Here is a 56,391-nt window from a genome sequence, read left to right on the forward strand (position 1 = left end):
TATCCCGCCCTCACTCCGGGGGGTGCCGTTCGGAGTGTCTTCGCCGGTCGTACCGCTGTTGACGTGGTGTTCAAGGGAGTAGCATCCGGCCCAACGGGCCTGTCCTTACGACGCTGACGTCACGGAGGAACAATGCAGCCGACCGCCACGGTGCTGGTCTACAGCGACAACTCCAACACCCGCGAGCAGGTGCGGCTCGCCACGGGACGGAGGCCGGCTCCGGACGTTCCCGTGGTGGAGTTCCTGGAGTGCGCGACTCCCGCCGCGGTACTCAAGGAGCTGGACCGGGGTGGCATCGACGTCTGCGTCCTGGACGGTGAGGCCGTGCCGATGGGCGGCATGGGGGTGTGCCGGCAGATCAAGGACGAGGTCTTCGACTGCCCTCCGGTGCTGTTGCTGATCGGACGGCCTCAGGACGCGTGGCTGGCGACCTGGAGTCGCGCTGAGTCGGCGGTGACCCTGCCGGTGGAGCCGGTGGAGTTCGCCTCGGCGCTGGCTTCGCTGTTGCGGGAGAAGGCGGCTTTGAACGCCTAGGGGCTCGGAGCCGCATATCGACACAGCCCCCACGCCCGGGAGTGTGCCCGCCCCTGCGGGCGTTCAGACGCTCTGCGGGCGCAGGCGGGCCCTGTCGGCTGCCGTGGGGCCGTCCGGGGCGCCGCCCGTGAGGGCGCTGCCGGTGCGCCACCTCGCCCAGTCGAGGTTCCAGTCGCCGAAGCCGTTGCCGAAGGGGGCCATCGTGTCGCCGCCGGAGTTTATGACCTTGACGATGTCGCCCTCGCGGACGGTCTCGTAGAACCAGGCGGCGTTCTCGGTGCTCATGCCGGTGCAGCCGTGGCTGACGTTGGCGTAGCCCTGGGAGCCGACCGACCAGGGGGCGGCGTGGACGTACTCGCCACTGTGGGTGACCCGGACCGAGTGGTGCACGATCAGGTCGTAGAAGTCCGAGGCGCCGATGCTGGCGCTGGTCATGCGGACGGTGCCCTCCTTGGCCAGGACGACCTTGACGCCGTTGCGGGTGTCGTAGCCGGGCATGCCCGTGGTGACCGGTATCTGCCGGACGATCTCGTCGTTCTTGTACACGGTCATCTGGTGGGCGGCGGCGTCCGTGACGGCTATGAGCTTGTCCGCGGTGGTGAAGGTCAGCGGCTTGGCCTTGCCGCCCCACATCCGGTCGCCGATCTTGATGCCCTGCAGGTTGCTGCGGACCTGGACGGTGGCCTGGGCGGGCCAGTAGTCCTTCGGGCGGTAGTGGAGCTTCTTGTCGTCCACCCAGTGCCAGGCGCCGTCCGTGGAGGGCGTGGAGGAGACCTTGAGGGCGCGTTCCACGACGGCCCGCTGGGCCTTGTCCTTGACGGGCTGGCTCAGCTCGGCCGTGATGGGCTGGCCGACGCCGTAGGTGCCCTTCTTGGGGCCGAAGGCGACGTCCAGGCGCTTCTTGGTGGTGGGCTTGCCGGTGTCGAAGGTGACGACCTTGCGGCCGGGTGCCCCGTCCTCGTCCTCGGTGCTCACACGGACCGTGTAGCTGGCGTTGGCGGCGAGCGGGGTGGTGCTGTGCCAGCGGCTGCCGTCGGCGGCGAGTTCGCCCGCCACGTAGCGTCCTGAGGCGTCGTGGGCCGTGACGTCCGTGATGCGCCCGTCGGAGTCCTCGACGACTTCCAGGGGCTTGTCCGGGTCGGCCTTCTTGCGGCCCCCGTCGGGGGCGTTGAAGGAGATCTGGTCCGCCGCGTCGTAGGGGCGGGCGGCGAGCGGGTTGCCGTCCGAGCCGCAGGCGGTGACGCCCGCGCAGAGGGCGGTCACCAGCAGCGTGCAGCCGACGGCGGTGCGGGGGCGGGAGATCGCTGTGTGGCTCATGACCTCACGCTAGGAACCCGCGTCAACAGCGGCACGCCGAGCGACTCGTACGAGTGACACGCATTGCGGCAGAAGCAGGGGCCCGGACGCCCCTCTCGGAGTGTCCGGGCCCCTGTGGCGCTCGGCGCGTGTTACTGGGTGCGGCTCTCACCGCGGTAGTACTCGAAGACCCAGCCCCAGACGCCGATCAGGATGATCGGCAGCGAGAAGTACATCAGCCACCAGCCGATCGCGATGGACAGGAACGCGAGGGCGCCACCGATGGCGAGGGAGAGCGGCTGCCAGCTGTGCGGGCTGAAGAACCCGACCTCGCCGGCGTCGTCCGCGACGTCCGCCTCCTTGTCGTCCTGTGCGCCCACGTCGACCCGCTTGGCCGTGAAGCCGAGGTAGAAGCCGATCATGATGCACAGGCCGAAGGCCAGGAAGAGCGCCGTGGTACCGGCCGGCTCCTTCGACCACACGCCATAGACCACAGCCATGGCGAGGACGAAGACGCTCAGCCACATGAACATCTGGCCCTGGATCTTCACTTGCCGGCCTCCTTGCCACCAGCGATGGCCTTTTCGCCGTAACCGGCGTTCTCGAGCTGGTCGAGAGCCGCGAGCTCGGGGTGGTGCAGGTCGAATGCCGGGGATTCACTGCGGATCCGCGGCATGGTGATGAAGTTGTGCCGCGGCGGCGGGCAGGAGGTCGCCCACTCCAGGGAGCGGCTGTAGCCCCACGGGTCGTCGACGCCGACCGGCTTGCCGTACTTCGCCGTCTTCCACACGTTGTAGAAGAACGGCAGGATCGACATGCCGAGCAGGAACGAGCTGATCGTCGAGACGGTGTTCAGGGCGGTGAAGCCGTCGGCCGCGAGGTAGTCGGCGTACCGGCGCGGCATGCCCTCGGCGCCCAGCCAGTGCTGGACCAGGAACGTGCCGTGGAAGCCGACGAACAGCGTCCAGAAGGTGATCTTGCCGAGACGCTCGTCGAGCATCTTGCCGGTCCACTTGGGCCACCAGAAGTGGAAGCCGGAGAACATCGCGAAGACGACCGTGCCGAAGACCACGTAGTGGAAGTGGGCCACCACGAAGTACGAGTCGGAGACATGGAAGTCCATCGGCGGCGAGGCCAGGATGACACCGGTCAGACCACCGAAGGTGAAGGTGATGAGGAAGCCCATCGCCCAGAGCATCGGGGTCTCGAAGGACAGGCTGCCCTTCCACATCGTGCCGATCCAGTTGAAGATCTTCACGCCGGTCGGGACCGCGATCAGGAAGGTCATGAAGGAGAAGAACGGCAGCAGTACACCGCCGGTGACGTACATGTGGTGCGCCCACACGGTCACGGACAGACCCGCGATCGCGATGGTCGCCGCGATCAGGTTCATGTAGCCGAAGATCGGACGACGGCTGAAGACCGGGATGACCTCACTGATGATGCCGAAGAACGGCAGCGCGATGATGTACACCTCCGGATGCCCGAAGAACCAGAAGAGGTGTTGCCACAGCAACGCCCCGCCGTTCGCCGGGTCGAAGATGTGCGCGCCGAACTTGCGGTCCGCCTCCAGCGCGAACAGCGCCGCGGCCAGGACCGGGAAGGCCAGCAGGACCAGCACACCGGTCAGCAGCACGTTCCAGGTGAACACCGGCATGCGGAACATGGTCATGCCCGGGGCGCGCATGCAGATGATCGTGGTGATGAAGTTGACCGAGCCGAGGATGGTGCCGAAACCGGAGAAGGCCAGACCCATGATCCACATGTCGGCGCCGATACCCGGGGAACGGACCGCGTCCGACAGCGGGCTGTAGGCGAACCAGCCGAAGTCGGCCGCGCCCTGCGGCGTCAGGAAGCCCCCGACAGCGATGAGCGAGCCGAACAGGTACAGCCAGTAGGCGAACATGTTCAGCCGCGGGAACGCCACGTCCGGAGCACCGATCTGGAGCGGCATGATCCAGTTGGCGAAGCCGGCGAACAGCGGCGTCGCGAACATCAGCAGCATGATCGTGCCGTGCATCGTGAACGCCTGGTTGAACTGCTCGTTCGACATGATCTGCAGACCAGGCCGGGCGAGCTCGGCGCGCATGAGCAGCGCCATCACGCCGCCGATGACGAAGAACGCGAACGACGTCACCAGGTACAGCGTGCCGATCGTCTTGTGGTCCGTCGTCGTCAGCCACTTGACCACGACACTGCCGCGGTTCTGGCGCCTGACCGGCAACTCGTCCTCGTAGTGGGACCCTGCTGCCGCGGCACCCTGGGGTTCGTTGAGGATGCTCACAGGTTGTTCGTCTCCCGGTTCTTCTCGTGGCTCGTCTGCGCGATGCCGGCAGGAACGTAACCGTTCTGCTGCTTGTCCACGAGGTCCTTGAGGTGCTGCTCGTAGCGCTCGGGGGAGACGACCTTCACGTTGAACAGCATCCGAGAGTGGTCGACGCCGCAGAGCTCGGCGCACTTGCCGAGGAAGGTGCCCTGCTTGTTGGGGGTCACCTCGAAGGCATTGGTGTGGCCCGGGATGACGTCCTGCTTCATGAGGAACGGCACCACCCAGAAGGAGTGGATGACGTCACGCGAGGTCAGGACGAAGCGGACCGTCTTGCCCTCGGGGAGCCAGAGCGTCGGGCCCGGGTTGTTGGTCTGCGGGTTCCGCGTACCGGGGACGCCGCAGTCGTAGACGCCGCCGGCGTTGGCCGGGAAGTCCTCCTTGAACCGGTTCGGGATCGCCTCCAGGTCCGGGGACTTCTTGGCGTCACCGGTGGAACCGGCGACCGGCTCGATGTAGTTGAAGCACCAGCTCCACTGGAAGCCGACCACGTTGACCGTGACGTCGGGCTTCTTCTTGAGGCTGAGCAGCTCGGACTCGTCACGGGCGGTGAAGTAGAACAGCACCGAGACGATGATGAGCGGGACCACGGTGTACAGCGCCTCGATGGGCATGTTGTACCGGGTCTGCGGAGGAACCTCGACCTTGGTGCGGCTGCGCCGGTGGAAGAAAGCACTCCACAGGATCAGACCCCACACCAGCACGCCGACGGCGAGCGCAGCCGCCCAGGACCCCTGCCACAGGGAGAGGATCCGCGGAGCCTCTTCCGTGGTCGGGGTGGGCATACCAAGGCGGGGGAAGTCTTCCCAGTTGTACGAGCAACCGGTGGCTGTCGCCAAGACCAAGCCCGCGGTCAGTGCCTGCAGCAGCTTCCGCCGCATCGGGCGCCGCGGCGAGCGGTCGGAGCCGTTGGGACTCACGTAGCGCCTTCCCGAGAGTCTCGCCCGCGCGGATCGGCTGCGGCCTGGCCTTCTCGCTGGTCGGTCGCGGCCCTGCGTCGGGCAGGGGTTTGGATGTTTATGCGGACCAAACCCTAGCCGACGCCCTCCGGGGGTTCTCGGGGAGGGGTGCCTATGCGGTGGGGTGGTTCGCTGGTTTGGCGGGTGCGGGTTGTCTGTGGCCGGTCGCGCCCTGCGGCGGAGCCGCAGACGTCATTGCCCCGCGCCCCTGTCGGGGCGTCTGTCCGCCGGGCGTTCCGGTGCCCCGGCGGGCAGCGTCTGTGGCGGGGCGAACGCTGCCTGCCGGGGCACTAGCGTTGCCCTGTGGCCTACTTCGATGCTGCTTCCGCTGCTCCGCTTCATCCGGTCGCCCGGCAGGCCCTGCTGGCCTCGCTCGACGAAGGGTGGGCGGATCCCGCGCGCCTGTACAGGGAGGGGCGGCGTGCCCGGGTGCTGCTGGACGCGGCGCGGGAGGCCGCAGCCGAGGCGGTGGGATGCCGGCCGGACGAGCTGACCTTCACCTCGTCCGGAACCCGTGCCGTGCACACGGGGATCGCCGGCGCGCTGGCCGGGCGCAGGCGAGTCGGGCGCCACCTGATCGTGTCAGCGGTCGAACACTCCTCTGTACTGCATTCGGCGGAGCTCCTCGAGGCTGCCGGAGGGGCCGTCACCGAGATCGCGGTGGACCGGACCGGGCGAGTGGACCCGTCGGCGTACGCGGCCGCCCTGCGCGAGGACACCGCGCTGGCGTGTCTCCAGTCCGCCAACCACGAGGTGGGGACCGAGCAGCCGGTCGGGGCGGTGGCCGAGGTGTGCCGGGAGGCCGGGGTGCCGTTGCTGGTGGACGCGGCGCAGTCGCTGGGGTGGGGGCCGGTGGACGGGGACTGGTCGCTGCTGACGGCCAGTGCGCACAAGTGGGGCGGGCCGTCCGGGGTCGGGTTGCTGATCGTGCGCAAGGGTGCGCGGTTCGCTGCGCAAGGGCCGGTGGACGAGCGGGAGTCGGGGCGGGCACCCGGTTTCGAGAACATCCCGGCGATCGTGGCGGCGGCCGCGTCGCTCAGGGCCGTGCGGGCCGAGGCCGCCGGGGAGGCCGTGCGCCTGCGGGAGCTGACGGACCGGATCCGGGCCCGGGTGCCGCAGCTGGTACCCGATGTCGAGGTCGTCGGCGACCCGGAGCGGAGGCTGCCCGGGGTCGTCACCTTCTCCTGTCTCTACGTCGACGGGGAGGCGCTGCTGCACGAGCTGGACCGGGAGGGTTTCTCCGTCTCGTCCGGATCGTCCTGCACGAGCAGCACGCTGACGCCCAGCCACGTACTGCGGGCCATGGGCGTGCTGAGTGAGGGAAATGTGCGGGTTTCGCTGCCGCCGGGGGTGGCGGAGGAGGATGTGGAGAGATTCCTCGCCGTCCTCCCCGGGGCGGTGGCGGCGGTCCGGGAGAAGCTCGGCGCGCCGGTCACCTCGGAGGTCGCCCGCGAGGAGGACGTCCTGGTCGTGGACTCGCTCGGCAAGCGCTGCCCGATCCCCGTCATCGAGCTCGCCAAGGTCATCGGTGACGTACCCGTGGGGGGCCTGGTCCGGGTGCTGTCGGACGACGAGGCGGCCCGCCTGGACATCCCGGCGTGGTGCGAGATGAGGGACCAGGAGTACGCGGGCGAGGAGCCGACGGACCGAGGAACCGCCTATCTGGTCCGCCGGGTGAGCTGAGGGCGCGGGGGACTGCGCGAACGGCCCCTCGCGCCCGAAGCCGGGAACGGCCGGTCAGGCCAGGTGCGCCTGGACCTCCTCCGCCGCCTCGTCCCCGTACGCCTTGGTGAACCGCTCCATGAAGTGCCCGCGCCGCAGCTGGTACTCCTGCGTCCCGACGGTCTCGATCACGAGGGTCGCCAGCATGCAGCCGACCTGCGCGGCACGCTCCAGGGAGACACCCCACGCCAGACCGGAGAGGAACCCGGCGCGGAAGGCGTCGCCGACGCCCGTGGGGTCGGCCTTGCGCTCCTCGTCCGGCGTGCCGACCTCGATCGGGTCCTCGCCGGCCCGCTCGATGCGCACGCCCTGCGCGCCGAGGGTGGTCACCCGGTGGCCCACGCGGGACAGGATCTCCGCGTCGCTCCAGCCGGTCTTGGTCTCGATGAGGCCCTTCTCGTACTCGTTGGAGAAGAGGTACGTCGCCCCGTCCAGCAGGATGCGGATCTCCTCGCCGTTCATCCGGGCGATCTGCTGGGAGAAGTCGGCGGCGAACGGGATGGACCGGGAGCGGCACTCCTCGGTGTGGCGGAGCATGGCCTCCGGGTCGTCGGCACCGATGGAGACCAGGTCGAGGCCGCCGACGCGGTCGGCGACGGTCTTCAGCTCGATGAGGCGGGCCTCGCTCATGGCGCCGGTGTAGAAGGAGCCGATCTGGTTGTGGTCGGCGTCGGTCGTGCACACGAAGCGGGCGGTGTGCAGCGTGTCGGAGATGCGGACGGAGTCGGTGTCCACGCCGTGCCGCTCCAGCCAGGCCCGGTACTCGTCGAAGTCCGCGCCCGCGGCGCCGACCAGGATCGGCCGGGTGCCGAGCTGTCCCATGCCGAACGCGATGTTCGCGGCGACGCCGCCGCGGCGGACGTCGAGCTTGTCGACCAGGAACGACAGCGAGACCGTGTGCAGCTGGTCCGCCACGAGCTGGTCGGCGAAGCGGCCGGGGAAGGTCATGAGGTGGTCGGTGGCGATGGAGCCGGAGACTGCGATGCGCACGGCGTGGACTCTCCTGAGGGAGGCGGACCTTGACGGTTCACGCTATCGGGTGGGCGGGGCGGCTCTGTAGGCATCGAAACTACCCGATAGTAGATCTTTCTCGGTGGGCTCGGCCGTGCATACGGTGCCGCTATGACAAACCTCGAGGTCCACGCTCCCGCTCCGGTCGATCTGGAAGGCGAGCTGGCGTCGCTGCCCGGTGACGGGGCGCGGATGGCTCCGCACTGGGCGGTCCCCGACCGGATCGCCCCGCGGCCGGTCTCCCCGGCCCTGATCCACGGCGTGTCCGTACCCCTCGCGTCGGCGCGGCTGCTCGACGCCATGGAGGACTACGGGGACTGAACGGCGCACTCGCGGGAACCGTGTGCTCCCCCGCTGCGTCCCATCGCTGTCCCCCGTAAAGGGGAGGCGGGATACGACCCACCAGCGGGCCCGTAGGTGACGGGCCGGGTCCCATGGGACAGCTGTGCAGCCGAAGGAGCGATGCGGTGAACACCGAGCGACCCGACAACGACGACGACGCCAGGGAAGCGGGCGGCACCACCGCCGACGCCCCGGAGGTCGAGGAGCCGGGTACGGCGGACGCCGGAACCTCGGCGGAGGCCGGGGCGCCCGCGGACGCCGAGGGGTCGCCGGGTGCCGCTGAGTCCGGCGGGGCCGCCGATCCTGCCGGCGCCCCGGGTGACGAGAAGCGCCCCGCCGAGCCGGAGGCGGCAGAGGACAGCGAGAGCGAGGCGGCCCCGGCGGCCGAGGGTCCGGGTACGCCGGAAGCCGCGACGAAGGACGCGCCCCAGGACCCGCAGGCCGGTGCTTCCCGGGTGACGGCGGCCGGTGCCGGAGAACCCGCCGCGGACGGCGAGGGCGCCGCGGAAGCCGGCTCCGGCCCCGCGGACGGCAAGGACACCGAGGAAGCCCACCCCGCCACCGCGGACGGCAAGGACACCGAGGAAGCCCACCCCGCCACCGCGGACGGCAAGGACACCGAGGAAGCCCACCCCCGCCCGGAGCCGGCGCCGGCCCCCGACGTCACTGCGGAGGACCCCGGTACCGAGGAGGCCCGCCCCGGTGCCGCCCCGGCACCGGCCGGCGGCCACCCCCGCGACGAAGAGGACCTGGTCCGCCACGGCGGTGGCCGTCCCCGTACGCCCGCGATCATCGCCTCCGTCGCCGCCGCCGTACTGCTGATCGGCGGTGGTGGGGCCTGGCTCGCCTCCAACGCGTCGAACGGGTCGGGCGGTGGTACGACGTCCGGTGCGCCTGGTGGGGACGACACTCCCCCGCCGCTCGCGCTCGACGGCTACTCGGAGTCCACGGCGGACGACGGCAACGGCATCGCGCCCGGTGAGCCCAACCCCTACGGCGCCACCTACCGGGTCGACGGCACCCTGCCGGACGGCCCGGACAAGGCGCCGGTGTACCGGGCGCGCGGTGAGGTCACCAAGGAGGACGTGGCCCGGCTGGCGAAGGCCCTCGGGGTCGAGGGGACGCCGGTGGCGCAGGGCGAGGCCTGGAAGATCGGGGGCCAGGACGGGTCGGGGCCGAGCCTCCAGGTGAACCGGCAGGCGCCGGGCTCGTGGACGTTCAGCCGGTACGCCCCGGGTACCGACAACTGCAAGGGCACCGACACCTGCAGCGCCCCGCAGTCCGGTGGCACACCGGTGAGCGAGGAGGTGGCCGAGAAGGCCGCGGCGCCCGTGCTGAAGGCGGTGGGTCAGGACGACGCGAAGCGCGACGCGAGCCAGGTCATGGGGGCCCAGCGGGTGGTGAACGCCTCTCCCGAGGTCGGCGGACTGCCCACGCACGGATGGACGACCGGGATCACGGTCGGCGGGGGCGGCGAGGTCGTCGGCGGCAGCGGTCAGCTGAAAGCGCCGGTGAAGGGCGACACGTACCCCGTGGTCGGCGCCGAGAAGGCGCTGGAGCTGATGAACGGGCAGCCGAAGAGCGATCCCCGGATGGGCATCGGCGGCTGCGCAAGCCCCGTGCCGCTGAAGGACCGGCTGGAGGAGCCCTGCGCGCAGCCGGCGAGCGGTGCTCCCGGGCAGGACACCGTCACGGTCGAGAACGCGGTGTTCGGGCTGGCCGCGCACCTCGTGGACGGCCGGCAGGCGCTGGTGCCGTCCTGGCTGTTCGAGGTGACGGCGCCGGGCGCGAAGGACCCGTTCACGGTGACGTACCCGGCGGTGGAGCCGACGTACCTGGCCTCCCCCGAGCCGGGCGAGCCGGGTGACCAGCCGACGGCGGCTCCCGGTCCGCGCGAGGTGAAGGTGGACGGCTACCGGGCCGAGGGCTCGGAGCTGACGGTGACCTTCACGGGCGGGGTGTGCGCCGACTACGACGTGAAGGCGAGCGAGAAGGACGACGAGGTGACGGTCACCGTGACGTCGACCCCGTGGCAGGGCAAGGTCTGCATCTTGATCGCCAAGCAGTTCCAGGAGACCGTGCAGTTGGACGAGCCGCTCGGTGACCGGGCGGTCGTCGACGCGGACGGCAAGGCGGTCCCGCTGGCCAAGGAGGGTGCGCGGCTGCCGGCTCCCCCGACGCGGGAGCGGTAGGAGCGGCCGCACAGCGCGAAGGCGGCGGCCCCGTCGGAGGGGGCCGCCGCCTTCGTCGTGTCCGCGGCCGCCGGTGGCGGCTCGGCAGGCTCAGCTGAAGGAGTCGCCGCAGGCGCAGGAGCCCGTCGCGTTCGGGTTGTCGATCGTGAAGCCCTGCTTCTCGATGGTGTCCACGAAGTCGATCGTGGCACCGCCCAGGTACGGGGCGCTCATGCGGTCGGTGACGACCTTCACACCGCCGAAGTCCTTCTCCACGTCGCCGTCGAGCGCGCGCTCGTCGAAGAAGAGCTGGTAGCGCAGGCCGGAGCAGCCGCCGGGCTGGACGGCGACGCGCAGCGCGAGGTCTTCGCGGCCTTCCTGGTCGAGCAGCGCCTTGACCTTGGACGCGGCGGCGTCGGTCAGGATGATGCCGTCGGTGACGGTGCTGGTCTCGTCCGATACGGACATCTACATCTCTCCCGGGTTGTACGGAGACTGCTTGCCGACGGTTGCAACCGGCGGGGCCGCGGATTCATTCCGGGCCGGGCGTCGATCCCGGCTCCTTTCATGCTCGCACACCCGCCCGGAACCGGAAAACGGCTCTTTCCGGGTCGTCCCGGGAATGAACGGCGGTTCACCGGGATTCACGTCACACCGACGCTATGGCCATCGTCAAAGTGACGTGAAGCGGTTATGATAGATAGCGTCAAATCGACGAAAAGTCGCAGAAACAGAAAGGGTGCGTGTCGTGACCACCGCCCAGACCCAGGAGCTCGACGTACAGCCGACGCCCCTCGCCCTGCTGCTCCTCGGCCGTGAGGCCGACCCGAAGAGCGAGCGCGGTGTGGAGTGTCCCGGCGACCTGCCCTCGCCGTCCGACCCGGACCTGGTGGAGCGCGCCCGCAAGGCGAAGGAGAAGCTCGGGGACAAGGTCTTCGTGCTCGGCCACCACTACCAGCGCGACGAGGTCATCCAGTTCGCGGACGTGACCGGTGACTCGTTCAAGCTGGCCCGGGATGCGGCCGCCCGCCCGGAGGCCGAGTACATCGTGTTCTGCGGCGTGCACTTCATGGCGGAGTCCGCGGACATCCTGACGTCCGACGACCAGAAGGTCGTGCTGCCCGACCTCGCCGCCGGCTGCTCCATGGCCGACATGGCGACGGCCGAGCAGGTCGCCGAGTGCTGGGACGTGCTGACCGAGGCCGGGATAGCCGAGCAGGTCGTGCCCGTCTCGTACATGAACTCCTCCGCGGACATCAAGGCGTTCACGGGCAGGCACGGCGGCACGATCTGCACCTCGTCCAACGCGAAGCGGGCTCTGGACTGGGCCTTCGGGCAGGGGGACCCCTCGACGACGAAGGTCCTCTTCCTCCCGGACCAGCACCTGGGCCGCAACACGGCCGTGCGGGACATGGGCATGTCCCTGGAGGACTGCGTCGTCTACAACCCGCACCGGCCGAACGGCGGCCTGACGGCCGACGAGCTGCGCGCGGCGAAGATGATCCTGTGGCGCGGCCACTGCTCGGTGCACGGCCGCTTCAGCCTGGACTCGGTGAACGACGTGCGCGAGCGCATCCCGGGCGTGAACGTCCTGGTCCACCCCGAGTGCCGGCACGAGGTCGTGGCCGCGGCGGACTACGTCGGCTCGACGGAGTACATCATCAAGGCCCTGGAGGCCGCGCCGGCCGGCTCCAAGTGGGCCATCGGCACGGAGCTGAACCTGGTGCGCCGCCTGGCGAACCGTTTCGCGCCCGAGGGCAAGGAGATCGTCTTCCTCGACAAGACGGTCTGCTTCTGCTCGACCATGAACCGCATCGACCTCCCCCACCTGGTCTGGGCCCTGGAGTCGCTGGCCGAGGGCAACCTCGTCAACCGCATCGAGGTGGACAAGGAGACGGAGGCCTTCGCGAAGCTGGCCCTGGAGCGGATGCTGGCGCTGCCGTAGCCCTCGCCTTGCCGGGCCGGCCCGTCGCGGCCGGCCCGGGGAGCGTCACGGATGGCCGCAGAAGGGCGCCGAGATGCTCAGGCCCCCGTCGACGACCAGGTTCTGGCCCGTGATGTACTCGGCGCCGGCCGAGAGCAGGAAGTCCACGGCGTCGGCCACCTCACGGGGCGAGCCGGGCCGGCCTCTGGGGATGTGGGGCACGATGTCGGCGGCGGTGAGACCCGTGGCCCGCAGATAGTGGGACAGGGAGTCCGTCGTGATCATGCCCCCGGTCACCGCGTTCACGTTGATGCCCCGGGGAGCCAGCTCGGCCGCGAAGTAGCGGACCCACGCCTCCAGAGCCGCCTTCTGCGCGCCGATGGCGGCGTATCCGGGTATGGCACGCCCGGCGGCGAGCGACGAGATCGCCACGATCCGGCCCCCGCGGCCCATCAGGCGTACGGCGTGCTGGGCGGCGATCACGAACGACTGCGCGTTCATGGCATGGCTGCGCGCGAGGTGCCGCAGTTCCACCTGATCGACGGTCTTCGCGGGGCCCGCCGCGGCGTTGGCCACCAGATGATCGAGCCTGCCGTGGTGTCGCTCCACGAAGGCGAACAGCTCGGCCGTCTGTTCCGGGTCCTCCACGTCGGCGCGGCACAGACTGCCCCGGCCGCCGCTCTCCTCGACCGCCCGCAGGGTGCTCTGTGCCGCCTCCTCGTTCTGTTTGTAGTTGATGACGACATGGCCGCCGCGACGAGCGAGCACGCACGCCACCGCCCGTCCGATGCCTCGCGAGGCACCGGTGACGAGGCTGACCTCATACCGTGCGTCCTCCTCGGTCCCGGTCATGCGGCCTCCGTCCGCTCGACGCGGAAGTCCTCCGGGGCACACCAGCGCAGCACGGTGCCGCCGTAACTCATGCCGGAGCCGAAGGACACGAGGAGGACGTCGTCGCCCGGCCGGAGCCGACCGGAGTCCACAGCGTCCACGAGTGCCAGGATCACGCTCGACCCGCTGGTGTTGCCGAGCCGGTCCGCCACGATGACGGTCTTCGACTCCGGCTGCCCCAGCTCGCGCATCAGCGTGCGCAGCAGCGTGGGGTTGGCCTGGTGCGTGACGATCAGGTCGACGGCATCCAGCGTGGTCCCGGCGGCCTTGACCACCTGTTCGGCGAAGTCGGGGACGACTTCCAGGGCGAAGTCGCGCACTCCCCTGCCGTCCATGCGCATGTAGTTGGGCCCGCTGAAGCGGTTGGGCAGGCCTTCCGGCGGGAGCTGACGCTCCGTGAAGGCCGTGTAGTAGAGCTCCGGTTTCGTGCGCATCAGGGTGGGACCGATGCCGCGCCCGTCCCGGCACGCCTCCAGCAGGTAGCAGCCGGCGCCGTCGCCGAAGATGGCGTGTGCCGTGCGGTCCTGCGGATCCAGGCACTGGGCGACGGTGTCGGCGACGACGACGGCCACCCGGTGGTACTCCCCCGAGCGGATGTACTTCGCGCCGACATCGAGAGCGAAGACGCCACCCGCGCAGCCCCCCGCGTTGACGTCGAACCCTCTGATGTCGAAGAGGCCTGCCTTGCGCAGCACGGCTGCGGCCATGGCGGGCAGCATGTGGTCCGGCGTTCCCGTGCAGCAGATCACCAGATCGAGGGTCTCGGGAGCGACGCCGGCGCGCCGGCAGGCGTCCTGGAGCGCTCCGACCGCCAGGTCGGAGGTCAGCTGCCCCGGCCGGGCCACCCGGCGCGTGTGGATTCCCAACTTCTCGCTGATCCACTCATCAGTCGTGTCGAAGCGGCTGACGATTTCCTCGTTCGATATCTCGAGATCGGGCACGAAACGCCCTACCGAACGAATCCCCACGGACATCTCGGTTGAATTCCACACCGTCTGCACACTCCTTTACTGCTGCCCATGCGGAGCGGTTGGGAACGCCCGGCAGGGAAAGAGAACACATTCTGGAAGAGGATCGGAAAATTTCCAGATGAACCTTGCGGCAGATTGACCGCTCACTCATGATTGACAGCCACGCCCGTTGTTTCCCGCTTCCTGACAGGAAAGGACTTCATGTCTCGTCCCGTTGCTCTCGTCGCCGGCGGAACGTCGGGCCTCGGTCTCGCGACCGCCGAACGGCTGCTCACCGACGGCACCCGCCCGGTCCTGCTCGGCCGCTCCCGGGCACGGGGCGAGCAGGCGGTGGCGCGCCTGGGTTCCGCGGCCGTCTTCGTGCCCGGTGACGTCGCCGTGGAGCAGGACGTGGCGCACGCCGTCGAGGTCGCCGCCGGGTGCGGAACCCTCCGGGCTGTGGTGAACTGCGCCGGCCGGGCTCACGCGGCGCGGGTGGTGGGCCGCTCCGGCACGCACTCCCTCAAGGAGTTCGCCGATGTGGTCGAGGCGAACCTCGTCGGCACCTTCAACGTCGTCCGCCTGGCCGCCGAGCTGATGGCACGTAACGAGCCGGTCGCCGGTGAGCGGGGAGTCATCGTCAACACCGCCTCCATCGCGGCGTTCGACGGCCAGATCGGGCAGGCCGCCTATGCCGCCTCCAAGGCCGGCGTGGCGGGCATGACACTCCCGCTCGCCAGGGACCTCGGCGGGGTGCTGATACGGGTGGTCACCGTGGCGCCGGGGCTGTTCGACACGCCGGCGGCCGAGGTCCTGCCCGAGGCAAAGAGAGCCGCGCTGGCCCGGACCGTGCCGCATCCGCGCAGGTGGGGGAGGGCGGAGGAGTTCGCGGAGCTGGTGGTCCACATCCTCGGCAACCCCATGATCAACGGCGAGACCATCCGGCTGGACGGCGGTCTGCGCCTGCCCGCCTCCTGAGCCCGGCCGGACGCGGCCGGCCCGCGCGGGTCCGGGCCGGCCCCGTGCTCCGGCCGCTACCACGTCACCGGCAGTTCCTGGCACCCGTACACGATGGCCCCGTCGCGCATCCGCACCTGCTCGGCCGGCACCGCCAGGCGCAGCCCCGGGAGCCTCTCCAGCAACACCTGGAAGCCGATCCGCAGCTCCGCCCGGGCCAGCTGCTGGGCAACGCACTGGTGCACACCGAAGCCGAAGGCCACGTTGCCGGAGGGCACCCTCGTGATGTCGAAGCGGTCCGGCTCCTCGAAGCGGTCGGGGTCCCGGTTGGCCGCGGGCAGCGACACCGTGACGGTCTGCCCGGCCCTGACGGTACGCCCGCCGAGCTCCACGTCGGTGGTCGCGCCGCGCGAGATGCCGAACTGGATGACCGTCAGGTAACGCAGGAGTTCCTCGACGGCGCCGCCCATCAGCTGCGGGTCGGCACGCAGGGCGGCGAGCTGTTCCGGATGGGTGAGCAGCGTGTACGTGCCCAGGGAGAACATGTTCGCGGTCGTCTCGTGGCCCGCGGTGAAAAGCTGGAAGGCCACGCTCGTCAGTTCCACGTCACTGAGCTCCGCCGACTGCGCGAGCCCGCTCAGCATATCGTCCTCGGGTTCTTTCCGCTTCAGCTCCACGACCTTCGCGAGGAATTCGAAGATGATGCGGTAGCACTCCTTCACCTCGGCCGCCGACGAATCGATGCGCAGCATCTTCTCGGAGACCGGTTGAATTTCCTGCCAGTCGTGGTAGGGAATTCCCAGGAGATCGCAGATGACCCGGGACGGCAGCGGCATGGCGAAAGCGGAGACCAGGTCCGCGCGGGCCACGCCGTCCTCCTCCATCCGGTCGGCCAACTCGTGCGCGACCGCCGCGATCTTCGGCTCCATCTCCCGCATACGGCGAGTGCTCAGCTCGCCCGTGAGCAGACGCCGGTACTTGGTGTGCTCCGGCGGGTCCATGCCCACGAACATGCCCGGCACGTCCTCCTCGGGCGGCTGCCCGTCTCCGAGGACGTCGTGCACCGCCGAGTGCCGGATGCGCGGGTCGGAGCTGAACCGGGCGTCGGACAGCACCTGCCGGGCGAGCTCATGACTCGTCACGATCCATCCCTCGTGGCCGTCCGCGTAGGCCAGCGGCGCCACCGGGCAGCGACCGCGCATCTCGGACAGCTCCGGAGGCGGGTCCAGGGGGTGGACTCGTGCCGTGGGGATACGCTGCGGCTTGGCATCCTGCTGGGTCATGCGCGCTCCTGGTTCCTGGTGCGGGCGCGGATCAGTTCCGCGGTGCGCTCCTCGAGAGCCGTGCGCTGCTCCGGGGAGAGCAGGCCCTCGGGTGAGGTGATCTCGATACTGAGCCGGTTGTCGTACGAGGTGACGACGAACAGCAGCAGGCCGTGCATGGTGGTCGTGGTGTAGCCGCGGAAGTCCGTGACGCGCAGTCCCTCCGGCGCGGTGAACTCGGGAATCGGTCCGAGGTTGGTCACGACGAGGTCGACGGAGACCGGTTCGGCGGCCGTGAACTGTCCGGCCTGGAGAATGGCGCGCTCCGCCTCGCCGCTGTCGACGGCCTTGTCGAGCCGCTCCTTGATCACACGGCCCACATCCGTCGGGTCGGCGTTCCGCGCCACGGGCACCGACGTCTCCACGCCGCTCACGAAGTTGGTGGACTCCTCGACGGTGACCGGTGGGTCCGTCCTGTTGCGCAGGTCCACCGGGCAGCCGCAGACCAGGTCCAGGGGCCCGGTCCCGGGCCGCCCGTCCCGTACGGCCACGGTCGCCGCGCCGGCCACGAAGCCGTGCACCGAGAAGGCGTCGGCACGCAGCGCGTCACGGAGCGACGCGGTCTCCCGCGCGTCGAGCCGCAGCCGCCCGGGGACCAGCCGCAGACGGTCCGGCTGCGGTGCGGCGGCCAGTGCCGCACGCAGCGCCTCGCGGTCGACGGAGGTCTCGACGACGCCGGCCGAGCGCGTCTTCAGCAGGGTCTCGGCGGACAGCTGGGCGGGAACCTCGGGAGCACCGTAGGGCGGCGTGCGGCCCTCGCTGAGCGCGGTGTAGTTGCGGCACAGCTTCTCCAGCAAGGTGACGCCACCGCGCCCGTCGATCATGCTGTGGTGCAGGACGAGGATGACGCGCGCCCTGCGCTCACCGCGCACCAGAACGAGTCGGCACAGTTCCCGGCCGGAGTCCAGCGGGCGGGCCATCTCGGCCAGGTAGACGGCCTCTTCGTGCTCCTGCGTCCCGTCCGTTTCCCGGACGGTGGCTTCCGGTCGCCGTCCGGCCGGGATCCGGAAGAAGAAGCCCTCCTGATCCCGGCCGAGGCATCCGTTCAACAGAGGAACGGCGTCACAGAGCGCTTCGAACGCCCTGATCAGCAGGTCCGGCTGAATCTCACCATCAGCCGCTATCGAATAGGATCCGGACCAGTCCACGAATGCGTGATAGGCCTCGCTGGGATCCAGATATCGCAGCCGTGACATCAAGCTCTCATTCCCATCGGATCCGTCCGCGCCACATACCGGGCACCAGCACGCTCCGAAGGGAATCTGCATGAATTCTCACGGAACGCGTGGCCCAGTATTTCCGGCCTTGGCCGAAGGTGTCTTCAGCCCAAGAACCAGGTCCGCGAACTGGTCTCTCGGCGAGTCGGCCCGCCGAAACCTGGACCATCGACCAGGAGAGAACCCGTGACGGTTCAGGCGGTGCGACGCCGGAGGGCGTCATCCTGTGGCGCGGAGAAGGAGCCCATGGCCGCGATCAGCTGAGCCCTGGTGCTGACACCGGACTTGGCCAGCACGTTGGAGACATGGAACTTGACGGTCTTCTCGCTGACGGACAGGGCCGCGGCGATGGCCTTGTTCGACAGTCCTTGGCAGAGCAGGCTCAGGACGCTGTTCTCACGCCCCGTGAGCCGGTCGCGGAACCGGTGGTCCACACCTGGCTTGGCACCTCCGCATCGGATGGCCTGCAGCAGGCAGCCCGTGAGTTCGGGCGAGGCGAACCCGCCGTCGTCCGCGACCGCGTGGACCGCGTGGATGAGTTCGTCGTTCGCGGCGTCGCGGTGCACCATGCCGCGCACATTGCCCCTGACGAGGGCCGCGAGCCGCTCGGGCGTCATCGCGTCGATGCCGTAGACCAAGGCGGACGGAGGATCGGGTATGGCCCTGCCGAGCTCCTGGACGAGCTGAACCAGTCGCGCCTCCAGCAGGACCACGTCGGGCCGGCACTCGGCGACACGTTTCAATGCCTGGGATTCGTCCTCGGCCTCCCCGACCACGGAAATGCCCGGGTCCTGGGACAGCAGCATCTTCAGACCGAATCGAGCGTGCGGGTGGTTGTCACAGACAAAAACCTCCACAGCATTTCCGCGGAGATTGAACGAATTGTTTCCAGAAAGACTGACCGGCACTGGGCTCCCCCAACCTCGATACCGTGACTCTCGGTAGCGTCGCAGGAAGAACTTGACTGCCTCTCAACTTGATGCACACCAAGACCTGCTCTAGCGACCCCGTAACCCAGAGCAGGCTAATCGAACACCGACTGCCGCACAAGCGTTCAACTGTCCCGGCAGGACCACCGGAGCGGGTACCTGCACGTTCTACATCATTCTTTTCGACCCCCATACTCTCCATTTGCCGAGTTCTCCAGGGATATCGCCCCGCACGGACAGTTCTCCGAGGCAGTTCTGACCGAAAGTTCACTCCCGGGTGGCGCAAATTGTTCGATGAGCATCACCCGCCCGTCGGTGTCCCGCTGGTCGAAGACGTCCGGTGCGCTCAGGGCGCACATCCCCGAGCCACAGCAGCGGTCGAGGTCGACGATGATGCGCAGGGTCATGGGCTCGGCACCGGCTTCCGGCGGTGGACCGGCATGGCCGTCATGGGCATGTGGTTGGGGTTGACCGTCGCCCACGGCATCTCCCTGACCGTGACTCCGTCGGCGAGCGTCAGCCGCCAGCGGCGAATCACCGTGCCCAGCACCACGTGCATCATCGCCCAGGCGAACTGCTCGCCGATACAGTGGCGAGGGCCCGCGCCGAAGGGTGTGTACGCTCCCTTCGGCAGACTGGCTGCCGACCGGTCCAGCCAGCGGTCCGGGTCGAAGCGCAGCGGATCGGGGAAGAGCTCCGGATCCCGGTGCGTGGCGTACGGGCTGTAGAACAACTCCGTGCCGGCCTTCACGTGACCGCCGCCCAACGGGAAGTCCCGCACGGCGCGCCGCGAGATGACCAGGATGGGCTGCCGCACCCGCATCAGTTCCTGCAGCACCCTGCGGTTGTAGGGCAGATTGCCGACGTCGGCCATCGTGAAGTCCCGCTCGCCGACGACCTCGAGGACCTCCTCGCGCACCCGCTCCTCGATCGCCGGGTGGCGCGCCAGCTCGTAGAACAACCAGGCCATGGCGGTGGCGGCGGTTTCCGATCCGGCCATGGTCACCGAGACGATCTGGTTGCAGAGCTCCTCGTCGGTCATCCCCTCGCCGGTCGTCTCGTCACGGGCATCGAGGAGCATGGCGAGCATGCCGGCCCGCCCGGGTTCGGCCGCTCCCTCACGGTAGGCCAGCATGACGCGGCTGATCGCCTCACGCAGCTGGGCGAAGGCCCGGTCGAAGCGTCGGTTCATGGGAAGCGGCAGCTTCTCCAGCGTGTCCCCCGGCGACACCGTGCGCCACATGATGGCCTCGAGCACGGTGGGCAGGATCCGGGCCAGCTCCTCGTGGGCCCGCCGGTCGACGACCGAGCCGAACATGGTGCGGGCCAGGATGTTGAACGTGATGTCCCGCATGGCCTTGTCCACCGGGATCCGCGCGCCGGCCCTCCAGCCCGCCGTCTTCTCCTCCGTGACCTCGCGCATCACCTCGATGTAGCGGGTGATCTCGTCACGGTGGAACGCGGGCTTGATCATGGCCTGTTGGCGCCGGTGCTCGTCACCGTAGGCGTGGATCACCCCGTTCCCGGTGAGCGGCCGGACCTTGTCGTAGAACCGCCCCTTGTCGAGCAGGTCCTTGCGGTCCGTGAGAACCGCGTGGATGAGGGGTGGGGACGTGACGAACAGGGAGGGCATGGGGCCCAGGTCCACGCGGACCAGGTCGCCGTGTGCGCGCAGGGAGGTCAGGAACCGCAGCGGGCTGCGCATCAACGCCACCGCGTGACCGACACCGGGCACCCGCCCGGGGGCGGTCGCGTACGTGGCGCTCACGCGGGCACCTCCGTGCCCGGCGAGGACAGCCGGCAGTAGGCGCGGTCGCTGAACACGGTGCGGTCCCGGTTCAGCGTCAGCACTCCGGATCGCACCCCGTTCCACTGGTGCCCCGGGCCGTTGTAACGGGACGTCAGGTACGACCACTGCAGGTTGCCCGCCATCATGTGCCACAGCGCGTCCAGGTAGGCGCGGATGTCCTCGCGCCGGCCCAGGTCGCTCGCCTCGATGGCCGCCCGCGCCGCCATGAACTCGGCCCGCTTGCCGTCGACCAGGACGAACAGGCGGTCCACCGCCTCCTGCAGGCCGAGTCCCTCGCTGAGCCGCAGCACCGACAGCGCGTTGACGTAGTCGTCCATCATCGCCTCGGCCCGGAACGAGAACATGTCGTTCGTCAGCATGATGTGCACCAGGGCGGTGTCGATGATCTCGCGCAGTTCCGGATGGCGCCGCAGGTCCTCGGTCAGGTCGATGCCCAGCCCGTACTCGCCGAGCACGAAGTACATGCCCATGCCGACGCTGTCCTTGCGGACCTCGATGTAGGTCTCGTAGTCGAAGACCCGGTCCTCGGCTCGGGAGGTGATCTCATGGACGCAGCCGGCGAGGAATCGCCGGACCTCCGCCAGGAACCGGTCCCACACCGCGGGCGGCATGCCCGCCCGCATCTCCTTCCACAGCCCGTGCAGCACCGAGCCCCACTCGAAGTCGGCGCCGTCGGCCTGGTCGTCGAGGATACCCGCCACCCGGCGGAACAGGTCCTGCGCCGCCTCGGGGTCCTTGCCGATCTTCGTACGGTCCACCATCGCGTTGTCGAAGACCGAGAGGTACTCGGTGTACTTGCACAGATGGCGCAGCCTGTCCTCGCGGGCCGTCGGCAGCACCAGACAGGTCCACAGGGAAGCGGTCTCCTCCAGGAGCAGTTCCATCTCCCGCGGGTCGGCCATGGCGAAGGCCATGGCCTCCCTGAGCCAGGCATCCGACTCCTCACGGATGTCGTCCGTGCGCGGGTGGCTGCACGCCGGCAGCAGATAGGGAAACTCGGGGAGGTAGATCTCCGTTCCGTACGAGAACGGCTTCGGGATGGTCGTCATCAAGTCACTCACCTTTCACGATGCACGGAGGCGGCTGCCAGGGACTCCAGTTCGGTCAGTGCGGAGGCCTGGAGTCCGGCCTCGCGCAAAGCCCGGACCGCGCCGGCGTGGCGATCGCGGATTATCTGCTCGATGACGGCGGGGGCCCCGGTCGCCCGGACCACGTCCCGCAGTTCGGCAAGGCCGTCCTGGCCGAGCTGCTCGACTCCGTAGAGCAGGTCCAGACGTGCGTGCTGCTCGGGATCGGCCAGTTTCCGGGCGACCGCGATGAGCGCCGTGGGCTTGCCCTTCCGGGCGTCGTCCGAGGCGTCCTTGCCCGTCAGTTCGGAAGTACCGAACAGTCCCATCAGGTCGTCGCGCAGCTGGAAGGCCTCACCCAGCATCAGCCCGAACGTGTCGTATGCCGCCAGCACCGCGTCGTCCGCGCCGGCGAGGGCGCCGCCGATCTGGAGGGGGTAGCGGACGGTGTAGCTCGCCGTCTTGTGCCGGATGATCTTCAGAGCATCGCTGAGGAGACCGCCGCGCGTCTCGCCGACGAGATCGAGGAACTCCCCGTACACCGCCGACGTGCGCAGCCGGGCGAACAGCTGCCTGGCCCGCTCCCGCCTGGTCACCAGCGGGCTGCCGTGGAACATCTCCTCCGACCAGACCAGGCAGGCGTTCCCGGTGAGGAGCGCGCCGCTCTCCCCGAACGCCCGGCTCTCGCCCCGCCAGTCCTGCGCGGCGTGCCACTTGTCGAGGGCCAGGTGGAGGGTGGGCCGGCCGCGCCGCAGATCGCTGTTGTCGATGATGTCGTCGTGGATCAGGGCCGCTGTGTGGAAGAGCTCCAGTGCCGCCGCCACGGTGATGACGTCGGCGTCGTCCGGGGATCCCCCGGCACCGCGCCACCCCCAGTAGCAGAAGAGCGGACGGATCCGCTTCCCGCCGTTCATGGTGAAGTCCCGCAGCATCGTCAGCACTTCGCGGGCGGCCGGGTCGGTCTCCCCGGCTATCCGTTGCTTGAGGAAGGCGTCGAGGCTGCCGTTGACCCGCGAGGTGACCGCCGCGCTTTCGGTCCGCTCGTCCGTGAGGGTCACTTGTGGCGCCTGACGACCTTCATCGGGAGCTCCCCGGGGACCAGGGCTCCCATGGCTATCGGTTTCACCGGCTCACCCGTGACGGGCTGCACGGACCACCGCTGCAGCAGCGTGGCGAGGACGGTCTGGGTCTCGAACCAGGAGAACGACTCGCCGATGCAGTTGCGGACACCGGCACCGAACGGCATGAAGGCGCTGCGCGGCACCTGCTTGGCCCGCTCGGGCAACCAGCGGTCGGGGTCGAATGCCTCCGGGTTGTCGTACACCTTCGGGTCGTGGTGCACCGCGTAGATGGAGTAGAGGACCTCGGTGCCCGCCGGGATGCGGTGACCGCCGAGTTCGGTGTCCTTGACGCATTTGCGGCCGAGCGCCCACACCGGCGGGTACAGCCGCAGCGACTCCTGGATGACTCGCCGGGTGTAGTCCAGGGCGCGCAGGTCGGCGGCCTCGACAGGGCGGTCGCCGACCACCGTGTCCACCTCCTCCTGCATCCGGCGCTGCACCTCGGGGTGACGGCCCAGCAGCATGCAGGTCCAGCTCATGGCACTCGGCGTGGTCTCGGACCCCGCGGTCAGGAGCGTCATGAACTCGTCCTGGATCTGCTTGTCGGTCATCGACTTGTTGCCCTCGTCGCGGGCGGTGAAGAGAAGGTTCATCAGGTCGTCGGTGCCGGCGCCGGTGCCCTTGGCCCGGTGGTCGGCGATGATGCGCCGCCCCATCGAGTAGAGCCGGCCTATCGCGCTGTGGAACTCGCGGCTTGACCGGGTGGGAATGCGGTCCAGGAGGGCGGGGGGAATGGCCGCGCGCTTCTCGACCCCGGAGATCACGACAGGCATGGACCGGTAGACCTCGGCCACGTCCTGCTCCACCATGTCCGTGGAGAACAGCGCCTTGATGACGATGCGCACGGCGAGTTCGTAGAACATGTTGTACATGCCGACGCGCTGACCGTCCCGCCACGTGTCGAACTCATCGGTCGCCGACTCGCGCATGATGTCGACGTAGGTAGCGATCTTCTCGTGGTGGAAGGCCGGCTGCATCAGCAGGCGCTGCCTGCGGTGGAAGTCGCCTTCCGACAGCAGGATTCCGTTGCCGAGCAGCGGACGCGCCTGGTCGAACTGCATGCCCTTTTCGAAGGACTTGGCCTTGCGGACCAGGATGTCGTAAAGCATGTCGTGGTCACTCACCACGTAGGCCTGCTTGGTTCCGAGCCGGATCTGTACCAGGCCGCCCTGCTCGCTCACGCTCTGGAAGAACCGCAACGGGTTACGGAACATCTGGACGGCGTGACCCGCGAGGGGAATGCGCCCCGGCATGGAGGGAACGTGGGGTGCGGCGGTCGCGAGAGCCATGGTTCTTCTTGCCTCCGTGGAATGGGAACGGCGGGTGGTGGGGCGCCGCGCGCGTCAGGACCAGGTGACCGGCAGTTCTGCAAGGCCCCGGAAGACGAAGCCGCCCGGCAGATACCGTGGCTCGAAGCCGTCCGCGAGGCGCAGCCCCGGGAGCTTGTCCACCAGCGTCTCCAGGGCGATCCGGCTCTCCAGCCGGGCGAGCGCGGCCCCCACGCAGAAGTGGATGCCGTGGCCGAACCCGAGGTGCCGCGGAGGGCCCTGCCGGTCGAGCCGGAAGGTGTCGGGGTCGTCGACCCAGTCCGGGTCGCGTCCCGCGGCCGCGAACATCACGCGGAGCCGGGCCCCCTCGGGGACCTCCGTGTCGCCGACCCGCAGCGCCCCGGTGGCCACGCGTGGCGCGCCCTGCACCGAGGAGTCGAAGCGCAACGTCTCCTCGACGGCCGCGGCGGCGAGCTCCCGGTTCTTGACGACGGCTTCCCACAGGTCGCGGTCCCGCAGCAGTTGGTGGACCGCGTTGGAGATCAGGTTGGTGGTGGTCTCGTGGCCCGCCGCGATCATCACGCGGAGCGCCACCACGGCGTCCTCCACGGTGCAGACCGGATCGTCGGCGTCGGCGGCCCGCACCAGTTCGGTGAGCAGGTCGTCGGCCGGCGTGCGGCGACGGCGTTTCAGCAGGTCGAGGACGTACCTCTCGTAGGTGACCACGTTGCCCGCGCAGTGCACCTGCTGTTCCGGCGGGAGCGGGACGACCTGGAGGGCGAGCCAGTCGTTGTTCCAGGCCTTGACGGTGGCCCGGTCCTCCTCCGGGATGCCGATGATGTCGCAGATCACCGTCATCGGCAGCGGGTAGGCGAACTCCTGGAGGAGGTCGCCTCCGCCCTTCGCCGCGATGCCCTCGGCGAGCCGCGCGGCGATCTCCTCGATCGACGCCTTCCGGCGCCGCAGCGCCCGGGGTGAGAAGTACTCACTGATGAGGTTCCGGAACCGGGTGTGAGCCGGTGGGTCCACGTTGTAGAGAGCGACCCGGAAGAACAGTGAGCCGTCCAGGATCTCCTTGGCCTCGCGGCAGAAGGGATACGAGCCGTCGAGGTTGTAGCGGCTCGTGAACTGCTCATGGTCCCGCTGCACGGCCTCGATCTCGGCGCGGCCGGTGACGATCCATTCGTCGAGCCCGGTCTGATGGGCGACCGGCTGTTCCTTCCGAGCACGGGCGAAGGCCGCGTACGGGCAGGCGGTGTACTCCGGAGAGAGCGGGTCGAAGAGTTCTGCCGCGGCATTGTCGGACGACATCGGGAGCGCTGGCCTCCTACTTTCGGGCGGTCACCGGCCGCCGGAGGGCGGCGGGCCGCACCCGCACGATCGGGCTTCAGGATCACCGACGGGCTCAGCTGATGTCTTCGGCCAAGAGGCCAGATCGGGACACCCGGCCAAAGGCGAGGAAGCACGGTTTCCTGGCCCCCGGACCAGGAAACGGCGCCGGGCGCCGTCCAGGAGGACGGCGCCCGGCGCGGGCCGGCTGACCCTGGCCCATGAGGTTGTCGCTCTTCGGCGGACTACACCACCGCGGGTTCCGGCTGCTCCGACTCCGCGGGCCGGGAGACGCCCCCGGCCTTCGCCGCGCGCTTCTTCGCCCGGCGCTCCTTGCGGAGCTCGACCATCGCGTACAGCGTCGGGACGAGAAGCAGCGTCAGCAGGGTCGACGTGACCAGGCCGCCGATCACGACCACGGCCAGCGGCTGGGCGATGAAGCCGCCCTCGCCGGTGATGCCGAGGGCCATGGGCAGCAAGGCGAAGATCGTCGCCAGGGCGGTCATGAGGATCGGTCGCAGCCGGTGCCGGCCGCCCTCGATCACGGCCTCGACGACGCCGTGGCCCTGCTTGCGGTACTGGTTGATCAGGTCGATCAGCACGATCGCGTTCGTCACCACGATGCCGATCAGCATCAGCATGCCGATCATCGCCGGGACGCCCATCGGGGTGCCGGTGGCGATCAGGAGGCCGATCGCGCCGGTGGCGGCGAACGGGATGGAGACGAGCAGGATCAGCGGCTGGACCAGGGACCGGAAGGTGCCGACCAGCAGCATGAAGACGATCGCGATGGCCGCCAGCATCGCCAGACCCAGGTTGGCGAACGCCTCGTCCTGGTCCTCGGAGACACCACCGATCGACGCCGTGGCGCCGTCCGGGAGCTTCAGCGCGCTGATCTCGGACTGGAGCTTGGTGCTCACCGCGCCCGTGTTGTCGCCGGTCGGCTTCGCGGTGATGGTGGCCGCGCGCTGGCCGTCGATGCGGGTCATCGAGACCGGGCCGTCGACCAGCTTGACGGTGGCGATGTCGCCGAGCTTCACCGCGCCCAGGCGCAGGTCCTGAAGCTGCTTCAGGGTCTGCGCGGGCTTCGCCGAGCGGATGACGACGTCGCGCTCGGTGTCGTCCAGGACCGCCTTGGCCGCCGGGGTGCCGCGGACGGCCTGGGCGACGGCGGCGCCGAGGGTCTGGTCGCTGAAGCCGGCCGCGGCCGCCTTGCCGTTGGCCTTCACCGAGATGCGCGGCACGCTGGTCGACAGGTCGCTGGTGACGTCCGTGACGTCGTCGAGGGAGGCGACCGTCCTGCGGACCTCCTCGGACGCCGTGCGCAGGACGCCTGCGTCGGCGGCCTTCACGACCACGCTGAGGTCCTGGGCGCCGAAGCCGTCACCGGCGGTGATGGTCGTCGTGCCGATGCCCTTCAGCCCGGCCAGGCCCCTCTCGATGCTGTCCTGGACGTCCTCGTACGACGCCGAGTCGTCCAGTGTCACCTGGTAAGAGGCCTGGTTGGTGTCCGTACCGCCGCCGAAAGCCGCCATGAAGCCGGAGGAGCCGACCGTGACCTGGTAGTCCTTCACGCCCTTGGTGCCGGCGAGCAGCCGCTCGACCTTCTTGGCCTGGGCGTCGGTCGCCGCGAGGCTCGTGCCGGGCTTCAGCTCCTGCTTGACGGTGAGGACCTCGACCTCGCCCTGGTCGAAGAAGTTCGTCTTCAGCAGCGGCGCCATGCCGAACGTGCCGACGAGGACGACGATCGCGAGGGCCACACTGGTCAGACGGCGGCGGGTCGCGAAGCGCAGGACCGGGACGTAGAGGCGCTGCAGGCGGCTCCTGGCCTCCTTCTCCTCGGCGAGCCGGCGGGCCTCGTCCGCGTCCTCCGGGGTGCCCTTCGGCGGGCGCAGGAACCAGTACGACAGCACCGGTACGACCGTCAGGGAGACGAGCAGGGACGCCAGCAGCGCGGCCGTGACGGTGAGGCTGAACGAGCCGAACAGCTCGCCCACCATGCCGCCGACCAGGCCGATCGGCAGGAACACCGCGACTGTGGTGAGCGTCGAGGACGTGACCGCGCCCGCGACCTCGCGCACCGCGGTGAGGATCGCCGAGTGGCGCTCCTCCCCGTAGCCGAGGTGTCGCTTGATGTTCTCCAGGACCACGATCGAGTCGTCGACGACCCGGCCGATGGCGATCGTCAGCGCGCCCAGCGTCAGGACGTTCAGCGACAGGTCGCGCGTCCACAGCACGATCAGGGCGAGGACCACGGACAGCGGGATGGACACCGCCGTCACGAGGGTCGAGCGGATCGAGGCCAGGAAGACCAGGATCACCAGGACAGCGAAGAGCAGACCGAGCGCGCCCTCGGTGGTCAGGCCCTCGATGGACTTGGACACGGCCGGGCCCTGGTCGCTGACGACCGTGAGGGTCGCGCCGGAGCCGAGGTCCTGCCGCAGGTCGGGGAGCTTGTCCTGGACGGCGTCGGAGATGGCGACCGCGCTGCCGTCGCGGTCCATGGTGACGGCGACGGCGAGGCTGGGCTTGCCGTCGGTGCGGGTGATGGAGTCGGCCGGGGCCTCCTGCTGCTTCACCGTGGCGACGTCGCCGAGACGCACCGGCTTGCCCTTGCCGGACTCGCCCGTGACCATCAGGTCCTGGATCTGCTTCAGCGAGGTGAAGCCGCCGCCGACCTGGACGGTGCGGTTGGCGCCGCCCTCGTCGAAGGAGCCGGCCGGGACGGTCGCGCCGCCCGCCTGGAGCGCCTGGGAGAGGGACTGCGGGGTCAGGCCGGCCTTCGCCAGCTTCGCGTCGTCGGGGGTGACGGTGACCTGGAGGTCGCGCACCCCGTCGACGGTGACCTGGCCGACGCCGTCGATGCTCTTCAGGTCCGGCACGACGGTCCTGTCGAGCTGGTCGGCCAGGGCCTGCTGGTCCCGGCCGGAGGTGACGGCGAGGACGACGGTCGGGATGTCGTCCGTGGAACCGGCCACGACCTGGGGGTCGACGTCGTCCGGGAGCTGGACGCGGGCCCGGTTGACGGCCTGCTGGACGTCGGCGACCAGCTGCTTGGTGTCGTTGCCGTAGTCGAAGGACGCCATGATCACGGCGTTGCCCTCGCTGGCGGTGGAGGTGACGCCGCTGATGCCGTCGACCGCTTCGAGGGTGTCCTCGATGGGTTCGACGACCTGCTTCTCGACCACGTCCGGTGACGCGCCCTGGTACGGCGCCAGCACGGATACCACGGGCAGTTCGATGGTGGGCAGCAGCTGCTGCTTGAGCTGGGGTATCGCGATCGCCCCGAAGACGAGCGCGATGATCGACATCAGTCCGATCAGGGCCCGTTGCGCGAGGCTGAATCTGGACAGCCAGGACATGGGTGAGGGTCTCTCTTCTGTTTAGCGGCAGAAGCGGCAGCGGGCGCGCAGATGAGCGCTCGCCCCTACACCCTGGGCCATGGGGGGACGGGGTTCCGTAGGCCCCAGGTCCCGTTTCCTTATGCGGCGCATACTCCGGGCGCAGTACGCCCGGGGCGAGCTCACTCCACCCTCGGACGGACCAGGCCGGACTCGTACGCGGTGACCACGAGCTGGGCGCGGTCCCGGGCACCCAGCTTGGCCATGGCCCGGTTGACGTGCGTCTTCACCGTCAGCGGACTGACTTCGAGGCGCTCGGCGATCTCGTCGTTGGAGTGCCCGCCGGCGACCAGGACGAGCACCTCGCGCTCCCGGACGGTGAGCGAGTCGAGCCGTTGGCCGCGGGCCGGGTCGCGGTCGCCGCCGGCCGGGCCCTCCTGGGCGAGGAACCGGGCGATCAGGCCCGTGGTGGCCGCCGGGGACAGCAGGGCCTGCCCGCCGGCCGCGATGCGGATGGCGGTCAGCAGTTCCTCGGGCTCGGAGCCCTTGCCGAGGAAGCCGGAGGCACCGGCGCGCAGCGACTGCACGACGTAGTCGTCGACCTCGAAGGTCGTCAGGATGACCACCCGGACGTCGGCGAGGCCGGGGTCGGCGCTGATCATGCGGGTCGCGGCGAGACCGTCGGTGCCGGGCATGCGGATGTCCATGAGGACGACGTCGGCGTGCTGCTCCTTCGTCAGCCGGACCGCTTCCGCGCCGTCGGAGGCCTCGCCGACCACCTCCATGTCGGGCTCGGAGTCGACGAGCACGCGAAAGGCGCTGCGGAGCAGCGCCTGGTCGTCGGCGAGCAGGACACGGATGGTCATGCGGGGTCCTCCCCGGTCGGTGTGCGGGTCTTGAGCGGCAGGATCGCATGGACGCGGAAGCCGCCGCCGTAGCGCGGACCGGTGGTGAGGGTGCCGCGCAGGGCGGTGACGCGCTCGCGCATGCCGAGCAGTCCGTGGCCGCCGCCGCGGTCCTGGGTCTCGTGCTCACCGCTGCCGTCGTCGAGCACGGTGATCTCGATGTTCGGTCCGACGTGTACGAGGCTGACCTCGGCCTTGGCCTGGGGCCCGGCGTGTTTCTGCACGTTGGTGAGGGCTTCCTGGATGATCCGGTAGGCGGCCAGGTCGACGGCCGCCGGGAGGGTCGTGCCCTGGTCGGCGCGGGCGACCTCGACGTGCAGGCCGGCACTGCGGAAGGTGCCGGTGAGTTCGTCGAGGCGGTCCAGGCCCATGGCGGGTTCGGTCGGGGCCTCGGGGTCGCCGGACTGCCGGAGCAGGCCGACGGTGGCGCGGAGCTCGTTGAGCGCGGAGCGGCTGGCCTCGCGGACGTGCGCGAGGGCCTCCTTGGCCTGGTCGGGGCGCTTGTCCATGACGTGGGCGGCGACACCGGCCTGCACGTTGACCAGGGCGATGTGGTGGGCGACGACGTCGTGCAGGTCCCGGGCGATGCGCAGGCGTTCCTCGGCGACCCGGCGGCGGGCCTCCTCCTCGCGGGTCCGCTCGGCCCGTTCGGCGCGCTCCCGGATCGCCTGGACGAAGGCGCGGCGGCTGCGGACGGCGTCGCCTGCCGTGGCGCCGATGCCGGTCCAGGCGAAGATCGCGAGGTTCTCTTGGGCGTACCAGGGCAGGGAGCCGGCCGACATGGCGGCGCCGGTCAGCACGGTCATGGTGAGCAGGCCGACGCGCCAGGTGGTGAGGCGGTCGGTGGTGGAGGCGACGGTGTACAGGGCGACGACGGCGGACATGGCGACCGGGGCGCGGGGGTCGCCGGTGACGGATTCCACGACGGAGACCGTGCCGGTCAGGGCGAGGACCGTCATCGGGGCGCGGCGGCGGAAGACCAGGGCGGCGGCGCCGAGGGCCATGAGGACGAGGCTGAGGGAGTCGGGGGTGCGCAGGGCCCAGCTGACGCTGTCCCGGTGCCGGGGCTCCACGAACGAGCCGGCGACCATGCAGATCAGGACGGCCGCGGCCAGAACGGCGTCCATGGCCAGGGGGTGCGCCTTGGCCTGGCATCTGGCCCGCGCGAGGGTGCTCACGGCTGCTTACGGTAGCTGGGCCGGGGGCTTCGCCCCCAGGCCCTCGTCGGCCCGGCCATGGGTGCGCGCGGCCTCAGCCCGGGATCAGGCCGTCGTCGCTCAGGAGTTCCCGGACTTCCTCCAGTGTCGCGTCCGGAGACGGCAGGATCAGTTCCGACGGCTCCAGGGAGTCGTCCGGGAGGGGGTCACCCAGGTCGCGGACCCTGGCCAGGAGGGCCTGGAGGGTGCGGCGGAAGCCGGGGCTGTCGCCGTTCTCCATTTCCGCCAGGAGTTCGTCGTCCAGCTTGTTCAGCTCGGCGAGGTGGCCGTCGGCCAGGCTCACCTGGCCCTCCCCCATGATCCGTACGATCATGTCGCCCTCCTAGGCGTGGACCCCTACTGCTTGTCGAAGCGCGGAGTGTCCTGCGGCTGCTGCTGGGACTGCTGCTGGCCCGCGCCCCCTTCGAGGGCCTGCTGCCCGCTGCCCGAGCCTCCGGCCAGTTCGGCCTTCATGCGCTGCAGTTCCAGCTCTACATCCGTACCACCGGAGAGCCGGTCCAGCTCGGCCTGGAGGTCGTCCTTGTGCATGCCGGAGGGGTCCTCCAGGGCACCGGAGGCGAGCAGCTCGTCGATGGCCCCGGCACGGGCCTGGAGCTGGGCCGTCTTGTCCTCGGCACGCTGGATGGCCAGGCCGACGTCGCCCATCTCCTCGGAGATGCCGGAGAAGGCCTCGCCGATCCGGGTCTGCGCCTGGGCCGCCGTGTACGTCGCCTTGATCGTCTCCTTCTTCGTGCGGAAGGCGTCGACCTTGGCCTGGAGCCGCTGGGCCGCGAGGGTGAGTTTCTCCTCCTCGCCCTGGAGCGTCGCGTGCTGGGTCTCCAGGTCGGTCACCTGCTGCTGGAGCGCGGCCCGGCGGGAGAGCGCCTCCCGGGCCAGGTCCTCACGGCCCAGCGCGAGCGCCTTGCGGCCCTGGTCCTCCAGCTTGCCGGACTGCGACTGCAGCTGGTTCAGCTGCAGCTCCAGACGCTTGCGGGAGGTCGCCACGTCGGCGACGCCGCGGCGGACCTTCTGCAGCAGCTCCAGCTGCTTCTGGTACGAGTAATCGAGGGTCTCGCGCGGGTCCTCGGCCCGGTCAAGGGCCTTGTTCGCCTTCGCGCGGAAGATCATCCCCATACGCTTCATGACACCGCTCATGGGCTTCGCGCGCCCCCTTCTGACGACCTGGCTCCAGCTCCTGCGACAGAACCCACAGTACGGGCCCTGCATCCATTACCGCACTGTTCGGGGACGGATGCGCTCATCCCCAAGGACGACTGCGTGCGCTCCCGCTCCGGCGTAGGGAGTAGGTGGTCCCCGGGGTTACCGGAGCCGTACACCCCCGGCAACATCCGGAGGCGTACGCAACGTCCCCTCTGTCCCCTTACTGACGACTGGTGTTGCCGGATCGTTCCCCGCGGGGCTGGGGTCCATGCCCGGAAGCCCGTACCCTTGGGTTTTGTGTTCCGTAGCCGTGCGAAGGATGAGAAGGCCCAGGACGCCGACAAGGCGCTGGTGACCGACTCCAGTCAGCCCCGTCACCCCGAGGCCCCCAAGGGCCGCCCCACGCCCAAGCGCAGCCAGGCCCAGTCCTCGCGCCGCAGCGTGGCCAACACGTCGATGACGCGCAAGGAGGCCGCCAAGCGACAGCGCGAGGAGCGCCGTACCGCGATGGAGCGGCAGCGCCAGGCGCTGGCGAGCGGCGACGAGCGGTATCTGCCCGCCCGTGACAAGGGACCGGTCCGCCGGTTCGCGCGCGACTTCGTCGACTCCCGGTTCAACATCGCGGAGTTCTTCCTGCCGATGGCCGTGGTCATCCTCGTGCTGAGCATGGTGCGGGTGGCCTCGTTGCAGAACATCGCGCTGCTGCTGTGGCTCGTGGTGATCGTGCTGATCGTGCTCGACTCGTTCGTCACGGCCTTCCGTCTGAAGAAGGAGCTGAACGAGCGCTTCGCGGGTGAGAACAAGCGCGGCGCCGTCGCCTACGCCCTGATGCGCTCCCTCCAGATGCGCCGGCTCCGGCTGCCGAAGCCGCAGGTCAAGCGCGGAGAGCGGCCCTGACCACGACGCCGTTCTCCGGGGGTGCGGCGGATGCCTGGCTGGACAGGCTGGGCGGGCTGCGCGATGTCGTCCGGCAGGAGCTGGTGGCCCGCCAGCTGGACGAGCAGATAGTCGGCCGGTTCCCGGTCGGTCAGCGCCTGCGGGTGCTCGACGTGGGGATGGGTCAGGGCACGCAGGCGCTGCGGCTGGCCCGGGCGGGGCACCAGGTGACCGGTCTGGAGCAGGACCCGACGATGGTCGCCGTGGCCCGGGAGTCCCTCTCCGGGGAACCGGAGGGCATCCGGGCGCGGATGCGGATCATCGAGGGCGACGGCCGGGACACCGGCGTGCACTTCCTGCCGGGCAGCTTCGACGTGGTCCTGTGCCACGGCGTCCTGATGTACGTCGAGGAGCCCGACCCGCTGCTGGCGGGCCTCGCCCGGATGCTGGCGCCCGGCGGGCTGCTGTCGCTGCTCGTGCGCAACGGGGACGCGCTCGCGATCCGGCCGGGTCTGTCCGGCGACTGGCCGGGCGCGCTGGCGGCCTTCGACACGACCGCCTACCGCAATCGGCTCGGGCTCGACGTGCGGGCCGACCGGCTGAAGGATCTGACGTCGACGCTCGCGGGGATCGGGGCGCCGCTGCACGCCTGGTACGGAGTGCGGGTGTTCACCGACACGGCGGCGGACGGCGCGGAGGTCCCGGACGGGGTGGAGACGCTGCTCGCGGTGGAGGAGAAGGCGGGCCGGACGGATCCGTACCGCGGGGTGGCCGCGCTGCTGCACCTGTGCGGCGTGCGCGGCTGACCCACGAAAGAGGGGGTGGGCGGAGGCCGTCGGCCCCCGCCCACGGGCTCACGCCTCGGCCGCGTGCAGACTCATCGGCCCGTAGATCTCCGCGGCGTCCTCGAACAGCCGCACCTGATCGGCACCGCCCTCCTGCAGGGCCTTCCAGTGCTCCCCGATCCAGGACTCGGCGTCCCCCTGGGTGGGGAACTCCTCCGGCGGCACCGCGGGCTGGACCTCCGTCCCGTCGGTCTTCTCGAACCGCCACGTCCATGCCGCCATGTACGCCTCCCATGTGTGTGAGCACACTGCACAGCGAAAAGCCGGATCTTGGTCCGGCTTCTCCTCAGAGCCTATGCGCTCCGCCGGGTGTGCCGTCACAGGACTGCGGGTGACCGCTTGCGCGCGGGTTGTCACCCACGTATCCCGTACGGCTTCCCGAGAAGGCTCCATACGGGGTGCCAGGCGCGCAGGAGCCGGGCGGGCAGGCGAAAATCGGTGCGTGGAACTCACTCTGCTCGGCACCGGCGCCCCCGCGGGTCTCCCCCGCCCCGACTGTCCCTGCGCGGCCTGTGCCGCCGCCCTCGGCCCGGACGCGCGGGCGGCCACCGCGCTGCTCCTGGACGGGGCGCTGATGCTCGACCTGACGCCGGGCGCGGCGTTCGCCGCGGCGCGGGCGGGCCGTTCCCTGACCGGCGTACGGCAGGTGCTGCTGTCGCACCCGCACGACGGGCCGGCGGTCGAGGTGCCCGCGGGGCTGCCGCAGCCCGGGCGGGTGCCGGACGGGCGGGAGTTGACGCTGCTGACGGGGCACCGGGTGCGGGCGGTGGCGCTGGACGCGCCGGGGACGGGGTACGCGGTGACCGGGCCGGAGGGGCAGCGGCTGCTGTATCTGCCGCCGGGCGGAGCGCCCGCGGGCCTGGAGGAACCGGCCGAGTCGTACGACATGGTCCTCGCGGATGTCGTGGGGCGGCCGGACGCGCTGGCGAAGCTGCGGGCGGTGGGGGCGGTCGGGCCGACGACCGACGTTCTCGCCGTCCATCTGGACCACGACGTGCCGCCGGGCCCGGAGCTCGGGCGGCGGCTCGCGGCGGCCGGAGCGCGGGCCGTGCCGGACGGGGTGACGCTGGCGGTGGGGGCGTACGAGGACGTGCCGGACGTGCCGCGGCGGACGCTGGTGCTGGGCGGGGCGCGGTCGGGCAAGTCGGTGGAGGCCGAGCGGAGGCTGGAGGCCTTTCCGGACGTGCTGTACGTGGCGACGGGCGGGTCGCGCAACGGGGACACGGAGTGGTCGGCGCGGGTGGCGGCGCACCGGGTGCGGCGGCCGGGGTCGTGGCAGACGGTCGAGACCTGCGATCTGGTGCCGTTGCTGGAGGCGCAGGGGCCGCCCCTGCTCATCGACTGTCTGTCGTTGTGGCTGACCGACGCGATGGATTCCGCCGGGGCGTGGGACGACGCGGTGTGGGCGGAGCGAGGCGAGAAGGTGCTGCGGGAACGGGTGCGGGAGCTCACGGAGGCGGTGCGGGTCACCCGGCGGACCGTGGTGGCCGTGTCGAACGAGGTGGGGTCGGGGATCGTGCCGTCGACGGCGTCGGGGCGGCGCTACCGGGACGAACTCGGGCGGCTGAACGCGGGGTTCGCGGACGAGTGTGAGCATGTGCTGCTGGTGGTGGCGGGGCAGGCCGTGGCGCTGCGGGGCTGACCCGGGCCCCGCGGCACCTTCCCCTTGCCTGGCTTACGGAGCTTTGCGGGCGATCACCCGGTACGTGTTCGCGAAGCGGGTGCGGCGGGTCACCGGGGCGATGAGATGGTCCGTCAGCGCCGCCAGGGCCACCAGGGGGATGCCGGCGCGGAGCAGGGCGGTGCGGGTGTGCCGCTGGACGGGGGGCGGGGGGATCGCCCGCCAGGGGGTGTCCGGGGCCGGCAGGGCGTGGGAGAGGGCCAGGGACGTGGCGCCCGCGAGGTCGTGGGGGACGTGGACCGGCCGGTGGTCGAGCGTCAGGATCGTGCAGCCGGCCGACTCCAGTTCCGCGCGGACGTTCTGCGGGGGCAGCAGGTGGAGGTGGCGGGGCTGGTCGTAGGGGAGCCACCAGCGGCCCAGCAGGGCGGCGAACACGCTGCGGGGGCTCAGGGTCTCGATGAGCAGGTGGCCGCCCGGGCGCAGGGCCGAGAGGGCGGCCCGGAGTTCGGCCCGGGGGTCGGGCGTGCCCTCCAGGTGGTGGAGCATGCTGACCACGTCGTAGCGGGCGCGCAGGGGGGCGGCGATCCGGGGGTCCGTCAGGCGGCCGACGTGGGCCTCCTCGACGCGGTCGGCCGTGCGGGCGCGGACCACGCGCGGGGTGGGGTCCAGGCCGTCGAAGGCGGTGTACGGGAAGAACTGCCGGGCCGTGGCGGGAAAGCGGGCGTGACCCGTCCCGACGTCGAGCCAGCTCTCCGGCTCGCCGCAGCGCAGCATCGCGCGGGCGGCAGAGCGGTGGCGGCGCGGGCTGCCGCGCAGGGCGAGGAGGCCGTCGCTCGCCGGATCCCTGGGCGCCCCGCGTACGGTCCGGTGGTAGAGGGCCAGGCCCTCCACCGTGAGGCGGGGGTTCTGGAAGGTGTGGCCGCAGTCCCGGCAGGCGTCGACCGTGAAACTGCCCGGCTTGTACTGGCGCAGGTCACCGGTGCGCAGCCGGTTCCGCAGCCGGGCGGAGCCGCACCAGGGGCAGTCCTCCCGGCGCGGCTCGTGGACCCGTGTGGTCGCCTGCGGGACGGGGGGTGCGGAGGAGGCGGGATGTGCGGGCATGGGCGGCTCCCGGGCGCGACGGCGTACGGCGGGGACGTCGCACGCACCACGTACGACAATCCGCTGCAAAACGGAACGTATGGGATGCCGATCTTGGGTGCAACGACGTCGCCGTGACGGAGTGGTGATGTGGCGCCGTGCTGTTCGAGCGGGGCCGGTACTGTTCGGCGAATGAGCTCGCTTAATCTCGACGACTTCACCGATCTGATCGAGCGTCCGGACGGCGGGGTCCGCCGTGACGCCGAGGCACGCCGGGAGCGGCAGATCGTGCCGCCCGGGTCGCTGGGCCGCCTCGACGAACTGGGTGAGTGGCTGGCGGCGGCGCAGTCCGCCGTGCCGGTGCGGCCGATCGAACGGCCGCGGGTGGTGCTCTTCGCCGGCGACCACGGCATCGCCGGACTGGGCGTGTCGGCCCGGCCGGCGGGCGGCGCCGGGGAGATGGTGCGCGAGGTGCTGGAGGGCGGCCGGCCCGTGTCGGTGCTGGCACGGCGGCTGGGTGTGCCGGTGCGGATCGTCGACATGGCCCTGGACTGCGACCCCGAGACCCTGCCCGAGGACGTCGTACGGCACCGGGTGCGGCGCGGCAGTGGGCGGATCGACATCGAGGACGCGCTGACCCCGGAGGAGGCCGAGGCGGCGTTCCGGGCCGGGATCGCGGTGGCCGACGAGGAGGCCGACTCGGGCACGGACCTGGTGGTGCTCGGCGATGTGAGCGTCGGCGGGACCACGGTGGCGGGCGTGCTGGTCGCGGCGCTGTGCGGGGTCGACGCGTCGGTCGTCACCGGGCGCGGCGGGCTGGCGATCGACGACCTGGCGTGGATGCGCAAGTGCGCGGCGATCCGCGACGCGCTGCGCCGGGCGCGGCCGGTGCTCGGGGACCAGTTGCAGCTGCTGGCCGCCGTGGGCGGGGCCGACCTCGCGGCGATGACGGGCTTCCTGCTGCAGAGCGCGGTACGCAAGCTGCCGGTGGTGCTCGACGGGGTCGTGACGGCCGCGTGCGCGCTGGTCGGGCAGCGGATCGCGTTCCGGGCGCCGGACTGGTGGCTGGCCGCGCACGACAGCGGGGAGCCCGGGCAGGCGAAGGCGCTGGACCGGATGGCCCTGGAGCCGCTGCTGACCCACGGGGTGACCGTCGGGGAGGGGACGGGCGGTCTGCTGGCGCTGCCGCTGGTGCAGGCCGCTGCCGCGCTGGCGGCGGAGCTGCCCGAGAAGCCGAAGGAGTCCGGGGAGCCGGCCGGGCCGGAGGTCTCCGAGGTGCCCGCCGAGCAGTAGCGGCCCCGAGATCCAGGTCACTCACGCCTGGCTCAACTTCGTCCCGTTCCGGTCGGTCTTGGAACGTGGTGTCGGTTTGACTGAGTCACGGACACCCTCAGACGTTCCGACGCACGCACGAGGACGACCGCAGGATGACCACGCTCGCCCGCTGGGCCCGCGCCGAATGGGGAGCGCTGTACGCCTCGGCGCGCGGGCCGCTGGCCGAGCGGCGGTGGCGGGCCGTGCCGGTGGCGGTCACGGCCGTGTGTCTCACGGCCGTGCTGCACTTCGCGCACCACCAGGCGTGGGGCTGTGAGTGGGTGCGGAACGCCGGCGGGGTGCGCGCCGTGGACCCGCTGTGGCAGGCGCTGCTGCGTACGCCGCTGTCGCTGTTCGTGCCCGCCCTGGATCTGCCGGTGTGGGGCGCGCTCGTGCAGGTCCTGCTGGTGTTCGGCATCGCCGAGCTGTGCCTGGGCCGGTGGCGGACGGTGGCCGTCGCCTACGTCGCGACGCTCGCGGGGACGCTGTACGCGCGTCTGGGTATCTGGCTGGGCCCGGACTCCTCACTGGGTCTGCCCGCGTCGGACCGGTGGGTCGTGGACACCGGGCCGTCGGCGGCGGTGGTGGGCCTGGCCGTCTTCCTCGGGTGGCGCCACCGCGCGTACGTCACGGCCTCGGTGGTGATCGTGGCGATGGTGGTCGAGGTCGTGGTCAAGGAGAACCTCGCGGGCAAGGAGCACCTTGCGGCGATCGCCGCGGTGCTGGTGCTGTGCGCGGCCGGCGAGCTGCGTCAGCGGTGTTCGAGGGAGCGGGCCGGCTCGGGGTCGGGCGCGCCGCCGATCCAGTCCTGAAACCTGCGCCGGGGACCCACCCAGCGGCGGTCGTGGTGGTAGGCCCGCAGACCGGATTTCGCACGGGCTCGGGGGCGGTTCCGGTAGAACCGCTTGGCCCAGGGTGAGGTGGGGCGGGCCAGCCGTACGGCGCCGACCAGGGCGATGAGGGGGATGATCACGCCCAGGACGGCGATGCGGACCTTGCCCTTGAACAGGGCGATGAGGGCGAAGGCGAAGTTCACCAGAATGTTCGCGAGGAAGACGGCGCGGTTGTTCTGCTGGTCCTCGGAGAGGTCGTTGACGCCCAGCGGCGAGAAGCCGAGCAGGAGCAGGCCGACGAGGGACGCGGTGAGGACGACCATCTCGACGCTCTTGCGGCCGTCCTGGGTCCAGTAGACGTCGGCGAGGTGCAGGACCAGGGCGAACTCGTCGAGGACGAGGCCCGCGCCGATACCGAAGATCACCGCGGCCAGGTACGAGCCGAAGCCGTACTGGCCGCCGGCGACCGCGCCGAAGCCGCCGATGATCGTCAGGATGACGCCGGGCACCACGTGGTGGACGTGGACACCGCCGCTGCCGCTGATGTTGCGGAAGGGGCCCTTGCCCGCCCGGATGAGACGGGTGATGCCCCGGGTGATCACGAAGGTCAGAACGAAGGAGACGAGAGCGAGAAGCAGTGGCAGCTTGCCGGGTTCCATGATGTTCCGCTCGAACCATCCCATATGCGCACTTTATCCTCGGCTGCCGTATGCGCTCTCCTGACCGGCCGGTAGCCTGCGCCGGTGCCCAGAACCTCGCCCCTCGACGGCCTCCGCTTCGCCTTCGGCACCCTCACGGTGATCCCCGTCCGGGTGACCCGGTGGGACCGGGAGGCCGCGCGCGGCGGCATGCTGTGCGCTCCGCTGGCCGGGCTCGCGGTCGGTGCCGCCGCCGCCGGGCTCGGGCTGGTGCTGCTGTTCCTCGGCGCGGGCGCCCCGCTGGCCGCCGTGGCGACCGTCGCCGTGCCGGCCGTCCTCACCCGGGGGCTGCATCTCGACGGGCTCGCGGACACCGCCGACGGTCTGGGCAGCGGGAAGCCCGCCGAGGACGCGCTGCGGATCATGAAGCAGTCGGACATCGGGCCGTTCGGGGTCATCACCCTCGTCCTGGCCCTGCTCGCACAGGTCGCCGCGCTCGCCCAGGCGTACGACGCCTCCTGGGCCCGGGGCGCCTGCGCCGCCGCCGTCTCCGCGATCCTCGCCCGGCTGGCCCTGACCCTGGCGGCCCGGGCCGGTGTGCCCTCGGCGCGGCCGGAGGGGCTGGGGGCTGCGGTCGCGGGCGTGGTGCCACTGCGGGGGGCGGTGGTCGCCGCCGTCGCCGTCACCGGGCTCGCGGCGGCGGCCGGTGCCGTCCACGGGCCGTATGACATGGTCCGGAACGTGCTCGCGGTCGTTCTCGCCCTGGCCGCCGCCGAGGCGCTGCTGCGTCACTGCACGCGCCGCTTCGGCGGGGTCACGGGGGATGTCTTCGGCGGCCTGGCGGAGACCGCGGCGACCACGGCCCTGGTCGTTCTGTCACTGGGCTGAAACGATCTCCCCGTCCCTCTCCTGCACGGGCCGCTCAGACGCTACCTTCTCGCCGACACACAAGTGATCGGGGGACGTTCATGCCGAAGCTGCGCCGTGCCATGGCCTGGCTCGTCGATTTCGCGCTGGTGGTGGCGCTGGCCTCGGCGCTCGCCGTGCTCACCTTCCACCGGGTCTCCGCGCTCGTCACCGACGTGCCCGAGCTGGCCACCCGCGGCGGTTTCGACCTGCTGACCTCGCGCGGTGACCTGCTCGACGCCTCCCAGGACCTGGGACTCTCGCTGTGGGACAAGTCGGTGCTGTACGTCCAACAGGCCTTCGGGCTGCTGGTGCTGACGGTCTTCCTCTACCAGTGGGCGTGCCTGGCCCTGGCCGGGCGCACGGTCGGCAAGGCCGTGGCCGGGCTGAGGGTCACCCCGGCCCTCCCGCGCGGGGTCAGGGCGGCGCGGCGGGCCGCGGTCACCACCGCCGCGGACGTCGCCGTGTACGCCGTGGCCTGCGTCCTGCTGGTCGAGGGCCAGGTCGTGCTGTCGGTGCTGGTGTGGGCGGTCGCGGTGGTGCTGTTCCTGCTGAACGCCATGCCGGTCCTCTCCCCCGGCCACCGGTCCCTCGCCGACCGGGTCGCGGGCACGGCGGTCACCGGGATCAGGGTCAGCAGGCCCGTCGCCACGCCCCTAGCTCGTACTTCTTGAGCAGCGAACTGAGCTTCAGGCGGCGGGAGTCGGCGCAGAAGCGGGTGGTGGGAACCTCGTACTCGACGTGGAAGACGGCCTTGCCCGCGGCGACGAACGGCTTCAGGGCCGCGCACTCGCCGTACTGGGCGCACTGCTCGTTGACCGCGAAGTCGAAGTCCCCGACCAGTTCCGGGATCTGGTCCAGGTCGTTCTTCAGACCGACGGCCAGGCCCCGGTCGTGGGCGAGGCGGGCGATGAGGCGGTTGTAGCGGAGCTGGTCGGTGGCCGTGAGCGGGAAGCCCGTGTCGTTGCGGTAGCCGTCCATGTTGTCGGGCTCCACCGCGTCGAAGCCCTTGTCGCGGCACATGTCGATGCGGGCCGCCATGAGCGGCTCCAGGACGTCGGTGCGGCGGATGTCGAGCCAGCGCTCGCCCTTCCAGCCGTTGCCGCGGCCCAGGACGGCCTCGGGGAACTTCCCCGCGTCCGGCCGGAACTCCTCCCAGGCACCGGTGGACAGGTAGCAGATGACCTTGCGTCCGTCGTCGTGCAGCCCGGCGACCGTGTCCTCGGAGTGGTCGAAGCCGTCGATGTCGTAGACCGGCACGTCGACGGAGGCGTCCAGGCGCCCGCTGAGCTGCCACTGCCAGGCGGTGCCGGGGCGGGGTTGCCAGCGGGGGCCGGGCTTGTCGTCGGGGGTCTGGGTGCAGCCCGCGAGCAGCAGGACGAGCAGCGTGGCGAGCAGGGGGCGTCTCACGGGGCGTTCTCCGGGGTGTGCAGGGTGTACGGCAGGGTGCCCCAAGGATGATCTCCGGTGCCGGGGACCGCGCAGTGCACCGCCGCGCCCCGCGCCCGGGCCAGGCCTGCCACGTCGGCGTCGGGTGGGACGGCGTACACCAGGTGGCACAGCCGTACGTCCGGGCCGCCGGGCCACGGCTGCGGGGGCTGCGCGCGGTACGAGGCCCAGGTGCCCTCGAAGGTGACGAGGACGTCGGCGATGCGGGCGTAGCAGGGGTGCGGTGCCGTGCCGTGGTTGAGGACGAGGGTGCCGCAGCCGACACCCCAGGCGGCCACCGCCAGCTTCTGGTAGTGCTCGAACTCCCCGGGCCCGGACGGCACCTGGTCGAGGAAGGCACCGTCGGTGCCGTACCAGTCGCGGTGCCGGGTGAGGTCGCGGACGACGTCGGTGGTGGCGCGGCGGCCGTAGTCGGTGTCTGCGTACCCGAGGACCCTCGCTCCCGCGGCCCGCAGCCGGGCGGCGGCCTCGGCGAACGCCGGGTCGGGGCGGTCGCCGGGGCCGCTGGCCGGGTTGAGGACGACCCCGTAGAGCCGGGGCGCGGCCGCGACGATCGCGTCCCATGCGGCGGGGCGGACGGACGGGTGCTCGTAGTACGGAACCAGGAGAGTGCTCATCGGTGGGCGGTTGCCCTCCCCAGCAGGGCGCACACCAGGACGGCCTGGACGGCGGCCGCCGTGCCGTAGACGACCGCTCCCGTCAGGTGCGGATCGCCGGTGCGGGTGACGAGGAGCAGGGTCTGGACGAGGGCCGCGGCGCCGCACACCGCCGTCGCGCCGGTCACCGCGCCGAACGACTGGAGCAGCAGCCCCGTCCACAGGGCCACGCCCAGCAGGAGCAGCCCGGCCAGCCGGATACCGCCCGGGACCGGGGCGTGTGGCCACAGGGCGGAGGCAGCGAGGCTCAGCGCGAGCAGGACCGCGAGGTAGGCGGCCAGGCACCGCACGACGGTGAGGACCGTGGTACGCCGGAAGGCGCGGGCCGTGCTGCTGGAGCGCAGTCCGGCGAGGCTGTCGCTGCGGAAGCGGTACAGCAGCCACTCGGCGGGGCCCATGCTGAGGGTGAGCGCCACTGCGGCGGGCGCGGCGACCGCGCTCGACGACTCGCCGGCGAGGACGTCGCCGAGTGCCGCGTACAGCACGAGGACGCCGGTGGCGAGCCCGAACAGGGCGTAGGGCAGGGAGCCCGAGAGCCGGGGTGCGGCGGGGCGGCGGTGGGCGGGGAGGGTGCCGAACGCACCGAACGGGAGCAGGGCGACGAGGCCCGCGGTCCAGCCGTGTTCGCCCTTGAGGGCGGGTGCCACCTCGCGCAGTCCGAGTACGGCGACCGCCGCGAGGGAGCCCAGCAGCAGGGCCGGGCCGGCGCTCTCGGGCAGCGGGCCGACCAGGGACAGGACCGCGCCCATGGCCATCGGCGCGAGGGCGGCCAGCAGGAGCCGTTCGCGGCCCATCACCAGCAGGACGGTCGCCGCGGCCAGATAGCAGGACTGCCCGGCGGCGAAGGCGACCACGGCCGGGGCGGCGCCGCCCGCGGAGGCCAGGGCGACCAGGGAGCCGAGCAGCGCGCCCGCCGGGGCGCCGAGCAGCAGGGCGCGCCGGGCGGCCGGCCGGTCGCCCAGCCCCAGCCAGGCGTACGCCCGGTGGGCGAGGCCCTGGTTCCAGGTCCAGCCGCACAGGGCGCCGGCGAGGAGCGGGACCGTGCCCGCGGGGAGGCCGAGGTCGCCGGGGCCGGTGAACAGGGGGGCGCCGAGGACGTAGGCGAGGCCGGGCAGGGCGAAGACGACGCCGCGCAGCAGACAGCCGAGCAGGCCGGTCCGCCAGGGGTCGGGGGCCGGGCCGTCGGGCTCGGGGTAGCGGCGTTCGACGCGTTCGTAGAGCGTCTCGGCGAGCGCGAAGGAGTTCTTCACGCCGTACCGCTCGCGTATCTGGTCGTCGGAGAGGCCGTCGGACTCCAGCAGGGCGGCTATCTCGTCCGGGTGGACGGCCGCGGCTATGAAGTCCTCCATGCGGTCGGCGAGTTCGTCGACCGGGTCGGGCCGGGCCCAGCTGGGGGTGCGCTGCCGGGGAATCGCCGGGAGGGTGTCCGGGCGGGAGCCGGGGGGCAGCCAGACGCTTCCGCTCACCAGCCGGCCCCGTCCGTCGCGGTGGACGCGTACCAGGGGTCGCGCAGTTCCAGCGTCCAGTCGGCGACGGTCTCCAGCGTCGGCTCGTACACCTCGTCCTCGCCCGCGAGTTCCTTGTAGATGGTGCGGAAGGCGTCCACCGAGCGGCGCAGCGTGAACCTGTCGATGACGCGCTGGCGTGACAACTCGCCCAGTTCCAGGCGCCGTCGGTCGTCCTTCAGCAGGGTGAGCGCGGCGGCCGCCATCTTCTCCGGCTCGCGCGGGGGCACGACCAGGCCCGTGTCGCCGACGGCCTCGCGCACCCCTCCGACATCCGTCGACACCGTCGTACGGCCGCAGGACATGGCCTCGATGATGGAGAACGGGAAGCCCTCGGAGATCGACGACAGCATGACGAGGTGCCCGGCCGCGTAGGCGCGCCAGACCTCGCTGACGCGGCCCTCGAAGGTCAGGCCGTCGGTGACGCCCAGTTCGGCGGCGAGTTTCTCCAGCCGGGTGCGGTAGGCCTCGCCGCCGGGCGGGACCGGGCCGAAGAGCCTCAGCCGGGTCGCCGGGATCTCGGCGCGCACCATGGCGTAGGCGCGGAGCAAGGTCTCCAGGTCCTTGATGGGGTCGATCCGGCCGCACCAGGACAGGGTGGGGACCTCGGGCTCGGGACCGGCGTGCGGGAAGGCGGCCGGGTCGACGCCGTTGTAGACCGTGCGGATCCTGTCGGCGTCTGCGCCGCCGCGCTCCTCCCAGCGGCGGTTGTACTGGTTGCACGGGGTGATCAGGTCGGCGGCGCGGTAGCCGTAGGAGTTGAGCTCGCGGTAGAAGCCGAGCATGAACGCCTTCACGGGCCAGCGCTGGGCGTCGCTGCGGTAGCCGAGGTAGCGCTCGCGCAGGTAGATGCCGTGCTCCGTGAGCAGGAACGGCACGCCGTCCAGGTGGCGCGCGGCGAGCGCGGGCAGGGTCGCCAGGCCGCTGCTGACGGCGTGCGCCACGGAGTCCTCGGGGATGCGGACGCCCAGCGGGCGCAGGGCGTGCTCCAGCAGGTCGGTCGCGGTCAGCGCGTCGTGCACGGTGGGGCGGGCGGCGGCGGTCGGCAGGTGGGGCATGGTCCAGATCCACATCAGCGACCGCAGCGCCGACTCGGTGCGCAGCGCGGCCGGCAGGCATCCGTCGCGGGCGAGTCCGGCCAGCTCGTTCAGGGACTCGCCGAAGTCGGCGTGCGAGCCGGGGTCCAGGAAGGACAGCAGGAACCGCTCGTAGCTCTCGGTGAAGCGGCGGCGGGCCCTGCCGTACGGGGGCCTCGTGCGGCCGGGACGCGGGCCCCAGGTCGGTACGGAGGTGTGCCGGCAGACGTTGGGCGGCAGGTCCCAGGTGACGGGTTCGCGGCCGCTGCCGGTGAGCGAGACGAGGTGGAAGTCGACCTCCGGCATGCCCTTGACGAGCTGGTCGCACCAGGTGCTGACGCCGCCGTGGACGTGCGGGTAGGTGCCTTCCGTGAGCATGGTGACATGACGGCCTGTTCGCCTCATGCGGTGTTTCCCCCTGTGGTGCGGATGGTGTGCGGGGAACTGCTGCCGGATCCCGGGCGCGGGCCCGTCGTGGCTGGTCACGCAGTTCCCCGCGCCCCTTTAGGGCAGCTTCAGCGTGAGTGCCGACTGGAGTGCCGCCGGGGTCGTCCAGGCCGAGCGGGCTCCCGCGTACGGGGTGCCGAAGGCGCTGGTCCCCAGCAGGAGTTGCCTCTTCGTGCCCTCCGGGGCGGTCACCGGGATCTGCGTCCCCGACGGGGCGGTGACCGTGACCGTGTTGCCGATGCGGTACGCCGTCACCCAGTTGTTCGCCAGGGCGGTCTGCCAGGCGGCGCGGCGCTGCACCTCGGTGCCGATGGCGCTGTGCCGGGGGTTCTCCAGCGGGGTGCCGTCGGTGAACAGGGCCCGGTAGTCGGCGAGCACCTTCTCCATGACCGGGTAGAGCAGCCGGTCCTCGGCCAGGTTGGACTGGTGCGCGTAGTGCGGCCGGGGATCACCCGCGAGAACGTGCCCGAGGGCGATGCGCGCCTCCTGCGGGACGATGTGCTCCGCGTAGCCCGTGGCCGGGTCGAGCGGCTCGTCCAGACACGTCGACGTCGGGTTGTCCTCGCAGACGCCGCTGCCGCCGTCGGCCCGCGAGGTGTAGACCCAGTTGTACTCGTCGGCCATCTCGGCCGCCGTGCCCACGTTGTAGTACACGTTCATCGGGTGGCGCGGCACGGTCAGCGCCTTGCCGACGGCCCGCTGCCCGGGCTCGCGGGAGTTGTCCGAGGCGATCCACTTGACGCCGGTGTCGGCGAGGGCGCCGGCCAGGTTGGGGTTGTCGTTCGGCTGCTGCGGGAGGGTCTTCAGACCCGAGTGCTCACCGGTGACCAGCTCGGTGCGGTCGATGGGCAGGCCCTTGTTCACGGCCCACTTGTGGTTGTCCCGGATCTGGGCGGCGATCTCGGCGCGGCTCATGTACTTCGTCGAGCCGTCGGCGTTCTTCGCGCAGCTCCACGGCACGCTGGAGGTGTCCTGGACGCAGCCGAGGAACGGGTGCGTGTAGGTGTGGTTGACCCAGCGGTACTGCGCCTTGTCGGCGAGCAGCCGGGCGGCGAGGGCGTCGGTGCCGCCGTGCTCGGTCTTCCACTCCTCGCCGGAGCCGGCGTTGAAGACCATGTCCATGGTGAAGCCGTGCTCGCGCTGCCACTGGGCGGCGTGGGCGGCGTCGTCCGCGGTCATGCGGATCGGCGTGGTGCCCTCGCCGTCGCCGCCCGCGCAGTCGAAGTCGCCCGGGGTGCAGTTGCGTTCGGTGTCCCAGCGGCTGTCCGGGGCGAACACGTCGTCGACGTGCACCGCGAAGGAGTTGCGGGTCTGCCCCAGGTGCACGCCCTGGGTGAGCCACTCCACGATGCCGCGGGCCAGCAGCCGGAACTGCTGCTGGTTGTTGTTGTAGGCGAAGGTCACGACGAGTTCACGGCGGCCGTCGTGGGCGTACTCGCCGACGAGGCTGCCGCGGCCGGTGCCGCCGGGCACGGGGATGTCGACGTAGCTGGTGAAGCCGGGGCGGGGCCGGGCGGCGTAGCCGTAACTCTCCTGCACGGCCGGGGCGTTGTCCTCGAAGCGGAACGCGCCGTCGAGGTAGCCGAACCAGCCGGCCTTCCCGGCCGCGGTGACGGATGCCTCGCGCCCGTCAAGAGTGCCTGCCCAGCCACCCTCACCGGTGTAGTCGAGACCGACCCCGGGGTGCGCCCAGGTGTAGGCGTCGACCTGCGGGATGCCGTACGTCCGCTCGTAGGTCTCCAGCGCGGTCTGCTCCGCGGAGCCCGCGCCGAACGGGGCCTCGTTGGGCAGGACGACGCCCTGGTACTTGGCTCGGGGCCGGCCGTTCACGGTGTCGCTCAGGAACGACGCCGTGATCTTCGGCCGTCCGGAGTCGTTCAGGTCGATGGTCGTGTACGGGACGCCCGTGCTCTTCAGCTGGGCGGTGACGGCCTGCACGGGGCTGTCGCCGTTGTCCACCACCAGCACCTTCAGATCGATGCGTGGTTCCCCCGCGGCCGCCGCCCCGGGCGCCGTCGCCCCGGCCGTGATCATGCCCGCCGCCGTCATCGCGGCGGCCGTGTTCTTCCATCTGCGCGCACGCTGCGCCATGGTTCCTCCCCCAGAAGATCCCAGGAATCCTCGTGCGGTCGAACAGAGGAGGATCCGTGGAAAATCATGCAAAGCGGCGAGCAGGACGCTCACCGGATCGCGACGAGTGTGACTCAGTTCACCGGCATGGAGGATCAAGAAATGGCCACTACGCCACCGACAGGTGAACGTCCGCAGGAATGAGCGAACCGGACCACGCGCGTAGTCTCGTCGTCGAGTGTTCGCCGCACCGGGGAAGGCCCCGTGAGACCCAGACCCTCAGGTCGGAATAGGGTCGGCTGCCGGGCCCGGTCGACCCACACCGTTCGACCACAGCAACTTCACATCGGAAGCGAGATTTCACCACCGTGACTGCTCTCACTCTCAGCACCGCCGCGGCGACCGGCCTGCGGGCCGACGCGATCGTGATCGGTGTCGCCAAGGGTGCCAAGGGGCCGGTCGTCGCACCGGGCGCCGAGGCCGTGGACAAGGCGTACGACGGCAGGCTCGCCGGCGTTCTGGAGACTCTCGGCGCCTCCGGCGGCGAGGGCGAGGTGACGAAGCTGCCGGCGCCGTCCGGCTTCAAGGCACCGCTCGTCCTGGCGGTCGGCCTGGGCGCGGTCCCGGAGAAGGACGCCGAGTACGGCACCGAGGCCCTGCGCAAGGCCGCCGGTGTCGCCGCCCGCGCCCTGGCCGGGTCGAAGAAGGCCGCCTTCGCACTGCCGCTGGGCGACGCCGCCGACGCCGGCGCGATCGGGGAGGGCGCGCTGCTCGGCGCGTACTCCTTCGACGCCTACAAGGACAACGGCAAGGACCCCAAGGCGAAGAACGGCAAGGCCCCCCTCGCCGAGGTCACCCTGCTGGGCGGCAAGCCCCGCGACAAGGCGTACAAGGCCGCCGTCGAGCGTGCCGCCGCCGTGTCCGGGGAGCTCAACCGCGCCCGCGACCTCGTCAACACCCCGCCGAACGACCTGAACCCCGAGTCGTTCGCCGCGATCGCCCAGGCCGCGGCCAAGGAGCACGGCATCAAGGTGCAGGTGCTCGACGAGAAGGCCCTGGTCAAGGGCGGCTACGGCGGCATCCTCGGCGTCGGGGCCGGCTCGGCGGCGGGACCGCGCCTGGTGAAGCTGTCGTACACCTCCTCCAAGGCGAAGAAGCACCTCGCCTTCGTCGGCAAGGGCATCACCTACGACTCGGGCGGCATCTCGCTGAAGCCGGCCGGTCACAACGAGACGATGAAGTGCGACATGAGCGGTGCGGCCTCGGTGTTCGCCGCGGTCGTCGCCGCCGCGCGTCTCGGCCTGGAGGTCAACGTCACCGGCTGGCTCGCCCTGGCCGAGAACATGCCCTCCGGATCCGCGACCCGTCCGGGTGACGTGCTGCGGATGTACAGCGGCAAGACGGTGGAGGTGCTCAACACCGACGCCGAGGGCCGGCTGGTGCTGGCCGACGCGCTGTGGGCGGCGTCGCAGGAGAAGCCCGACGCGATCGTGGACGTGGCGACGCTGACCGGGGCGATGGTGCTGGCGCTGGGCAACCGGACGTTCGGGATCATGGGCAACGACGACGCGTTCCGCGCCGCGCTGTGCGAGGCCGCCGAGGAGGTCGGGGAGCCGGCGTGGCCGATGCCGCTGCCGGAGCACCTGCGCAAGGGGATGGACTCCCCCACGGCCGACATCGCGAACATGGGCGAGCGGATGGGCGGCGGCCTGGTCGCCGGCCTCTTCCTGCGCGAGTTCGTGGGCGAGGGCATCACCTGGGCGCACCTGGACATCGCCGGGCCGGCCTTCAACGAGGGCGGGCCGTTCGGATACACGCCGAAGGGCGGCACGGGGACGGCCGTGCGGACGCTGGTGCGGCTGGCGGAGCTGACCGCCGCCGGGGATCTGGGCTGACCTGCGCCTGAGAGCCCGGTCTCGTCCGCTGTGCGGCGAGTGCGGGGGTGTGGGGGCTGCTCGCGCAGTTCCCCGCGCCCCTGCGGGGCACTCCTTCGGGCACGGCTCATCCGAACGTGGGGCGTCTCACACCGCAGCCCGGCGTCTCCTTGTGTGCCGACAAGTGCGAAGATGGGGCTCGGCAGGACAGGGCCCCACCGAAGGGCCGAAGAACGAGCGGCCGGACACCAGCCGCCTGCCGGTCACTGAAGACCGGCTCACGGCGCACATGCATGGAGGACGTGACGTGGCGAACGACGCCAGCACCGTTTTCGACCTAGTGATCCTCGGCGGTGGCAGCGGTGGTTACGCCGCGGCCCTGCGCGGGGCGCAGCTGGGCCTGGACGTCGCCCTGATCGAGAAGGACAAGGTCGGCGGCACCTGCCTGCACCGGGGATGCATCCCCACCAAGGCCCTGCTGCACGCGGGCGAGATCGCCGACCAGGCCCGCGAGAGCGAGCAGTTCGGTGTGAAGGCCTCCTTCGAGGGCATCGACATCGCCGGGGTCCACAAGTACAAGGACGGCGTGATCGCCGGCCTGTACAAGGGCCTGCAGGGGCTCGTCGCCTCCCGGAAGGTGACGTACATCGAGGGTGAGGGACGACTGTCCTCCCCCACGTCCGTCGACGTGAACGGCCGTCGTGTCGAGGGCCGCCACGTCCTGCTCGCGACCGGCTCGGTGCCGAAGTCGCTGCCCGGCCTGGAGATCGACGGCAACCGGATCATCTCCTCCGACCACGCCCTCGTCCTGGACCGCGTGCCCAAGTCCGCGATCATCCTGGGCGGCGGTGTCATCGGCGTCGAGTTCGCATCCGCGTGGAAGTCCTTCGGCACCGAGGTCACGATCGTCGAGGGCCTGAAGCACCTCGTCCCGGTCGAGGACGAGAACTCCTCCAAGCTGCTGGAGCGCTCGTTCCGCAAGCGCGGCATCAAGTTCAACCTGGGCACCTTCTTCCAGAAGGCCGAGTACACCCAGGACGGCGTCAAGGTCACCCTCGCCGACGGCAAGGAGTTCGAGGCCGAGGTCCTGCTGGTCGCCATCGGCCGCGGCCCGGTCTCCCAGGGCCTGGGCTACGAGGAGCAGGGCGTCGCCATGGACCGCGGCTACGTCCTGGTCGACGAGTACATGCGCACGAACGTGCCGACCGTCTCCGCCGTCGGTGACCTCGTCCCGACTCTCCAGCTCGCGCACGTCGGCTTCGCCGAGGGCATCCTGGTGGCGGAGCGCCTGGCCGGTCTGAAGACCGTTCCGATCGACTACGACGGTGTCCCGCGGGTGACGTACTGCCACCCCGAGGTCGCCTCCGTGGGCATCACCGAGGCCAAGGCCAAGGAGATCTACGGCGCGGACAAGGTCGTCGCTCTGAAGTACAACCTCGCGGGCAACGGCAGGAGCAAGATCCTGGGCACCGCGGGCGAGATCAAGCTCGTCCAGGTCAAGGACGGTGCCGTCGTCGGCGTCCACATGGTCGGCGACCGCATGGGCGAGCAGGTCGGCGAAGCCCAGCTGATCTACAACTGGGAGGCGCTGCCCGCCGAGGTCGCGCAGCTCATCCACGCTCACCCCACCCAGAGCGAGGCGCTCGGCGAGGCCCACCTGGCCCTGGCCGGCAAGCCCCTCCACGCGCACGACTGACCCCTCGGTCGACGAACGCGACGACACAGACTTCCGCACTTTCCGTAAGGAGCAACCGAAACCATGGCGGTTTCCGTAACCCTTCCGGCGCTCGGCGAGAGCGTCACCGAGGGCACTGTCACCCGTTGGCTGAAGGCCGAGGGTGAGCGCGTCGAGGCCGACGAGCCGCTGCTCGAGGTCTCCACCGACAAGGTCGACACCGAGATCCCCTCCCCCGCCTCCGGCGTGCTGTCCTCCATCAAGGTCGCCGAGGACGAGACGGTCGAGGTCGGCGCCGAGCTGGCCCTGATCGACGACGGCAGCGGCGCGCCCGCCGCCGCCCCGGCCCCCGCCGCGGAGCAGGTCGCCGAGCCGGCCCCCGAGCCGGCCCCGGCCGCCCCGTCCACCGAGCAGGCCGCCCCGGCGCCCGCTCCCTCCGCCGACACCGCTGCCGGCGGCGGCTCCGCCGAGGGCACGGACGTGGTCCTGCCCGCGCTCGGCGAGTCCGTCACCGAGGGCACCGTCACCCGCTGGCTGAAGTCGGTCGGTGACAGCGTCGAGGCCGACGAGCCGCTGCTCGAGGTCTCCACCGACAAGGTCGACACCGAGATCCCGGCGCCCACCTCGGGCACCCTGCTGGAGATCGTGGTCGGCGAGGACGAGACCGCCGAGGTCGGCGCCAAGCTGGCCGTCATCGGCGAGGCGGGTGCCGCTCCGGCCGCCGCCCCGGCGCAGGAGGCCCCGGCCGCCCCGGCGCAGCCCGAGCCGGCCCCGGCCCCGGCTCCGGAGCAGGCCGCCCCGGCCCCGCAGGCTCCGTCGGCTCCGGCCCCGCAGCAGCAGACCGCCCCGGCTCCCGAGCCGGCTCCGTCCGCTCCCGCGCCGGCCCCGGCTCCGGCCCAGGCCCCGGCCGCTCCGGCCGCCGCCAAGCCGGCCGACGACGGTGCCTACGTCACCCCGCTGGTGCGCAAGCTCGCCGCCGAGAACGGCGTCGACCTGGCCGGCGTCAAGGGCACCGGTGTCGGCGGCCGTATCCGCAAGCAGGACGTCGTCGCCGCCGCCGAGGCCGCGAAGGCCGCAACCGCCGCTCCGGCTCCGGCCGCCGCTCCGTCGGCCGCGAAGAAGGCCCCGGTGCTGGAGGCGTCCCCGCTGCGCGGTCAGACCATCAAGATGCCGCGGATCCGCAAGGTCATCGGCGACAACATGGTCAAGGCCCTGCACGAGCAGGCTCAGCTGTCCTCGGTCGTCGAGGTCGACGTCACGCGTCTGATGAAGCTGCGCGCCCGTGCCAAGGACGCGTTCGCGTCGCGTGAGGGCGTCAAGCTCTCCCCGATGCCGTTCTTCGTCAAGGCCGCGGCCCAGGCGCTGAAGGCGCACGCACCGATCAACGCCAAGATCAACGAGGCCGAGGGGACCATCACCTACTTCGACACCGAGAACGTCGGTATCGCGGTGGACTCCGAGAAGGGCCTGATGACCCCGGTCATCAAGAACGCCGGGGACCTCAACCTCGCCGGCATCGCCAAGGCCACGGCCGATCTGGCGGGCAAGGTCCGCGCCAACAAGATCACCCCGGACGAGCTGTCCGGCGCGACCTTCACCATCTCCAACACCGGGTCGCGCGGCGCGCTCTTCGACACGATCATCGTGCCGCCGGGCCAGGTCGCGATCCTCGGCATCGGTGCGACGGTCAAGCGCCCCGCCGTCATCGAGACGGAGGAGGGCACGGTCATCGGCGTCCGCGACATGACGTACCTGACCCTGTCCTACGACCACCGCCTGGTGGACGGCGCCGACGCCGCCCGTTACCTGACGGCGGTCAAGGCCATCCTGGAGGCGGGCGAGTTCGAGGTCGAGCTGGGCCTCTGACCTTCCTTCACGGCTGAGCGGTGCCCCTGTCCGGAGATCTCCGGGCGGGGGCATTGTGCTGGAGGCGCGGGGAAACCGCGCGACAGGCCACGAACGGCCCGCAGCCGCCCACAGAGGCATCCGACCGAGCTCCACGGCGTGCCGGAAACACCGTGTGCGCCTCGTCTCACCTGCGCGACAGCACCCACGTCGGCCTCACCCGCGGAGCGAACCGGCCGTATTGTCTAAACGTCAATCCCGACTGAGGAGCCCTCATGACCGCGCCCGTCATCCACTCGCTCCGCGAGCAGATCCGCGAGCACATCCTGGAAGGGATCATCAGCGGACGCTGGCAGCCGGGTGAGCGGATCGTCGAGCGCCGGATCGCCACCGAGCTGGAGGTCAGCCAGACCCCGGTCCGCGAGGCCCTGCGCGAGCTGGAGTCCCTGCGCCTGATCGAGTCCGCTCCGAACAAGGGCGTGCGTGTCCGCAACCTCACGGCCGCCGACCTGGAGGAGAGCTACCCGGTTCGGGCCGGCCTGGAGGCCATCGCCGCGGAACTCGCCGCCCAGGGCCTCGCGGACGACTGCTCGGCCCTGGAACCGCACGTCAGCGCCCTGTACGAGGCCGACCGCAGCTCCGACGGCACGGCCCAGGTCCGCCACACCGTCGCCTTCCACCGCGAACTGGTCCGCGCCGCGGGCAACTCCGTCCTGTTGCACACCTGGGAAGGCCTCGGCATCGAGGTGTTCACGGCTCTGTCGATCCGCTGGCTGGGCACCCAGCAGCAGTCGTACGCGGAGGAGCACGAGGAGCTCGTCGCCGCGTTCAAGCGCCGCGACCCCCGGATCGCAGAACTGGTGAAGGCGCACGTCCTGGGCTGCGCGCCCCGGGCGTGACACCCGAGCACACCCCCGCTCAAACGCCTCCGACCTGCGAAAACCCCGCACAGAACCGTCACCGCGTGCCACTGCCGGAGGCACCCCGTGCCTATTTTCTCGTGATCAAGAGGTTTTGCCCCTCAACCCTTTGATCGATCATCGATCAGCGAGTTACAGTCGCCGACGGGCTTGCCACCCAAGCTCCGCGCCCTGTCCTGCCAAAGACAAAGGGCACCCCCGAACCCTTACCGATGAGGGAACCCCCTTCGACTGAGGAAGGCGGCGACATGACCGACCCCAACGCCATCCAGCCGAGCGAGCTCGACCAGCTCCCCGACCGGGACCCGGAGGAGACCGCCGAATGGCAGGCCTCCCTGGACGCGGTCACCCAGGCTGCCGGGCCGCACCGTGCCGCATACCTGATGCGCCGCACGCTGGAGCGCGCCGAGGGCGCCGGCATCGCGCTGCCGAAGCTCCTCGAGACCGACTACGTCAACTCCATCCCCACCGCCGCCGAGCCGGCCGTGCCCGGTGACGAGGCGATGGAGCAGCGGATCACCGCGTGGAACCGCTGGAACGCGGCCGCGATGGTGACCCGGGGCAGCAAGTACGGTGTCGGCGGCCACATCGCCACCTTCGCCTCCGCCGCCTGGCTGTACGAGACCGGCTTCAACCACTTCTTCAAAGGCAAAGAGGCCGACGGCTCAGGCGACCAGCTCTACATCCAGGGCCACGCCTCCCCCGGCATCTACGCCCGCGCGTTCCTCGACGGCCGTCTGAACGAGGAGCAGCTCGACAACTTCCGCCGCGAGTCGGGCGGCAACGGCCTGCCCTCCTACCCGCACCCGCGCCGCCTGCCCTGGCTGTGGGAGTTCCCGACGGTGTCGATGGGCCTCGGCCCGCTCTCCGCCATCTACCAGGCGCGCTTCAACCGCTATCTCACCAACCGCGGCATCAAGGACACCTCCGCCTCGCACGTGTGGGCGTTCCTCGGCGACGGCGAGATGGACGAGCCCGAGTCGACGGCGGCCCTCGCGCTGGCGGCCCGTGAGGAGCTGGACAACCTCACGTTCGTCATCAACTGCAACCTGCAGCGACTCGACGGCCCGGTCCGCGCCAACTTCAAGATCGTGCAGGAGCTGGAGGCCCAGTTCCGCGGCGCCGGCTGGAACGTGATCAAGACGCTGTGGGGCACGGCCTGGGACGAGCTGTTCCAGCTGGACACCACGGGCGCGCTCGTACGCCGCCTGCGCCAGGTACCGGACGCGCAGATCCAGACGTACCAGACCCGCGACGCGGCCTACATCCGCCAGGACTTCTTCGGCGCCGACCCGACGCTGGCGGAGATGGCGAAGCTGCTGAGCGACGACAAGATCCTCGAGTGCTTCCACCTCTCGCGCGGTGGACACGAGGCCCGCAAGGTGTACGCCGCCTACCGTGCGGCCGTCGAGCACAAGGGCGCGCCGACCGTGATCCTGGCCCAGACGGTCAAGGGCCACACCCTCGGCGAGGGCTTCGCGTCGAAGAACGCCAACCACCAGATGAAGAAACTGACGGTGGACGAGTTCAAGAACATGCGCGACCTGCTCGGCCTGCCGATCAAGGACAGCGACTTCGTCGACGGCGTGGTCCCCTACGGCCACCCGGGCGCCGACTCCCCCGAGGTGCGTTACCTCCAGGAGCGGCGTGCCGCCCTCGGCGGTCCGGCCCCGGCCCGCCGCGTCCACCCCGTCGCCCCGCTGCCCGCCCCGGCGGAGAAGGCGTTCGCGTCCTTCGACAAGGGCTCCGGCTCGCAGAACGTGGCCACCACCATGGCGTTCGTCCGCCTGGTCAAGGACCTGGTCCGCGACAAGGAGAGCGGCAAGCGCTGGGTGCCGATCGTCCCGGACGAGGCGCGCACCTTCGGTATGGAGTCGCTGTTCCCCTCGCTCGGCATCTACTCGCCGAAGGGCCAGACGTACGAGCCGGTCGACCGCGACCAGCTGATGTACTACAAGGAGGCCCGGAACGGCCAGATCCTCAACGAGGGGATCACCGAGGCCGGTTCGATGGCCGACTTCATCGCCGCGTCGACGTCGTACGCGACGCACGGCGAGACGATGATCCCGTTCTACATCTTCTACTCGATGTTCGGCTGGCAGCGCACGGCCGACCAGATGTGGCAGCTCGGCGACCAGCTCGGCCGCGGCTTCCTCGTCGGCGCGACGGCCGGCCGTACGACGCTGACCGGTGAGGGCCTCCAGCACGCCGACGGCCACTCCCCCGTCATCGCCGCGACGAACCCGGCGGCGCTGACGTACGACCCGGCGTTCGCGTACGAGGTCGCGGCCATCGTCAAGGACGGTCTGCGCCGGATGTACGGCGAGGCGGCCCCGGGCGAGGACCAGGACGTCTTCTACTACCTGACCGTCTACAACGAGCCGCTGCCGCAGCCCGCGAAGCCGTCCGTCGACGGGATCGACGAGGGCATCGTCAAGGGCCTGTACCGCTTCAACACGGCGGAGTCGGCGGGCATCACGCCTCCGTCCCCCAAGCTCTCGGCTTCGCTCGAGCAGGGCGGTACCCCCATCGCCCCGCGGATCCAGCTGATCGGCTCCGGTACGGCGATCCACTGGGCGCTCAAGGCGCAGCAGCTGCTCGCCGAGGAGTGGGACGTGGCGGCCGACGTCTGGTCGGCGACCTCGTGGAGCGAGCTGCGCCGGGACGCCCTGGAGGCGGACGAGGCACTGCTGCGCGGCGAGGAGCGGGTGCCGTTCGTCCGGCAGGCGCTCCAGGGCGCCGAGGGCCCGGTGCTGGCGGTCTCCGACTACATGCGCCAGGTCCCGGACCAGATCGCGCAGTGGGTCGAGCAGGACTGGTCCTCGCTGGGTGCCGACGGCTTCGGCCTCTCGGACACCCGTGAGGCGGCCCGCCGTCACTTCGGTGTGGACGCCGAGTCGATCGTCGTCGCGGCCCTGGCCCAGCTCGCCAAGCGCGGCGAGGTGAAGGCCACGGCCGTGAAGGAAGCGCGCGAGAAGTACGGTCTGTAGGACGACGAAGCGGTCGCCGGCC

The 56,391-nt window shown here is 71.0% G+C and carries 48 protein-coding genes; 18 read left to right on the forward strand and 30 right to left on the reverse strand.

Features of this window, described 5'->3' with window-relative positions:
- Positions 1-132: 132 nt before the first annotated feature.
- Positions 133-534, forward strand: coding sequence for a hypothetical protein (locus ACFU3E_RS18825; protein ID WP_384158996.1), 402 nt, complete (start codon positions 133-135; stop codon positions 532-534).
- Positions 535-597: 63 nt separating this feature from the next.
- Here the strand turns inward: ACFU3E_RS18825 and ACFU3E_RS18830 are convergent, their stop codons facing one another.
- The 4 genes from ACFU3E_RS18830 to coxB all read right to left on the reverse strand — a co-directional run bounded on the left by ACFU3E_RS18830 (position 598) and on the right by coxB (position 5,076).
- On the reverse strand, positions 598-1,851 hold the full coding sequence (locus ACFU3E_RS18830; protein ID WP_384158998.1) for an Ig-like domain-containing protein: 1,254 nt from the start codon (positions 1,849-1,851) through the stop codon (positions 598-600).
- A 131-nt stretch (positions 1,852-1,982) separates the two neighbouring features.
- Positions 1,983-2,381 carry a cytochrome c oxidase subunit 4 gene (locus tag ACFU3E_RS18835; RefSeq protein WP_384159001.1) on the reverse strand — a complete coding sequence of 133 codons (399 nt, stop codon included), beginning with the start codon at positions 2,379-2,381 and terminating at the stop codon, positions 1,983-1,985.
- Positions 2,378-4,114, reverse strand: a complete 1,737-nt coding sequence (ctaD, locus tag ACFU3E_RS18840; RefSeq protein WP_384159004.1) for a cytochrome c oxidase subunit I — start codon at positions 4,112-4,114, stop codon at positions 2,378-2,380. The genes ACFU3E_RS18835 and ctaD overlap by 4 nt, the downstream gene beginning before the upstream one ends.
- Positions 4,111-5,076, reverse strand: coding sequence for a cytochrome c oxidase subunit II (gene coxB, locus ACFU3E_RS18845; protein WP_384159007.1), 966 nt, complete (start codon positions 5,074-5,076; stop codon positions 4,111-4,113). The genes ctaD and coxB overlap by 4 nt, the downstream gene beginning before the upstream one ends.
- Positions 5,077-5,418: 342 nt before the next feature.
- Between coxB and ACFU3E_RS18850 the strand changes: the two genes are divergently transcribed.
- Positions 5,419-6,798, forward strand: a complete 1,380-nt coding sequence (locus ACFU3E_RS18850; RefSeq protein WP_384159009.1) for a cysteine desulfurase/sulfurtransferase TusA family protein — start codon at positions 5,419-5,421, stop codon at positions 6,796-6,798.
- A gap of 54 nt (positions 6,799-6,852) precedes the next feature.
- On the opposite strand, the gene ACFU3E_RS18855 is transcribed toward ACFU3E_RS18850, so the two are convergent.
- The gene (locus ACFU3E_RS18855) at positions 6,853-7,827 is read right to left on the reverse strand and encodes a carbohydrate kinase family protein (protein WP_384159012.1); all 975 of its coding nucleotides are present in this window, start codon (positions 7,825-7,827) and stop codon (positions 6,853-6,855) included.
- 132 nt (positions 7,828-7,959) lie between these two features.
- Here ACFU3E_RS18855 and ACFU3E_RS18860 point away from each other — a divergent pair, with 132 nt between their 5' ends.
- Positions 7,960-8,169 carry a hypothetical protein gene (locus tag ACFU3E_RS18860; protein WP_384159014.1) on the forward strand — a complete coding sequence of 70 codons (210 nt, stop codon included), beginning with the start codon at positions 7,960-7,962 and terminating at the stop codon, positions 8,167-8,169.
- A gap of 146 nt (positions 8,170-8,315) precedes the next feature.
- Positions 8,316-10,382 (forward strand): hypothetical protein, encoded by a 2,067-nt coding sequence (locus tag ACFU3E_RS18865; protein WP_384159017.1) that lies wholly within the window; start codon positions 8,316-8,318, stop codon positions 10,380-10,382.
- A gap of 90 nt (positions 10,383-10,472) precedes the next feature.
- On the opposite strand, the gene ACFU3E_RS18870 is transcribed toward ACFU3E_RS18865, so the two are convergent.
- Positions 10,473-10,829, reverse strand: coding sequence for an iron-sulfur cluster assembly accessory protein (locus ACFU3E_RS18870; protein WP_031109243.1), 357 nt, complete (start codon positions 10,827-10,829; stop codon positions 10,473-10,475).
- A 280-nt stretch (positions 10,830-11,109) separates the two neighbouring features.
- Between ACFU3E_RS18870 and nadA the strand changes: the two genes are divergently transcribed.
- Complete coding sequence (gene nadA, locus ACFU3E_RS18875; RefSeq protein ID WP_384159021.1) at positions 11,110-12,306, forward strand: quinolinate synthase NadA; 1,197 nt, start codon at positions 11,110-11,112, stop codon at positions 12,304-12,306.
- Between the two features lie 45 nt (positions 12,307-12,351).
- Here nadA and ACFU3E_RS18880 read toward each other — a convergent pair whose 3' ends face one another.
- Both ACFU3E_RS18880 and ACFU3E_RS18885 read right to left on the reverse strand, forming a co-directional pair.
- Entirely contained in the window at positions 12,352-13,137 is a 786-nt protein-coding gene (locus ACFU3E_RS18880; RefSeq protein WP_384159024.1) for an SDR family oxidoreductase, read from the reverse strand.
- Positions 13,134-14,150, reverse strand: coding sequence for a 3-oxoacyl-ACP synthase III family protein (locus ACFU3E_RS18885; protein WP_384159139.1), 1,017 nt, complete (start codon positions 14,148-14,150; stop codon positions 13,134-13,136). Before ACFU3E_RS18885 ends, ACFU3E_RS18880 begins: the two co-directional genes overlap by 4 nt.
- Before the next feature lie 198 nt (positions 14,151-14,348).
- Here ACFU3E_RS18885 and ACFU3E_RS18890 point away from each other — a divergent pair, with 198 nt between their 5' ends.
- Positions 14,349-15,104: an SDR family NAD(P)-dependent oxidoreductase gene (locus tag ACFU3E_RS18890; RefSeq protein WP_384159027.1), complete on the forward strand. Its 756-nt coding sequence runs from the start codon at positions 14,349-14,351 to the stop codon at positions 15,102-15,104.
- A gap of 56 nt (positions 15,105-15,160) precedes the next feature.
- Here ACFU3E_RS18890 and ACFU3E_RS18895 read toward each other — a convergent pair whose 3' ends face one another.
- The 14 genes from ACFU3E_RS18895 to ACFU3E_RS18960 form a co-directional block, all read right to left on the reverse strand.
- Entirely contained in the window at positions 15,161-16,366 is a 1,206-nt protein-coding gene (locus tag ACFU3E_RS18895; protein ID WP_384159030.1) for a cytochrome P450, read from the reverse strand.
- On the reverse strand, positions 16,363-17,454 hold the full coding sequence (locus ACFU3E_RS18900) for a wax ester/triacylglycerol synthase domain-containing protein (protein ID WP_384159033.1): 1,092 nt from the start codon (positions 17,452-17,454) through the stop codon (positions 16,363-16,365). Before ACFU3E_RS18900 ends, ACFU3E_RS18895 begins: the two co-directional genes overlap by 4 nt.
- Before the next feature lie 362 nt (positions 17,455-17,816).
- Entirely contained in the window at positions 17,817-18,428 is a 612-nt protein-coding gene (locus tag ACFU3E_RS18905) for a LuxR C-terminal-related transcriptional regulator (RefSeq protein ID WP_384159036.1), read from the reverse strand.
- A 296-nt stretch (positions 18,429-18,724) separates the two neighbouring features.
- A complete protein-coding gene (locus tag ACFU3E_RS18910) occupies positions 18,725-18,958 on the reverse strand; it encodes a ferredoxin (RefSeq protein ID WP_384159039.1) in 234 nt (77 codons plus the stop codon).
- Complete coding sequence (locus ACFU3E_RS18915; protein WP_384159042.1) at positions 18,955-20,319, reverse strand: cytochrome P450; 1,365 nt, start codon at positions 20,317-20,319, stop codon at positions 18,955-18,957. Before ACFU3E_RS18915 ends, ACFU3E_RS18910 begins: the two co-directional genes overlap by 4 nt.
- The gene (locus ACFU3E_RS18920; protein ID WP_384159045.1) at positions 20,316-21,410 is read right to left on the reverse strand and encodes a terpene synthase family protein; all 1,095 of its coding nucleotides are present in this window, start codon (positions 21,408-21,410) and stop codon (positions 20,316-20,318) included. The genes ACFU3E_RS18915 and ACFU3E_RS18920 overlap by 4 nt, the downstream gene beginning before the upstream one ends.
- An 8-nt stretch (positions 21,411-21,418) precedes the next feature.
- The gene (locus tag ACFU3E_RS18925) at positions 21,419-22,486 is read right to left on the reverse strand and encodes a polyprenyl synthetase family protein (RefSeq protein ID WP_384159048.1); all 1,068 of its coding nucleotides are present in this window, start codon (positions 22,484-22,486) and stop codon (positions 21,419-21,421) included.
- Positions 22,483-23,838, reverse strand: coding sequence for a cytochrome P450 (locus ACFU3E_RS18930; protein WP_384159051.1), 1,356 nt, complete (start codon positions 23,836-23,838; stop codon positions 22,483-22,485). The genes ACFU3E_RS18925 and ACFU3E_RS18930 overlap by 4 nt, the downstream gene beginning before the upstream one ends.
- Positions 23,839-23,892: 54 nt before the next feature.
- On the reverse strand, positions 23,893-25,128 hold the full coding sequence (locus tag ACFU3E_RS18935) for a cytochrome P450 (RefSeq protein ID WP_384159054.1): 1,236 nt from the start codon (positions 25,126-25,128) through the stop codon (positions 23,893-23,895).
- 263 nt (positions 25,129-25,391) lie between these two features.
- The gene (locus tag ACFU3E_RS18940) at positions 25,392-28,508 is read right to left on the reverse strand and encodes an efflux RND transporter permease subunit (protein WP_384159057.1); all 3,117 of its coding nucleotides are present in this window, start codon (positions 28,506-28,508) and stop codon (positions 25,392-25,394) included.
- Between the two features lie 161 nt (positions 28,509-28,669).
- Positions 28,670-29,353, reverse strand: a complete 684-nt coding sequence (locus ACFU3E_RS18945; RefSeq protein WP_384159060.1) for a response regulator — start codon at positions 29,351-29,353, stop codon at positions 28,670-28,672.
- The gene (locus ACFU3E_RS18950) at positions 29,350-30,570 is read right to left on the reverse strand and encodes a sensor histidine kinase (protein ID WP_384159063.1); all 1,221 of its coding nucleotides are present in this window, start codon (positions 30,568-30,570) and stop codon (positions 29,350-29,352) included. Before ACFU3E_RS18950 ends, ACFU3E_RS18945 begins: the two co-directional genes overlap by 4 nt.
- A gap of 73 nt (positions 30,571-30,643) precedes the next feature.
- Positions 30,644-30,922, reverse strand: coding sequence for a hypothetical protein (locus ACFU3E_RS18955; protein ID WP_384159066.1), 279 nt, complete (start codon positions 30,920-30,922; stop codon positions 30,644-30,646).
- A 23-nt stretch (positions 30,923-30,945) separates the two neighbouring features.
- Positions 30,946-31,716, reverse strand: coding sequence for a PspA/IM30 family protein (locus tag ACFU3E_RS18960; RefSeq protein ID WP_384159142.1), 771 nt, complete (start codon positions 31,714-31,716; stop codon positions 30,946-30,948).
- A gap of 330 nt (positions 31,717-32,046) precedes the next feature.
- Here ACFU3E_RS18960 and ACFU3E_RS18965 point away from each other — a divergent pair, with 330 nt between their 5' ends.
- Both ACFU3E_RS18965 and ACFU3E_RS18970 read left to right on the forward strand, forming a co-directional pair.
- Positions 32,047-32,646 carry a DUF3043 domain-containing protein gene (locus ACFU3E_RS18965; RefSeq protein ID WP_384159069.1) on the forward strand — a complete coding sequence of 200 codons (600 nt, stop codon included), beginning with the start codon at positions 32,047-32,049 and terminating at the stop codon, positions 32,644-32,646.
- Positions 32,647-32,729: 83 nt separating this feature from the next.
- Complete coding sequence (locus ACFU3E_RS18970; RefSeq protein ID WP_384159071.1) at positions 32,730-33,431, forward strand: class I SAM-dependent methyltransferase; 702 nt, start codon at positions 32,730-32,732, stop codon at positions 33,429-33,431.
- 48 nt (positions 33,432-33,479) lie between these two features.
- Here the strand turns inward: ACFU3E_RS18970 and ACFU3E_RS18975 are convergent, their stop codons facing one another.
- Positions 33,480-33,692: a hypothetical protein gene (locus ACFU3E_RS18975; protein WP_352115922.1), complete on the reverse strand. Its 213-nt coding sequence runs from the start codon at positions 33,690-33,692 to the stop codon at positions 33,480-33,482.
- Between the two features lie 220 nt (positions 33,693-33,912).
- Here ACFU3E_RS18975 and ACFU3E_RS18980 point away from each other — a divergent pair, with 220 nt between their 5' ends.
- The gene (locus ACFU3E_RS18980; RefSeq protein WP_384159075.1) at positions 33,913-35,112 is read left to right on the forward strand and encodes a bifunctional adenosylcobinamide kinase/adenosylcobinamide-phosphate guanylyltransferase; all 1,200 of its coding nucleotides are present in this window, start codon (positions 33,913-33,915) and stop codon (positions 35,110-35,112) included.
- Between the two features lie 33 nt (positions 35,113-35,145).
- Here ACFU3E_RS18980 and ACFU3E_RS18985 read toward each other — a convergent pair whose 3' ends face one another.
- On the reverse strand, positions 35,146-36,192 hold the full coding sequence (locus ACFU3E_RS18985) for a class I SAM-dependent methyltransferase (RefSeq protein WP_384159078.1): 1,047 nt from the start codon (positions 36,190-36,192) through the stop codon (positions 35,146-35,148).
- 171 nt (positions 36,193-36,363) lie between these two features.
- Here ACFU3E_RS18985 and cobT point away from each other — a divergent pair, with 171 nt between their 5' ends.
- On the forward strand, positions 36,364-37,464 hold the full coding sequence (gene cobT / locus ACFU3E_RS18990; RefSeq protein ID WP_384159081.1) for a nicotinate-nucleotide--dimethylbenzimidazole phosphoribosyltransferase: 1,101 nt from the start codon (positions 36,364-36,366) through the stop codon (positions 37,462-37,464).
- A gap of 134 nt (positions 37,465-37,598) precedes the next feature.
- A complete protein-coding gene (locus ACFU3E_RS18995) occupies positions 37,599-38,297 on the forward strand; it encodes a hypothetical protein (RefSeq protein ID WP_384159084.1) in 699 nt (232 codons plus the stop codon).
- On the opposite strand, the gene ACFU3E_RS19000 is transcribed toward ACFU3E_RS18995, so the two are convergent.
- Positions 38,237-39,001, reverse strand: a complete 765-nt coding sequence (locus ACFU3E_RS19000) for a hypothetical protein (RefSeq protein ID WP_384159087.1) — start codon at positions 38,999-39,001, stop codon at positions 38,237-38,239. The genes ACFU3E_RS18995 and ACFU3E_RS19000 overlap by 61 nt on opposite strands.
- Before the next feature lie 60 nt (positions 39,002-39,061).
- On the opposite strand from ACFU3E_RS19000, the gene ACFU3E_RS19005 reads away from it, so the two are divergent.
- Both ACFU3E_RS19005 and ACFU3E_RS19010 read left to right on the forward strand, forming a co-directional pair.
- Positions 39,062-39,844, forward strand: a complete 783-nt coding sequence (locus ACFU3E_RS19005; protein WP_384159090.1) for an adenosylcobinamide-GDP ribazoletransferase — start codon at positions 39,062-39,064, stop codon at positions 39,842-39,844.
- 80 nt (positions 39,845-39,924) lie between these two features.
- Positions 39,925-40,536 carry an RDD family protein gene (locus ACFU3E_RS19010; protein ID WP_384159093.1) on the forward strand — a complete coding sequence of 204 codons (612 nt, stop codon included), beginning with the start codon at positions 39,925-39,927 and terminating at the stop codon, positions 40,534-40,536.
- Here the strand turns inward: ACFU3E_RS19010 and ACFU3E_RS19015 are convergent.
- From ACFU3E_RS19015 to ACFU3E_RS19035, 5 genes are all read right to left on the reverse strand, one after another.
- Positions 40,496-41,272 carry an endo alpha-1,4 polygalactosaminidase gene (locus tag ACFU3E_RS19015; protein ID WP_384159096.1) on the reverse strand — a complete coding sequence of 259 codons (777 nt, stop codon included), beginning with the start codon at positions 41,270-41,272 and terminating at the stop codon, positions 40,496-40,498. The two genes, ACFU3E_RS19010 and ACFU3E_RS19015, sit on opposite strands and share 41 nt — an antisense overlap.
- On the reverse strand, positions 41,269-41,928 hold the full coding sequence (locus ACFU3E_RS19020) for a spherulation-specific family 4 protein (protein ID WP_384159099.1): 660 nt from the start codon (positions 41,926-41,928) through the stop codon (positions 41,269-41,271). Before ACFU3E_RS19020 ends, ACFU3E_RS19015 begins: the two co-directional genes overlap by 4 nt.
- A complete protein-coding gene (locus ACFU3E_RS19025) occupies positions 41,925-43,433 on the reverse strand; it encodes a hypothetical protein (protein WP_384159102.1) in 1,509 nt (502 codons plus the stop codon). Before ACFU3E_RS19025 ends, ACFU3E_RS19020 begins: the two co-directional genes overlap by 4 nt.
- Positions 43,430-44,953, reverse strand: a complete 1,524-nt coding sequence (gene pelF / locus ACFU3E_RS19030) for a GT4 family glycosyltransferase PelF (RefSeq protein WP_384159105.1) — start codon at positions 44,951-44,953, stop codon at positions 43,430-43,432. The genes ACFU3E_RS19025 and pelF overlap by 4 nt, the downstream gene beginning before the upstream one ends.
- A 99-nt stretch (positions 44,954-45,052) precedes the next feature.
- A complete protein-coding gene (locus ACFU3E_RS19035) occupies positions 45,053-47,086 on the reverse strand; it encodes a hypothetical protein (protein WP_384159108.1) in 2,034 nt (677 codons plus the stop codon).
- Positions 47,087-47,433: 347 nt separating this feature from the next.
- On the opposite strand from ACFU3E_RS19035, the gene ACFU3E_RS19040 reads away from it, so the two are divergent.
- The 5 genes from ACFU3E_RS19040 to aceE all read left to right on the forward strand — a co-directional run bounded on the left by ACFU3E_RS19040 (position 47,434) and on the right by aceE (position 56,369).
- Positions 47,434-48,960, forward strand: a complete 1,527-nt coding sequence (locus ACFU3E_RS19040; protein WP_384159111.1) for a leucyl aminopeptidase — start codon at positions 47,434-47,436, stop codon at positions 48,958-48,960.
- Positions 48,961-49,246: 286 nt separating this feature from the next.
- A complete protein-coding gene (gene lpdA / locus ACFU3E_RS19045; protein ID WP_384159114.1) occupies positions 49,247-50,635 on the forward strand; it encodes a dihydrolipoyl dehydrogenase in 1,389 nt (462 codons plus the stop codon).
- A gap of 63 nt (positions 50,636-50,698) precedes the next feature.
- A complete protein-coding gene (gene sucB, locus ACFU3E_RS19050) occupies positions 50,699-52,480 on the forward strand; it encodes a 2-oxoglutarate dehydrogenase, E2 component, dihydrolipoamide succinyltransferase (RefSeq protein WP_384159117.1) in 1,782 nt (593 codons plus the stop codon).
- 254 nt (positions 52,481-52,734) lie between these two features.
- Positions 52,735-53,358, forward strand: a complete 624-nt coding sequence (locus tag ACFU3E_RS19055; RefSeq protein WP_384159120.1) for a GntR family transcriptional regulator — start codon at positions 52,735-52,737, stop codon at positions 53,356-53,358.
- A gap of 269 nt (positions 53,359-53,627) precedes the next feature.
- Positions 53,628-56,369 carry a pyruvate dehydrogenase (acetyl-transferring), homodimeric type gene (aceE, locus tag ACFU3E_RS19060; protein WP_384159123.1) on the forward strand — a complete coding sequence of 914 codons (2,742 nt, stop codon included), beginning with the start codon at positions 53,628-53,630 and terminating at the stop codon, positions 56,367-56,369.
- The last annotated feature ends 22 nt before the right edge of the window (positions 56,370-56,391 follow it).

The organism is Streptomyces sp. NPDC057424, assembly GCF_042803315.1.
In the GTDB taxonomy this organism is placed as follows: Bacteria; Actinomycetota; Actinomycetes; order Streptomycetales; family Streptomycetaceae; genus Streptomyces.

What these genes read in the sequence shown, in the direction of transcription:
- ACFU3E_RS18985 (WP_384159078.1), bottom strand. Translation starts at nt 36,192, where the DNA reads ATGCCCGCACATCCCGCCTCCTCCGCACCCCCCGTCCCGCAGGCGACC.
- ACFU3E_RS18975 (WP_352115922.1), bottom strand. Translation starts at nt 33,692, where the DNA reads ATGGCGGCATGGACGTGGCGGTTCGAGAAGACCGACGGGACGGAGGTC.
- ACFU3E_RS19010 (WP_384159093.1), top strand. Translation starts at nt 39,925, where the DNA reads ATGCCGAAGCTGCGCCGTGCCATGGCCTGGCTCGTCGATTTCGCGCTG.
- pelF (WP_384159105.1), bottom strand. Translation starts at nt 44,953, where the DNA reads ATGAGGCGAACAGGCCGTCATGTCACCATGCTCACGGAAGGCACCTAC.
- ACFU3E_RS18945 (WP_384159060.1), bottom strand. Translation starts at nt 29,353, where the DNA reads ATGACCATCCGTGTCCTGCTCGCCGACGACCAGGCGCTGCTCCGCAGC.
- ACFU3E_RS19035 (WP_384159108.1), bottom strand. Translation starts at nt 47,086, where the DNA reads ATGGCGCAGCGTGCGCGCAGATGGAAGAACACGGCCGCCGCGATGACG.
- ACFU3E_RS18930 (WP_384159051.1), bottom strand. Translation starts at nt 23,838, where the DNA reads ATGGCTCTCGCGACCGCCGCACCCCACGTTCCCTCCATGCCGGGGCGC.
- ACFU3E_RS18955 (WP_384159066.1), bottom strand. Translation starts at nt 30,922, where the DNA reads ATGATCGTACGGATCATGGGGGAGGGCCAGGTGAGCCTGGCCGACGGC.
- ACFU3E_RS18905 (WP_384159036.1), bottom strand. Translation starts at nt 18,428, where the DNA reads ATGCTGCTGTCCCAGGACCCGGGCATTTCCGTGGTCGGGGAGGCCGAG.
- ACFU3E_RS18890 (WP_384159027.1), top strand. Translation starts at nt 14,349, where the DNA reads ATGTCTCGTCCCGTTGCTCTCGTCGCCGGCGGAACGTCGGGCCTCGGT.
- ACFU3E_RS18870 (WP_031109243.1), bottom strand. Translation starts at nt 10,829, where the DNA reads ATGTCCGTATCGGACGAGACCAGCACCGTCACCGACGGCATCATCCTG.
- aceE (WP_384159123.1), top strand. Translation starts at nt 53,628, where the DNA reads ATGACCGACCCCAACGCCATCCAGCCGAGCGAGCTCGACCAGCTCCCC.
- ACFU3E_RS18825 (WP_384158996.1), top strand. Translation starts at nt 133, where the DNA reads ATGCAGCCGACCGCCACGGTGCTGGTCTACAGCGACAACTCCAACACC.
- ACFU3E_RS19000 (WP_384159087.1), bottom strand. Translation starts at nt 39,001, where the DNA reads ATGGGATGGTTCGAGCGGAACATCATGGAACCCGGCAAGCTGCCACTG.
- ACFU3E_RS18940 (WP_384159057.1), bottom strand. Translation starts at nt 28,508, where the DNA reads ATGTCCTGGCTGTCCAGATTCAGCCTCGCGCAACGGGCCCTGATCGGA.
- sucB (WP_384159117.1), top strand. Translation starts at nt 50,699, where the DNA reads ATGGCGGTTTCCGTAACCCTTCCGGCGCTCGGCGAGAGCGTCACCGAG.
- ACFU3E_RS19020 (WP_384159099.1), bottom strand. Translation starts at nt 41,928, where the DNA reads ATGAGCACTCTCCTGGTTCCGTACTACGAGCACCCGTCCGTCCGCCCC.
- ACFU3E_RS19055 (WP_384159120.1), top strand. Translation starts at nt 52,735, where the DNA reads ATGACCGCGCCCGTCATCCACTCGCTCCGCGAGCAGATCCGCGAGCAC.
- ACFU3E_RS18995 (WP_384159084.1), top strand. Translation starts at nt 37,599, where the DNA reads ATGACCACGCTCGCCCGCTGGGCCCGCGCCGAATGGGGAGCGCTGTAC.
- cobT (WP_384159081.1), top strand. Translation starts at nt 36,364, where the DNA reads ATGAGCTCGCTTAATCTCGACGACTTCACCGATCTGATCGAGCGTCCG.
- ACFU3E_RS18885 (WP_384159139.1), bottom strand. Translation starts at nt 14,150, where the DNA reads ATGTCCGTGGGGATTCGTTCGGTAGGGCGTTTCGTGCCCGATCTCGAG.
- ACFU3E_RS18960 (WP_384159142.1), bottom strand. Translation starts at nt 31,716, where the DNA reads ATGATCTTCCGCGCGAAGGCGAACAAGGCCCTTGACCGGGCCGAGGAC.
- ACFU3E_RS18910 (WP_384159039.1), bottom strand. Translation starts at nt 18,958, where the DNA reads ATGACCCTGCGCATCATCGTCGACCTCGACCGCTGCTGTGGCTCGGGG.
- ACFU3E_RS18920 (WP_384159045.1), bottom strand. Translation starts at nt 21,410, where the DNA reads ATGACGACCATCCCGAAGCCGTTCTCGTACGGAACGGAGATCTACCTC.
- ACFU3E_RS18895 (WP_384159030.1), bottom strand. Translation starts at nt 16,366, where the DNA reads ATGACCCAGCAGGATGCCAAGCCGCAGCGTATCCCCACGGCACGAGTC.
- ACFU3E_RS18830 (WP_384158998.1), bottom strand. Translation starts at nt 1,851, where the DNA reads ATGAGCCACACAGCGATCTCCCGCCCCCGCACCGCCGTCGGCTGCACG.
- ACFU3E_RS18935 (WP_384159054.1), bottom strand. Translation starts at nt 25,128, where the DNA reads ATGTCGTCCGACAATGCCGCGGCAGAACTCTTCGACCCGCTCTCTCCG.
- ACFU3E_RS18860 (WP_384159014.1), top strand. Translation starts at nt 7,960, where the DNA reads ATGACAAACCTCGAGGTCCACGCTCCCGCTCCGGTCGATCTGGAAGGC.
- ACFU3E_RS18880 (WP_384159024.1), bottom strand. Translation starts at nt 13,137, where the DNA reads ATGACCGGGACCGAGGAGGACGCACGGTATGAGGTCAGCCTCGTCACC.